The following is a 57,671-nucleotide window of genomic DNA, read 5'->3' on the forward strand; positions in this document are numbered from 1 at the left end:
GGCCTGTTGTGGGGTCAAAGGCAGCCACCGACACCTCCCCGCACCCGTGGGTGGGGAAGGGCAATCGTCCCTTTGTTGCTCCCCCCCCCCCCCCCCCCGTTCCCCCCCCCCCCCCCCCCCCCCCCACAGCAGTTTCCAGCCCAGCAGGGTCAGCGTGCCGGCCAGCACGATCCCGGACAGGTTCAGGGCGAGCTGCACGGCCGAGCCCCACATCTGCGGGATGTCCCCGAAGCTGAGCGCCAGGGCCGCGTTCGCGGCGGCGGGCACCGTGGTCACCGAGATCGCGACGCCGACGAGGGCGCCGGACTTCGCGGACGTCAGCGACAGCATGCCGGCCGTGCCGGCGAGCAGCGCCACGATGAAGGAGAACGGGTCGGGCTGCCAGACGAAGCTGGTGTTGGGGCGCGGCGCCTCCAGCATCGCCGCGTCGATCTGGCCGATCGCCGTCATGCCGAGGCTGAACAGGGTCGTCGCCGCGATGGCCGAGGTGAATCCGACGGCGAGGGCGCTCGCCGAGCGCGCCGCGAGGCGCGGAGCGCCGCGCACGAGCCCCGTGCAGACTCCTGCGAGGGGCCCGAACTCCGGGCCGACGGCCATCGCGCCGACGATCAGGACGGCGTTGTCGAGGGCCACGCCGCAGGCCGCGATCATCGTGGCGACGGCGAGGAAGACCAGGTAGGTGAGGGTGAGGGTGGAGTCCTCCCGCGTCGCCTCGGTCAGCTTCTCCCAGAGCACCGCGTCGGCGGCCTCGCCCGGGGCCTCCTCCTCCGCGCGCTCGGCCCGGTCGGACAGCGACAGGTCGATGTCCTCGACGGCGATCGAGCCGTCGCGGTCGATGCCGAGTGTGCGCAGCCCGTGCAGCAGCCCGTCCCCGGCCTCGCGGGCCACGTCGCACAGCACGAGGTCGCCGGCCGGCTCGCGGGCGGCGCCTGGGAGCACGGCCACGTGCGTGGTGCCCACCGTTTGGTCGATCAGCTCCAGGACGGCGTCGGTCCGGTCGGGCGGGGTGATCATCCGTAGGTGCAGCATCCCCGCACCGTAGCCTCAGAGCTTGCGCAGGCTCAGTTTCTGCACCTTGTGGTCGGCCCCCTTGCGGACGACCAGGGTGGCGCGGCCGCGGGTCGGGGCGACGTTCTGGAGCAGGTTCGGCTTGTTGACCGTCCGCCACATCGTCTTCGCGTACTCCAGCGCCTCCTCCTCGGAGACCTGCGTGTACCTGCGGAAGTAGGACGAGGGGTCCTGGAAGGCGGTCTCCCGCAGCTTGCGGAAGCGGTTGAGGTACCAGCGCTCGATGTCCTCGGCGCGCGCGTCCACGTACACGCTGAAGTCGAAGTAGTCGGCGAGGCCCACCCTGGTCCGGCCGTCCTTGCCGGGCAGGGCCGGCTGGAGGACGTTCAGGCCCTCCACGATCAGGATGTCCGGGCGGCGGACGACGAGCCGCTCGCCGGGCACGATGTCGTAGATCAGGTGGGAGTACACCGGGGCGGTGACCTCGTCCTTGCCGGCCTTGATGTCGGCGACGAAGCGGGTCAGGGCCCGGCGGTCGTAGGACTCCGGGAAGCCCTTGCGGGAGGTCAGGCCGCGGCGCCGGAGCTCCTCCATCGGGTAGAGGAAGCCGTCGGTGGTGACGCGCTCGACGCGGGGGTGCTCCGGCCAGCGCGCCAGCAGCGCCTGGAGCAGGCGGGCCACGGTGGACTTGCCGACGGCGACGGAGCCGGCGACTCCTATGACGAACGGGGTGCCCTGCTGGCTGCCGTGGCCGTTGCCGCCCGCGTCGCCGAGGAAGGTGTTCAGCGCGCCGCGCAGGTTGCTGGTGGCGCCGACGTACAGGTTGAGGAGGCGGGAGAGCGGCAGGTAGACGTCGCGGACCTCGTCCAGGTCGATGACGTCGCCGAGGCCGCGGAGCCGCTCGACCTCCTCGGCCGTCAGGGGCAGCGGCGTCCGCTCGCGCAGCGCGCTCCACTCGGCCCGGGTCAGGTCCACGTAGGGGGAGGCCTCGGTCCGGCGCGGGGTGCGCTCGGGCCGTCCGGGGCGCTCCGTCCCGCAGTCCGGGTCCGGCGTGCTGCTTCGTGGCGGCGAAGTGATCACACTCCATTGTCGGGGCTGGGGGCCGCGCGTGGGTGGTGGGGTCGGTCACGTGGCGCAGGCGTCGGGTTTCGGTCTCGCTGCGGTCACGATCACGTCGCAGGGCTTTGATCCCGGCGGTGCTGTCGGATCGGGCGCGTAGATTTCCGATCAAGGACGTTTCCGGGCGGGTGTTTCCACGGGGAGTGGTGCCGCGCCGGAGGTTCCTGCATCGTTTCTCGCAACCGCTTCCGGGGGAGTTCCACCGTGCGCAGCACCTTCGTCCGCCGTTCTGTCATGACCGCGTCTGCCGTGTCCCTGGCCCTGCTGGCCACCGCGTGCGGCTCGTCCGATTCCAAGGGCGAGGCCAAGGCCGACGCCCCGGCCCCCGCCGCCTCCTCGGCGGCCCCGGCCGCGAAGGGCAAGACCGACGCCGAGCTGGCCGGCGTGATCGTGAAGCAGGCCGACCTGCCCGACCACCTGGTGAAGGAGGCCACGGCCGCCGAGGCCGCCGCCGGTGCCGCCGCCACCAGCGACAAGCCCGACTGCCTGCCGCTGGTCAAGGCCCAGTCGATGGCCCCCGTGGGCAAGGCGGCCGGCACCGCGAGGACCAAGGCCGTCGCCAAGCCGAAGGACGGCGGCGCCGCCGACACCCCGGACGCCAAGATGAAGGCGATCATGGACGCGCTCGGCGCGAACGCCACCGCCGTCACCCTCTCCTCGTACGACGGCAAGGGCGCCGAGGAGGCCTTCGCCGCGCTGAAGAGCGCGGGCACGGCCTGCGCCGCCGGCTACGGCGTCACCCAGGACGGCGAGTCGGCCAAGGTCACCAAGGTGGCCCCCGGCACGCCGGTGACCGCGGGTGACGAGGCCCTCGCGTACACCGTGGAGGCCGACTCCGACGGCACGAAGATCTCGACGCAGCTGGTCGTCGTGCGCAAGGCCAACACCGTCGCGACCTTCTCGGCGCTCAGCCTGAAGGGTGTCGCCGAGCAGCCGAAGGCCGTCGTCGACGCGCAGGTCAAGAAGCTGGGCTGACCCGCAGGCCGGCTCGAAGCAGGCCGGCTCGAAGCACGTCAACCCCGCTCCGGCGCGTTCGCCGGGGCGGGGTTTTCGTCTGGTCCGGTACGGGACGGGGCGTCAACTCGGGCGTACGCTGCGCGCTATGTGCGGAATTGTGGGTTACGTAGGAGCGCAGTCGGCGCTCGATGTGGTCGTCGCCGGACTCAAGCGGCTGGAGTACCGCGGCTACGACTCGGCGGGCGTCGCCGTCGTCGCCGACGGGGAGCTCGCCTCGACGAAGAAGGCCGGGAAGCTCGTCAACCTGGAGAAGCAGCTCGTCTCCGATCCGCTGCCGCCCGGCTCCACCGGGCTCGGCCACACCCGGTGGGCGACGCACGGCGGCCCCACCGACGCCAACGCCCACCCGCACCTGGACAACGCGGGCCGGGTCGCCGTCGTCCACAACGGCATCATCGAGAACTTCGCCGTGCTGCGGGCCGAACTCGAAGACCGCGGGCACCGGCTGGACTCCGAGACCGACACCGAGGTCACCGCCCACCTGCTGGCCGAGGAGTTCGCGGCGGCCGGGGACCTCGCGGAGGCGATGCGCCGGGTGTGCCGCCGCCTGGAGGGCGCCTTCACGCTGGTCGCCGTGCACGCCGACGTGCCGGACACCGTCGTCGGCGCGCGCCGCAACTCGCCCCTCGTCGTCGGCGTCGGCGAGGGCGAGAACTTCCTCGCCTCCGACGTGGCCGCGTTCATCGCGCACACCCGCTCCGCGATCGAGCTGGGCCAGGACCAGGTGGTGGAGCTGCGCCGGGACGGCGTCACCGTCACCGGCTTCGACGGCTCGCCCGCCGACGTCCGCGCCTACCACGTCGACTGGGACACCTCGGCCGCGGAGAAGGGCGGCTACGACTACTTCATGCTGAAGGAGATCGCCGAGCAGCCGAAGGCCGTCGCCGACACCCTCCTCGGCCGCATCGACGCGAGCGGCTCCCTCACCCTCGACGAGGTGCGCATCCCCGCGTCGGTGCTCCGCGAGGTCGACAAGGTGGTGATCGTGGCCTGCGGCACGGCCTACCACGCCGGCCTCATCGCCAAGCTGGCCATCGAGCACTGGACGCGCATCCCCTGCGAGACGGAGCTGGCAAGCGAGTTCCGCTACCGCGATCCGATCCTGGACCAGCGGACGCTGGTGGTGGCCATCTCGCAGTCCGGGGAGACCATGGACACGCTGATGGCGCTGCGGCACGCGCGCGAGCAGGGCGCGAAGGTGCTCGCCATCTGCAACACGAACGGCTCGACGATCCCGCGCGAGTCGGACGCCGTGCTGTACACGCACGCCGGTCCGGAGGTGGCCGTCGCCTCGACCAAGGCGTTCCTGACGCAGCTGGTGGCCTGCTACCTGGTCGCGCTCTACCTGGGCCAGGTGCGCGGCACGAAGTGGGGCGACGAGGTCGGGGCGGTCGTCCGCGAACTGTCCGACATCGCCGGGGCGGTGGAGGCCGTCCTGGAGACCATGGAGCCGGTGCGGGCGCTGGCGCGGTCCCTCGCCGACAAGAACACCGTGCTGTTCCTCGGCCGGCACGTCGGCTACCCGGTGGCCCTGGAGGGCGCGCTGAAGCTGAAGGAGCTCGCGTACATGCACGCGGAGGGATTCGCGGCGGGCGAGCTCAAGCACGGCCCGATCGCGCTGATCGAGAAGGACCTGCCGGTGGTGGTGGTCGTGCCGTCGCCGCGCGGGCGCTCCGTCCTCCACGACAAGATCGTGTCGAACATCCAGGAGATCCGGGCGCGGGGTGCGCGGACCATCGTCATCGCCGAGGAGGGCGACCAGGCGGTCGTCCCGTACGCCGACCACCTGGTCCGCATCCCGGTGACGCCGACGCTGCTCCAGCCGCTCGTGGCCACCGTGCCGCTCCAGGTGTTCGCGTGCGAACTGGCCACGGCGCGCGGCAACGAGGTGGACCAGCCGCGTAATCTCGCGAAGTCCGTGACCGTGGAATAGGAGAGAGCGGGGGGTCGCCGTCGTGATCATCGGCGTGGGGATCGACGTGGCGGAGATCGAGCGCTTCGGCGTGTCGATGGAGCGGACGCCGGGCATGGCCCAGCGGCTGTTCACCGAGTCGGAGCTGGTGCTGCCGAGCGGGGAGCGGCGCGGGATCGCCTCGCTCGCCGCCCGGTTCGCCGCGAAGGAGGCGCTCGCCAAGGCGCTCGGCGCGCCCGGCGGCATGCTGTGGACCGATGCGGAGGTGTACGTGGAGGAGACGGGGCAGCCGCGGGTGCGGGTGCGGGGCACCGTCGAGGCGCGGGCGGTGGAGCTGAACGTGAAGTCCTTTCACCTCTCGCTCAGCCACGACGCGGGCGTCGCCTCGGCCGTCGTCATCGCCGAGGGCTGACGGCTGCCGCGCCGCCGATCGGGCAGGCTGGGCCCATGCGTACTGCTTACAGCGTGGAGAACGTGCGGGCCGCGGAGCGGGCGGCGATGGCGCGGCTGCCGGAGGGCGCCCTGATGCAGCGTGCGGCGGCCGGGCTGGCCGCCGCCTGCGCCGGCCTGCTGCCGAAGGTGTACGGCGCCCGGGTCGTCCTGCTCGTCGGGCCCGGCGACAACGGCGGCGACGCCCTGTACGCGGGCGCCCGGCTCGCCCGCCGCGGCGCCGCGGTGACCGCGGTGCCCGCCGACCCCGGCCGCGTGCACCCGGGCGGGCTGGCGGCCCTGCGCGCCGCGGGCGGCCGGGTGGCCGCCGCGGTGCCGGACCGCGCGGACCTGGTCGTGGACGGCCTGCTCGGCATCGGCGGGCAGGGCGGACTGCGCCCGGCCGCGGCGGCGCTCGTGGAGCGGATCCCGCCCGGCGCACCCGTCGTCGCCGTGGACCTGCCCAGCGGGGTGGACGCGGACACCGGGGAGGTCGCCGGCGCCGCCGTACGGGCCGGCACCACCGTCACGTTCGGGGCGTACAAGCCGGGCCTCCTCGTCGACCCCGGCGCGAGCCGGGCCGGCGAGGTGCGGCTGGTGGACATCGGCCTGGACCCGGCCGCGCTCGGCACCCCGGACGCCGCCGCCCCGGAGGACGCCGACATCGCCACCCTCCTGCCGCGGCCCGGCGCGGCGAGCGACAAGTACAGCCGCGGCGTCGTCGGCGTCGTCGCCGGATCGGCGCAGTACCCGGGCGCGGCCGTCCTGGCCGTGGCGGGGGCGCTGCGCGGCGGCGCGGGCGCGGTGCGCTACGTCGGCCCGGCGCACGAGGAGGTGCTGGCCCGCTACCCGGAGACGCTCGTCGGGCCCGGCCGGGTGCAGGCCTGGGTGGTCGGGCCGGGCCTCGGCGGCGACCGGGCCGCGGAGGCAGCGCGGGCGCTGGCCGAGCCGGTGCCGGTGCTGGTGGACGCGGACGGGCTGCGCGGCCTGGACCCGGCGGTGCTGCGCGCCCGCACGGCGCCGACCCTGCTGACGCCGCATGCGGGGGAGGCGGCCGCGCTGCTCGGCGTGCCGCGCGCGCACGTGGAGTCCGGGCGGCTCGCGGCCGTACGGGAGCTGGCCGCCCGGTTCGGGGCCGTGGTGCTGCTGAAGGGCTCGACGACCCTGGTGTGCGACGGCCGCGGGCCCGTCCGGGTGAACCCCACCGGGACGCCCTGGCTGGCCACGGCCGGCAGCGGCGACGTCCTGTCCGGCCTCGCCGGCTCCCTCCTCGCGGCCGGGCTGCCGGCCGCCGACGCGGCGTCCGCGGCGGCGTACCTGCACGGCCTGTCCGCCGGGCGGGCCGCGGCCGGCGCCCCGCTGCTCGCCCACGAGGTGGCCGCGGCGCTGCCCGCGGCCTGGCGCGCGGTGCAGGGCCCCTGACCCGCCGCCGGCGCCCGCGGCGCGGTCCGCCGCAGGTCTGGGCGGGTCCTCTGTGACAGGGCCGGTACACGCCCTGCGGTCGGGCCGGGACGGGCTCTGAGAGACTGGGGGCGATGAACGAGACACCGACGCGCGTGTACGCCGAGATCGATCTGGACGCCGTACGGGACAACGTGCGCGCCCTGCGCGCGCGGGCGCCCCGGGCCGCGCTCATGGCCGTGGTCAAGGCGGACGCCTACGGGCACGGTGCCGTCCCCTGTGCCCGCGCCGCGCTGGAGGCGGGCGCCGCCTGGATCGGCACGGCCACCCCGCAGGAGGCGCTCGCCCTGCGCGCCGCCGGGATCGACGCGCCCCTGCTGTGCTGGCTGTGGACGCCGGGCGGCCCCTGGCGCGAGGCCGTCGAGGCGGGCATCGACGTGTCCGTCAGCGGGATGTGGGCCCTGCGCGAGGTGCAGGACGCGGCCCGGGCCGCGGGCCGCCCCGCCCGGATCCAGCTGAAGGCCGACACCGGTCTCGGCCGGGCCGGCTGCCAGCCCGCCGACTGGGCCGAGCTCGTCGGCGCGGCCGCGGCCGCCGAGGCCGAGGGCACCGTCCGCGTCACCGGGGTCTGGTCGCACCTCGCCTGCGCCGACGAGCCGGGGCACCCGTCCATCCCGCTCCAGCTCGCCGCCTTCGGTGACATGCTCGCGTACGCCGAGAAGGAGGGCCTGGAGCCCGAGGTCCGGCACATCGCCAACTCCCCGGCGACGCTCACCCTCCCGGAGAGCCACTACGACCTGGTGCGCTGCGGCCTCGCCGTCTACGGGGTCTCGCCCGCGCCCGAGCTGGGCACCTCCGCGGAGCTGGGGCTGCGGCCCGCGATGTCGCTGAAGGCCTCCGTCGCCCTCGTCAAGACGGTGCCCGCCGGGCACGGCGTCAGCTACGGCCTCCACTACACCACCGAGGCCGAGACCGACCTGGCGCTGATCCCCGCCGGGTACGCCGACGGCGTCCCCCGGCACGCCTCCGGCCGGGGCCCGGTCGCGGTCGGAGGAAGGATTCGCCGCGTCGCCGGCCGCGTCGCCATGGACCAGTTCGTCGTCGACCTCGGCCGCGACCACGGCCCCCGCCGCGTCGGGCCGGGCGACGAGGCCGTCCTCTTCGGCAGCGGCGAGCACGGTGAGCCCACCGCCGAGGACTGGGCGCAGGCGGCGGACACGATCGCCTACGAGATCGTCACCCGCATCGGAGCGCGCGTGCCCCGCGTCTACCGCAACGGCTGAGTGGGGGCCGCGTGAGCGAGAACTGGCGCAGGGCCGGCTGGGCCGGAGCCGTCATCGGCATGGTGGCCGCCGGTGCGGCGGCCGGCGTGGCCGTCGAACGGATCACGGTCGGGCGCGGTGTGCGGCGCAAGGCGCGCCTGGCGCTGGACGCCGCCGGCGACTACGGCTCCCTGCGCGGGACGCCGGGCGCCGCCTACGCCGAGGACGGCACCGAGCTGCACTTCGAGGTGGAGGAGCCGGCCCCGGACGCCGAGCTGGCCCGCCCGGGGCTGCGGCCCAAGGACGAGCCCGCCCCGACCGTCGTGTTCTGCCACGGCTACTGCCTCGCCCAGGACTCCTGGCACTTCCAGCGCGCCGCGCTGCGCGGGACGGTCCGCGCGGTGTACTGGGACCAGCGCAGCCACGGCCGCAGCGCCCGCGGCTTCGCCCAGGCCGACGGCGAGCCCGTCACCATCGACTGCCTCGGCCGCGACCTGAAGGCCGTCATCGACGCCGCCGCCCCGGAGGGCCCGCTCATCCTGGTGGGGCACTCCATGGGCGGCATGACGATCATGGCGCTGGCCGACCAGTACCCCGACCTGGTCCGCGAGCGCGTCGTCGGCGTCACCCTGGTCGGCACATCCAGCGGCCGCCTGAGCGAGGTGACGTACGGGCTGCCCGCCTTCGGCCTCGGCGCGGTGCGGCGCATCCTGCCGCCCGTCCTGAAGGTGCTCGGCTCCCAGGTGGAGCTGGTGGAACGGGGCCGCAGGGCCACCGCCGACCTGTTCGCGGGGATGGTCAAGCTGTACTCGTTCGGCGCGCCCCGCGAGGTGGACCCCGCGGTCGCCCGGTTCGCGGAGCGGCTCATCGAGCACACCCCGATCGACGTGGTCGCCGAGTTCTACCCGGCGTTCCAGTCCCACGACAAGACGGAGGCCCTCCAGCGGTTCGGGGACATCCCGGTCACCGTCATCGCCGGCGACCGCGACCTGATCACGCCCGCCGCGCACAGCCAGGCCATGAAGGACGCCCTGCCCGCCGCGGAGCTGGTGGTGCTGGAGCGGGCCGGGCACCTGATGATGCTGGAGTACCCGGAGACGGTGACGGCGCTGCTCCTGGAGCTGCTCACCCGCACCGGCGCGGTGCCCGGCAGCGGCTAACGTTGGCGCACATGGAAGACGTACCGCTGGAAGCCCCCCGCAGCCCGGTGCCGCAGCCGGGTCCGGGGCCGCAGGGACCCGGCGCCCGGGCCCGGATCACCGTGGACTCGCCCGGGGCGATGCAGGCACTCGGCCGGAGCATCGCCGGCCTGCTGCGCCCCGGCGACCTGGTGCTGCTGACCGGGGAGCTGGGCGCGGGCAAGACGACGCTGACGCGCGGGCTGGGCGAGGGGCTCGGCGTGCGCGGCGCGGTGACCTCCCCGACGTTCGTGATCGCCCGGGTCCACCCCCCGCTGGGCTCCGGTCCGGCGCTGGTGCACGTGGACGCGTACCGCCTGGGCGGCGGGCTCGACGAGATGGAGGACCTGGACCTCGACGTCTCGCTGCCCGAGTCCGTGGTCGTCGTCGAGTGGGGCGACGGCAAGGTGGAGGAGCTGTCCGACGACCGGCTGCACGTGGTGATCGCGCGGGCCGTCGGCCACGAGGAGGTCCTCGACGACGTACGGGAGGTCACGGTGCACGGCGTGGGCGCCCGCTGGGCCGCGCCGGACGCGCTGGCGGGGCTGGGGGCCGCGGGCTGAGGGCGCCGCGGGGTGCGGCGGGCGGCCGCCGGGGAAAACGTGCCGACAACCTGTCGGGAAGATATTGCGCCGGACGACGCGCCCGTGGTGACATGGTACAGAGGGCAGGTTAGGCCTACCTAAGTACGGCCGGCCCGGGGCCAGGAGGGCAGCCATGCCGACAGGAGCAGCACCCCGCGACCACCGCCCGTCCGCCGTCCCCATGGGCACCCTGCTCGCCGCGTGCGCGGCCGCGACGGCCGTCTCCACGCCGCCCGCCCGCGAGCAGGCCCGGCCCGTCCGGGAGGCCTCCGCCCCCGGCCGCGGCGCATCGGGCCGCGAGCCGCTGGCGCAGCCCGGACCGGAATCCGAGGCCGCCTGAGCCGCCCGCCCGCCGGGTCCGGGGGAAGCCGTCCGCCGAGCGGGTGCCCACGCGCCCGGTCGGCGTCAGGGAACGACGACGATCTTGGAGTTGATCGTCGCGAACGCCCACATCGCGTCGCCGTCGGCCCGGCTCATCCGGATGCCGCCGGTCTTCTTCGCCGGGTCCGGCTGCGGCATCCCGCCGTCGACGCGCGCGCTGAAGCCCACCACGACGCCGTCGGTGCTCGCGAAGCGCACCACGTGCTCGATGGGCACCCCGTCCGAGCCGGTCACCGCACCCGCGCGCGAAGTCACCAGGTAGGTTCCCATCTTCGGGTTGACCGTGCTCGGCATCACGGGGAACGTCCTGGGCTCCCGCCCGTCCTCCCCGACCAGCCACACCCGCTTCTGGCCCAGGGAGTACACGACCCGCACCCCGGTGCCGGAGTCGGCCGGCACGGCCGCCGGCTTCTCCGGGCCCGGCGCCGGCGCGACCGCCCCGGGGGAGGGCGCAGCCTTCGGGGGCTGCACGGGAGCCGCGGGCGCGGTCGCGGAGGCCTGGTAGCCGAGGAAGCCGACCGCGGCCAGCGCCGCGACGGTGAGCCCGGCCACGATTCCCGAGCTTCTGCTTGCCACCTTGCTCCACCTCTCCGTGCTTCCCCTGGCCGGCCGCCCGCCGGCGGGGCGCGCCCCCCGGCCCCCGGTCCCGGCCGATGCCTGGGTCGAAGGTAGCAGCCGGGGTGCCCGGTGACCGGCCGCAAGGGCCGGGGCCCGGGGAGTCGTAGGCTGTTCGCGTGCTCTTGCTCGCCGTAGATACCGCCACGCCCGCCGTCACCGTCGCCCTCCACGACGGCCGCGGGACCGTCGCCGAGGCCCACCAGGTCGACGCCCGCCGCCACGGGGAGCTGCTGCTCCCCTCCGTGGACCGCGTCCTCGCCGAGGCCGGGCTGAAGCTCGACGCCCTCACCGGCATCGTCGTCGGGGTCGGCCCGGGCCCCTACACCGGGCTGCGCGTGGGCCTGGCCACCGCCACCACCTTCGCCGCCGTCCTCGGCATCCCCGTCCACGGGCTGTGCACCCTCGACGGGCTCGCATACGCCGCGGGCGCCGCCGGCATCGAGGGCCCCTTCACCGTCGCCACCGACGCGCGGCGCAAGGAGGTCTACTGGGCGCGCTACGAGGACCCCCTCACCCGGGTCGGCGAGCCCGCCGTGGACCGCCCGGCCGACATCGCCGAGCAGGTTGCCGGGCTGCCCGCCGTCGGCCAGGGCGCCCGGCTGTACCCGGACGTCTTCACCGACGCCCGCGACCCCGAGCACCAGAGCGCCGCCGCGCTGGCCGCGCTGGCCGCGCACCGGCTGGAGGCCGGCCTGGACTTCCTGCCGCCGGCCCCGCTGTACCTGCGCCGGCCCGACGCGCAGGTGCCGAAGAACTACAAGGTGGTCACTCCGCAGTGACCGCCCGCCCGTCGCCCGACCCCCGGCCCGCGGCGCCGCCGGCCGGCACCGCCGTGCTGCGCCCGATGCGCTGGTGGGACATCGGGCCCGTGCTGGAACTGGAGCAGGACCTCTTCCCCGAGGACGCCTGGTCCGCCGGCATGTTCTGGTCCGAGCTCGCCCACTCCCGCGGCCCGCGCGCCACGCGCCACTACGTGGTCGCCGAGGACGCGGCCGGCCGCCTGGTCGGCTACGCCGGGCTGGCCGCCGCCGGCGACCTGGCCGACGTACAGACCATCGCGGCCGCGCGCGACCAGTGGGGGACCGGGCTCGGCGCCCGGCTGCTCACCGACCTGCTGCGCGCCGCCACCGCGTTCGAGTGCGCCGAGGTGCTGCTGGAGGTGCGGGTCGACAACACCCGCGCCCAGAAGCTCTACGAGCGCTTCGGCTTCGAGCCGATCGGCTTCCGCAGGGGCTACTACCAGCCAGGCAACGTCGACGCGCTCGTGATGCGCCTTTCCGATCCCGCACTCTCCGTCCCCGCGGACGGACCCGTACAAGGTGAGACCCATGGCTGACGAACCGCTCGTCCTCGGCATCGAGACCTCCTGCGACGAGACCGGCGTCGGCATCGTCCGCGGCACCACCCTGCTGGCCGACGCCGTCGCCTCCAGCGTCGACGAGCACGCCCGCTTCGGCGGGGTCGTGCCCGAGGTGGCCTCCCGTGCCCACCTGGAGGCGATGGTCCCGACCATCGAGCGCGCCCTGAAGGAGGCCGGGGTCAGCGCCCGCGACCTCGACGGCGTCGCCGTCACCGCAGGGCCGGGGCTGGCCGGTGCGCTGCTCGTCGGCGTGTCCGCCGCGAAGGCCTACGCGTACGCCCTCGGCAAGCCGCTGTACGGCGTGAACCACCTGGCCTCGCACATCTGCGTCGACCAGCTGGAGCACGGCCCGCTGCCCGAGCCGACGATGGCGCTGCTGGTGTCCGGCGGGCACTCCTCGCTGCTGCTCGCCCCGGACATCACCTCCGACGTGCGGCCGCTCGGCGCGACCATCGACGACGCCGCCGGCGAGGCCTTCGACAAGATCGCGCGGGTGCTGCAGCTCGGCTTCCCCGGCGGGCCCGTCATCGACCGGCTCGCGAAGGAGGGCGACCCTAAGGCCGTCAACTTCCCGCGCGGGCTGACCGGGTCGCGCGACCCCGCGTACGACTTCTCCTTCTCCGGGCTGAAGACGGCCGTGGCCCGCTGGATCGAGGCGAAGCGGAACGCGGGCGAGGAGGTGCCGGTGCGGGACGTGGCGGCGTCCTTCCAGGAGGCCGTGGTGGACGTCCTGACGCGCAAGGCGATCCGCGCGTGCAAGGACGAGGGAGTCGACCACCTGATGATCGGCGGCGGCGTCGCCGCGAACTCCCGGCTGCGGGCGCTGGCGCAGGAGCGCTGCGACGACGCGGGCATCGTCCTGCGCGTGCCGCGGCCCAAGCTGTGCACCGACAACGGCGCCATGGTCGCGGCCCTGGGCGCGGAGATGGTCCGGCGGAACCGGCCGGCCTCGGACTGGGACCTGTCCGCGGACTCGTCGCTGCCGGTGACGGAGCCGCACGTGCCGGGGAGCGCCGAGGAGGAGCACACCCACGGCCACGGGCACGGCCACGCCCACGACCATGACCACGTGCACGAGCTGAGCAAGGACAACCTGTACCCGTGAGCACCGTCGCGCTGATGTGGGAGGCCCGGGCCGCCGAGGGCCGCGGGCCGGAGCTGCTGGCCTGGGCCCGTGCGCAGGCCTCGGAGGGGGAGCCGCTGCGGCGGGAGGTGTTCCGGGCGCCGCAGGACCGGGTGCTGGTCGTCACCTGGTGGGAGGCCGAGGACGGCCTGACGGCCGACCTGCCCGAACTCCCCTCCCCGCCCGCCGGCCTGGCCGCCCGCCCGGTCCACCGCTGGCGCTTCGAGTCGGTCGAGGCGGCCCCGGGCCGCTGACCCGCGGGCGGGTGCCCTCACGCGGCGCCGGCCGGCGCCCCGATCAGCATCGACGGGGCGCCCGCGACGCGGGTGAGGAAGACCGTCGCCGCGTTCGGGCCCTGCGGCTTGACCTTCCTGCGGAGCTCCTCCGGCTCGATGGCCGAGCCGCGCTTCTTCACCGTCAGGGTGCCGACGCGGCGCTCGCGCAGCAGCGCCTTCAGGGGCTTCAGCCCGAACGGCAGCACGTCGGTGATCTCGTACGCGGTCGCGTACGGCGTCGCGCGCAGCTCGTCCGCGGTGACGTAGGCGATCGTCGGGTCGATGAGCCGGCCCCCGAGCTGCGCGGCGACCTCGGCGACGAGGTGCGAGCGGATGACGGCGCCGTCGGGCTCGTACAGGTGGCGGCCCACGGGCCCGACCGGCGGAGGCGGCAGCGGGCCGGCGGCGTGCAGGGTGCGCGGGCCGGGCAGCAGGGTGGCGCGTACGGCGGGCCCGGTGCCGGGCACGGCGCGCGCGGCCTCCGCGGCCGCCGCGCCGAACCACAGCACGGCCTCCTTCACGTCGCCGTGGTCGGAGATCCACTCGGCCTCGGCTCCCGCGGGGACGGCCTCGTGCGGGATCCCGGGTGCGATCTTGACGGCGCCGCAGGGCGCGGCGGCCGCCGCCCGGGCCGCCCAGGACAGCGGGGGCGAGTACGCCTCCGGGTCGAAGACCCGGCCCCGGCCGCCGCGCCGGGCGGGGTCGACGAATACGGCGTCGTACCCGGAGGTGTCGACGGCCGCGACGTCCTCCTCGCGGACCTCCACCAGGTCGGCCACGCCCAGCGCCTCGGCATTGGCGCGGGCGACCGCCGCGGTCAGCGGGTCGCGGTCCACCGCCAGCACGCGGATGCCCCGCCGGGCCAGGGCCAGGGCGTCGCCGCCGATGCCGCAGCACAGGTCGGCGACGCTGCGCACGCCGAGGGCGGCGAGCCGGCCGGCGCGGTACTCGGCCACGGAGGCGCGGGTCGCCATCTCGGCGCCGCCGGGCGTGAAGTACATCCGGAAGGCGTCTTCGGCGCCGAACTTCGCCACCGCGCGCTGCCGCAGCCGGGCCTGCCCGAGCGCGGCGGAGACGAGCGGGGCGGGGTGGTCGCGGCGCAGCCGGGTGGCGACGGCGAGCTCCCTGCCCGGGTCGTAGTCGCGGAGGGAGTCCAGGAGGGTGCGGCCCTCCGGGGTCAGGAGGGCGGCGAAGTCTTCGGGGGTCACCCGTTCATTGTCGGCCAGTGTGGGCCAGTCGGTTGAAGACGGCCCTGCGCTCCGCGGTGTCGGCGGGGCGGCGTGCGGGTGCGGTGCCAGGATGCGCTGCTATGCAGCTAGTACGACAAAAGGAACAAAAGGCGCTTGATGGTCGCCGGTCGCCGGCCGGCCCCCGCGGCGGCCGGGCCGGGGTCGCGGCCGCCGCCCTGCTGGTCGCCGCCCTCGGCACGGCGTGCGGCTCCTCCCAGGACTCCGGCGCGCCCGCCCCCGCCAAGTCCGGCAAGTCCGGCAAGGGCGCCGAGGCGCCGGGTGCGGCCGGTGCGGCCGGCAGCTACGCCGAGAAGCAGAAGGCCGCCCGGCTGGCGGTCATCGCCGCGGCGAAGAAGTGGAAGCTCGACAAGCCGCCCCTCACGGCCCCGCCGGCCCCCGAGGAGAAGCCGGAGATCACCACCCGCGACGGCTTCGAGGTCGACGGCCACGACGAACTCCCCCCGGTCTTCACCACCGTTCCGACCGAGGACAAGGTCGTCTTCCTGACGATCGACGACGGAGCGGAGAAGGACCCCGAGTTCCTGAAGATGATGCAGGAGCTGAAGATCCCGTACACGGCGTTCGTCAGCGACTACCTCATCCGCGACGACTACCCGTACTTCAAGGCCATGCAGGCCGCGGGCGTCACCCTGAACAACCACACCCTCAACCACCGGTACATGCCGGCGCTCTCCTACGAGAAGCAGCGCGAGGAGATCTGCGGCCAGCAGGACACCATCCAGAAGACCTTCGGCAAGCGCCCGGCGCTCTTCCGGCCGCCGTACGGCAACTACAACGAGGACACCCTGCGCGCGGCAAAGTCCTGCGGCATCAAGGCCGTTCCGCTGTGGAACGCCGAGGGCTTCCCGAACCGGATGGACTACCGAGAATGGGACCGCGACCTGCATCCCGGAGATATCATCCTCACGCATTTCCGGGGGAGCGAGGACTGGAAGGGCACCATGCCCGACATGATCCGCCACGTCATGAAGACCGTCACGGACAAGGGTTACGCCGTGGCCCGCTTGGAGGACTACCTGTGAAGCACGCGCGCCGGCTGACGGCTGCCATACTCGCTGCCGGCGCGCTGGCACTGTCCCTGGCGGGATGCGGGAACAGCGTGGACCCGATCGAGCGGCTGGGCCGCAACACCGCCCGGTCCGAGTCCTCCGCCCCGGCAGGGGACCAGGGGGCCGGGCCGGGCGCCTCCTCCCCGTCGGCCTCCGCGGCCGACGGCCAGGCGTACCGCAAGTGGGGGCTCGCCGCCCCCCTGGAGTACGCCCCCAAGCCGGCGCAGAAGCCGGCCCTGCCGCCCGGCGCGCCCGGGAAGGCGCAGGTCGTGGACCGAATACCCCTGCCCCCGGGCGAGAAGACCGTCTTCCTCACCTTCGACGACGGCGCCGAGAAGGACCCCGAGTTCCTGAAGATGGCGGCCGACCTCAGGCTGCCGATCAGCATGTTCCTCACGGACAGCGCGGCCTCGTCCGACTACGGGCACTTCGAGAAGCTCCGCGACAACGGCTCGGGCAGCACCGTGAACAACCACACGCTGACGCACCCGAACCTGCGGACCCTGCCCTTCGCCGCGCAGAAGAAGGAGATATGCGGTCAGCAGGAGCGCCTGGAGAAGCGCTTCGGCACCAGGCCGCCCCTCTTCCGCCCGCCCTACGGCAACTACAACGACGACACGCTGAAGGCCGCCGCCGAGTGCGGCATCTCGCGGGTCGTGCTGTGGCGGGCGTCCATGCAGATCAAGGACTTCCAGTACGCCGAGGGCTCCGGCCTGCGGCCCGGCGACATCGTCCTCGCCCACTTCCGCGGCCCCGCCGAGCTCAAGGGCGCCACCGAGGTCCAGATGACCGCCAACATGCTGCGCAGCATCCAGGAGCAGGGCTTCCGCATAGGCCGCCTGGAGGACTACCTCTGAGGCCCTGACGGCCCCTGGCCGCACGGGTCCTGCGGCGCCGCGGCCCCCGGACCGGTACGGACGACCGCCTGGTCCCCGCGGGGGCCGAACAGGTGCAGGATCTCCACCGCCTCCGGGCCGGCCGGCCCGAACCAGTGCGGCTCGCCGGTGTCGAACTCGGCGACCTCGCCCGGGCGGAGCGTGAACTCCCGCTCCCCGAGCAGCAGCCGCAGCTCCCCGGCGAGCACGTACAGCCACTCGTAGCCCTCGTGGCTGACGAGCCGCGGCTCGCGGTGGGCGAGCACCTGCTTGAACCCCCGGACGCGGCCCGGGTACTGGGTCAGCGGGACGAGGACGCTGCCGCGCTCGCGCCGGCGCGGCACCAGGTGGACCCCCGGGTCGCCGGTCGCGGGCGCGGCCACCAGCTGGTCGAGAGAGACGCGGTGCGCCGCCGCGAGCGGCAGCAGCAGGTCCAGGGTGGGGCGCCGCAGGCCGGACTCCAGGCGGGAGAGCGTGCTCAGGGAGATGCCGGTGTCCGCGGCGAGAGCCTCCAGGGTGAGCCCGCGGGCCCGGCGCAGCGCGCGCAGGCGCGGCCCGATGGCGTCGAGCAGTTCCGTCAGCGAGTCCGCGTCCACGGTCCCATTTTGCGGTCTCCGCAAAACTCCTCCGCGGGCGGCGGGGGCCGGTCCGAGCATGGGCCGGCAGACCCTCCCCGACGGAAGGCGGACCCCGTGGCATCCACCCCGAACCCGGCCGCGGCCCCGGCCCCGCGACCGGCCGCGCAGCCGCTACGACCTCCCGGGCCGGACACCGTACGAAGCCCTGAGCCCGACCCCGTACGGCCTCCGGGGCCGGACCCGGAGCCGTAGGCCGGGGCCGACCCCGTACGGCGCCCCGGGCCGGACCCGGCGCCGCACCCCGGGCCGGCTTCCGGGCCGTCCGGTGCGCCCGGGGCGCGGCGGCGCTGGACCGTCCTGGCCGTGTGCGCACTGAGCATGTTCCTGGTCGGCGTCGACACCACGATCGTCAACGTCGCCCTGCCCGCGATCGGCCGCGGCCTCGGCACCGGCACCCGCGGCCTGGAATGGGCCGTGGACGCCTACACCGTGGTCCTGGCAGGCCTGCTGATCGCCTCCGGCGCGCTCGCGGACCGCTTCGGGCGGCGCCGCGTCTTCCGCCTCGGCCTGGTCCTCTTCGGCGCCGCCTCGCTGGCCCGCGCGTTCGCCCATCAGCCGCCCGGCACGGCCCGGGCCCGCGCCGCGGACGGCGGCGCGACGGCGGCCGCCGCGCGGCCGCGGCGGTCGGCCTGGCGCTGCCGCTCCGCGCTGTCGCTGATCCGCAGCAGCAGCGCGACCATGATCCAGTTGGCCAGCAGGGACGAGCCTCCCTTCGCCAGGAAGGGCAGCGCCTTGCCGGTCAGCGGGATCAGCCCGGTCACGCCGCCCGCCACCACGAACACCTGGAGCGCCAGCGCCGCCGACAGGCCCACCGCCAGCAGCTTCCCGAACGGGTCGCGGGCGCCCAGCGCCATCCGCAGCCCCCGCTGCACGAGGAGCGCGTACAGCAGCAGGACGGCCATGACGCCTGCGAGGCCCAGCTCCTCGCCGACGGTGGTGAGGATGAAGTCGCTGCGGCCGGCGAACCTGATCAGCTCGGGGTGGCCGAGGCCGAGCCCCGTCCCCGACATGCCGCCGCTGCCGAAGCCGAACAGCGCCTGCGCCGCCTGCTCCGAGGTGACGCCCGGCGGGCGCTCGTCCCAGTAGTACGACAGCGGGTTCAGCCAGGCCGCCACGCGCGCCTTGACGTGCGGCTCGGTCGAGCCGACGGCGAAGGCGCCGCCCGCGGCCATGACCAGCCCGCAGACGATCCATCCGGTGCGCTCGGTGGCCACGTACAGCATCACCACGAAGACGCCGAAGAAGATCAGCGACGTCCCGAGGTCGCGCTCGAACACCAGGACGAGCAGCGAGAGGACCCACACCGAGGCGATCGGGCCGAGCTGCCGCATCGGCGGCAGCTGCACCCCGAGGAGCCGGCGGCCCGCCAGCGCCAGCGAGTGCCGGTGGACCACCAGGTAGCCCGCGAAGAACACCGAGATCATGATCTTCACGAACTCGCCCGGCTGCACCGACAGGCCTCCGACGACGATCCACCGCTTGGCGCCGTACGTGTCCGCAGGGGAGAAGGCCGGGGCAGCGAGCAGCACCAGCGCCGCCGCCATCGTGAGGTAGATGAACCGCTGGAGCCGCCGGTGGTCGCGCAGCAGCGCCAGCACCAGCAGGCAGGCCGCCACCCCGATGACCGTCCACACCAGTTGGCCGGGCGCGTATGCGTCGCCCCCGTACCGCTCGATGTACGCGTGGTCGAGCCGGTGCAGCAGCACCAGCCCGAGCCCCGTCAGCAGCAGGGCGAGCGGCAGGACGAGCGGGTCGGCGTACGCAGCGAACCGGCGCACGCCCAGGTGGACGACGAGGGCCAGCAGGCTCATGCCGGCGCCGAAGGCGGCCAGGTTGACCGGCAGCGCCCCGTTCAGCGCGAGGCCGGCGCTCGCGTGGCCGAGGACGGTGATGCCGACGGTGAGCGCCAGCAGCAGTGCCTCGGTGCGCCGGCGCGCGCCCGCCGGCGTCAGGGGCTTCAGGCCCCGCACGGGGCGCAGGTGCCGTCCGGAGCGGTTTCGTCCGGAGCCGCCTCGTCCGCATTGGGGCGCTTTATCTTCATATCTTCTACGACGTGTGCGGCCGCCCGGGGGTTGCCCCGGCCCGCGACCCCGCCGGGCCGACACGCCGCCGGGCGTGCCGAAGCCCCGCGTACAGGCGCGTGATTCGGCCTGGGAGTGGCCGGAAGGCGTACGACGGGAGAGCGTGTTGGCACTCCGCTTGACCGAGTGCTAATCGCCGGAATAGTCTCGCACCTGGCACTCGCCCCCGGTGAGTGCCAACACAGCGACGGGCAGGTCCGGCACCCGCGACGACGGATCCACCTGGTCGCCACCTCAGACAGTTAACCCCGTGAGATCTCCGAAGGGGGAGGTCGGATCGTGACGACCGCCAGCTCCAAGGTTGCCATCAAGCCGCTTGAGGACCGCATCGTGGTCCAGCCGCTCGACGCCGAGCAGACCACGGCCTCCGGCCTGGTCATCCCGGACACCGCGAAGGAGAAGCCCCAGGAGGGCGTCGTCCTCGCCGTGGGCCCGGGCCGCTTCGAGGACGGCCAGCGCCTGCCGCTGGACGTCTCCGTCGGCGACGTCGTGCTGTACAGCAAGTACGGCGGCACCGAGGTGAAGTACAGCGGCGAGGAGTACCTCGTCCTCTCGGCTCGCGACGTGCTCGCGATCATCGAGAAGTAGTTCACTTCTCCCAGCACTGCTTTGAGCTGCGCCCCTGGTCACCCCGCTGATTGCCGGGCGGCGAGGGGCGCAGTTCTTTGAACCCTAGTTTTCGAGAGGGCTGAACCGCTCCCATGGCGAAGATCCTGAAGTTCGACGAGGACGCCCGTCGCGCCCTCGAGCGCGGCGTCAACAAGCTGGCCGACACGGTCAAGGTGACGATCGGCCCCAAGGGCCGCAACGTCGTCATCGACAAGAAGTTCGGCGCCCCCACCATCACCAACGACGGTGTCACCATCGCCCGCGAGGTCGAGCTGGACGACCCGTACGAGAACCTCGGCGCGCAGCTGGTGAAGGAGGTGGCGACCAAGACCAACGACATCGCGGGCGACGGCACCACCACCGCCACCGTCCTGGCCCAGGCGCTCGTCCGCGAGGGCCTGCGCAACGTCGCCGCCGGCGCCTCCCCGGCCGCCCTGAAGAAGGGCATCGACGCCGCGGTCAAGGCCGTGTCCGCCGAGCTCCTCGCGACCGCCCGTCCGATCGAGGACAAGTCCGACATCGCCGCCGTCGCCGCGCTCTCCGCGCAGGACCAGCAGGTCGGCGAGCTCATCGCCGAGGCGATGGACAAGGTCGGCAAGGACGGCGTCATCACCGTCGAGGAGTCCAACGCCTTCGGCCTGGAGCTCGAGTTCACCGAGGGCATGGCCTTCGACAAGGGCTACCTGTCGCCGTACTTCGTGACGGACCAGGAGCGCATGGAGGCGGTCCTGGAGGACCCCTACATCCTGATCCACCAGGGCAAGATCTCCTCGATCCAGGACCTGCTGCCGCTGCTGGAGAAGGTCATCCAGGCGGGTGGCTCCAAGCCGCTGCTGATCATCGCCGAGGACGTCGAGGGCGAGGCCCTGTCGACCCTGGTCGTCAACAAGATCCGCGGCACGTTCAACGCCGTCGCGGTCAAGGCCCCCGGCTTCGGCGACCGCCGCAAGGCGATGCTCCAGGACATGGCCACCCTCACCGGTGCCACCGTCATCGCCGAGGAGGTCGGCCTCAAGCTCGACCAGGCCGGCCTGGACGTCCTCGGCTCCGCGCGCCGCGTGACCGTCACCAAGGACGACACCACCATCGTCGACGGTGCGGGCTCCTCCGAGGACGTCCTCGGCCGCGTCAACCAGATCAAGGCCGAGATCGAGACGACCGACTCCGACTGGGACCGCGAGAAGCTCCAGGAGCGCCTCGCGAAGCTCGCCGGCGGCGTCTGCGTCATCAAGGTCGGCGCCGCCACCGAGGTGGAGCTGAAGGAGCGGAAGCACCGCCTGGAGGACGCCATCTCCGCGACCCGCGCCGCGGTCGAGGAGGGCATCGTCTCCGGTGGCGGCTCTGCGCTCGTCCACGCCGTCAAGGTCCTGGAGGGCAACCTCGACCTGGCCGGCGACGAGGGCACCGGTGTCGCGGTCGTGCGCCGCGCCGCCGTCGAGCCCCTGCGCTGGATCGCCGAGAACGCGGGCCTCGAGGGCTACGTCATCACCTCCAAGGTGGCCGAGCTCGACAAGGGCCAGGGCTTCAACGCCGCCTCCGGCGAGTACGGCGACCTGGTCAAGGCCGGCGTCATCGACCCGGTCAAGGTGACCCGCTCCGCGCTGGAGAACGCCGCCTCCATCGCCTCCCTGCTGCTCACGACCGAGACCCTGGTCGTCGAGAAGAAGGAAGAGGAAGAGGCGAACGGCCACGGTCACGGGCACGGCCACGGCCACAGCCACTGATCCCGCGGGGGTGTGAACCCCCTGCCGGACTCCGTGCGACGGCCCCGGCCGCCACCGCCGCGAGGCGGGAGCGGCCGGGGCCGTCGCCGTGTGCGCCGGCGGCTGCCCCGGCTCAGGCCGGCGCGGCGCCGACCTGGCGCATCAGGCCCATCGCGTCGTAGTGCCACCAGCCCTCCGCGATCATCCCGTCCCGGCACCGGAAGACCGTCGTCCCGGTCATGGTGCAGGTCCTCCCGGTCGGGGCGGCTCCCATGAAGGCGCCCTTGTGGCGGCCGGTCCAGGTCCACAGCGTGGTGACGAAGTCGTCCTGCGCCATCTGCGCCTCGCGCGCGAAGTCGAAGTCGAAGGCGGCGCGCCACGCCGACACGTCCTCGACGACCGCCTCGCGCCCCGTCCGGTCGGCCGGGCCCATGACGTCGTGGTGGCGGTAGTCCGCCGCGAAGACCTCGGCGACGGCGTCCAGGTCGCCCTTGGTCGCGATGTCGTCGAACACCCGGTCCGCCAGCAGGCTGTTGAGGCGGTCGTCCCGGACGACGTCCAGGTTGGTGAAGCGCGGCATCCCGTCGCAGAGGGCCACCATCTCCTGGAACATCCGGTCCGTCTCCGGGAGGTGAGAATTCCTCATGGCCTCCTCGTACGAGGGGAACTCGACGACGTCGACGTAGTGCGTCTCCGCCTCCCGGTCCCGGCCGATCAGGCTGTGGGTCACCGTGCGCCTGCCGTTGGTCTGCTCCAGGTACCGGTCGAAGAGCGCGCCGACGGCCTCGGGTCTGCTTGTCTCGTAGTCAACTATCTGCACGAATGTCATGGCACCTCCCGGGATGGGTGGAACAGCACCATTTTAGGAAGGCCGGCCCCCTACTGGGGCCCGTACTTGCGCCCCGTGCGGGAGGTCAGCCCGCCCAGCAGCCCGCGCGGGGCCAGCTTCACCACGCCCATCAGCGCCTTGTACCGCGGGTCCGGGACCGAGACGACCCGGCCGCGGGCCAGGTCGTCGAGGGCGGCGGCCACCAGCTTGTCCGCGTCCAGCCACATCCAGCCGGGGATGCTGTCCGTCCCCATGCCCGCCCGCTGGTGGAACTCGGTCCGCACGAACCCCGGGCACAGCGCCATCATCCGCACCCCCGACCCCGCCAGGTCCCGGGCGGCCCCCTGGGTGAACTGCACGACCCAGGCCTTGCTCGCCCCGTAGGTGCCCCGCGGGACGAACGCCGCCACCGAGGCCACGTTCACGATGCCGCCCCGCCCGCGCGAGCGCATGGACCCGGCCGCCGCCGAGGACAGCCGCAGCACGGCCTCGACGTGGACCTTCAGCATGGTCAGCTCGTCGGCCATGGACACTTCGAGGTAGCGGCCCTTGTTGCCGAACCCCGCGTTGTTGACCAGCAGGTCCACGGGGTGGGTGCGGTCGCCCAGGCGCTCCTCGACCGCCGCGATGCCCTCCTCCGCCGACAGGTCGGCGGTCAGCACCTCGGCCTCGATGCCGTGCCGGTCGTGCAGCTCGGTGGCCTGCTCGCGCAGGCGCGCGGTGTCGCGGGCGACCAGGACGAGGTTGTGGCCCCGGGAGGCGAGTTTGCGGGCGAAGGCGGCGCCGATGCCCGCCGTGGATCCAGTGATCAGCGCAGTCGTCATGACCGCAACCTAGTCCGTCGCCGCCCCGTGCCCGGAGCGGCCCGCTACTTCGCGGGCGCCGTCGCCTGCGTGCGCAGGTACGCCCGGACCTTCTCGTGGGCCTTCGGCTCCATCGCCGCGCCCGCCGCCAGCGTGCGCGGCAGCAGCTCCCGCTCCGTGGTGAAGGCCCGGAACCACAGGCCCACCGTGACGTCGTGGTCCGGCCGGTCGACGACCTCGACCGGGTCGCCGGGCGAGATCCGCCCCTCCCGGACGACGCGCAGGTACGCTCCCGGCCGCACGGCCCCGGTGTACCGCTTCACCCAGGCCCGCTCGCCCAGGACGCCCTGGAAGGTCCGGCACGGGATGCGGCCCGAGGCGACCTCCAGGACGGCCTCCGGGCCGACCCGCCACCGCTCGCCCAGCAGGGCCCCGGTCACGTCGATCCCCGCGGTGGTGAGGTTCTCGCCGAAGATCCCGCCGGGCAGCTCGCGCCCCAGCTCGGCCTCCCACCAGTCGAGGTCCTCGCGGGCGTAGGCGTAGACGGCCTGGTGGTCGCCGCCGTGGTGGCGCAGGTCGCAGATGTCGTCCCCCTCGACGCCGCTGCCGCCGGTCCCGCGCGGGCCGGGCGCGGCGACGCGCACCGGGCCGGGGACCGGCCGCTTGCCGATGCCGGTCAGCCCGCTCGCGGCGTCGGTGTGTTCGGAGGGGGCCGCGCGGCCGACGTTCACGGAGATCACATGCATGGGCGCCATGGGGGACACGCTAGCCCAGAGCCCCAAAGTCCTGCCCCGGGTATGTGCAGTTCCGTCAAAGCCGGGCTTATGCTCGAAGGGTGATCGAGGCACGTCATCTCCGGATCCTGCGCGCCGTCGCCGGGACCGGCTCCTTCTCCGCGGCCGCCCGCGAACTCGGGTGCACGCAGCCCGCCGTCTCCCAGCAGATGAAGGCGCTGGAGCAGTCCGCCGGCACCCCGCTGCTCGTCCGCGCCGGCCGCGAGATGCGCCTGACGCAGGCCGGCGAGGCCCTGGTGCGGCATGCCGCCGGGATCCTCGCCGGGCTGACGGCCGCGGAGGAGGAGGTCGCCGCCATCGCCGGGCTGCGCGCCGGCCGGGTCCGGCTCGTGTCCTTCCCCAGCGGCAGTTCCACCCTGGTGCCGACCGCGCTCGCGGCGATGCGCGCCGGGCACCCGGGGACGCGGATCTCGCTGGTCGAGGCGGAGCCGCCGCGCTCGGTGGAGATGCTGCGCGACGGCGACTGCGACCTGGCGCTGGCCTTCCGCTACGCCGGCCCCGACCGGGCGGGCGGCCCCGCCTCCGGCGGCGGGGCGCCGGCGGCCGAGGGGTGGGAGGACCTGGTCGTGCGGCCCCTGCTGACGGACCGCCTCGTCGGGCTGGTCCCGGAGGGCCACCGGCTGGCCGGCGCCGCCAGCGTGGGCATGGCGGAACTCGCGGACGAGCCGTGGATCGCCGGCTGTCCGCGCTGCCGCCGCCACCTGGTCGAGGTGTGCGAGGACGCGGGCTTCACCCCGCGCATCGACTTCGCGACCGACGACTATCCGGCCGTCGCCGGCCTGGTCGGCGCGGGGCTCGGCGTGGCGGTGCTGCCGGAGCTCGCGGTGGAGTCCGTCCGCGCCAAGGGCGTGAGCACCGTGGCCGTCGAGCCCGCCGTCGAGCGCGAGATCGTGGCGCTGACGCTGCCCGACCTGGCCCGGGTGCCCGCCGTCGCCGCGACCCTCGCCGAGCTGGAGCGGGCCGCGGCCCGCTGAGCGCGGTCCGCAGGGCGGTGCCCGCCCCGCAGCGGGCTGCTGAAACGTTCCTTCTTCGCTGCGCCGGATCCGGATCAGTCGTCCGGCGTGATCCGTCCGATCGTGCTCGACGCGGGGATCAGCCGATGGCGGGCGCGGCCCATCAGCTCCTCGCGCTCGTCCTCTGTGAGGCCGCCCCACACCCCGTAGGGCTCGCGTACGGCCAGCGCGTGCGCGGCGCATTCCGAACGCACCGGGCATCGCATGCAGACCTCTTTAGCCGAGGCCTCGCGCGCACTCCGGGCCGCGCCCCGCTCGCCCTCCGGGTGGAAGAAGAGGGAGCTGTCGACCCCCCGGCAGGCGGCCAGCAGCTGCCAGTCCCAGAGGTCGGCGTTCGGTCCGGGGAGGCGGGAGAAATCTGCCATGGGTAGTCCTCCATGGTGCCGGTACTGAGACGGATACGGTCCAAGCCACCACACCTACTGTCCTAGTAGATGTAAATATGACTCATTGGGAATCTAGCCTCAGACACAGGCGAAACGGAAGGAAAGCCGCCAAATAGGGCATAGCTCCAGATGGAGGACGGGCGGCGAGTGGCGCCGCCGATGTGATCGCGCCCTCACGTAGAGTGCCGAAGGTGTCCGTCCGACCCGTAACTCTTTCGAGTGACCATCGTTGAGAGAGCGAAGGCGGTTGAACCAATGACCTCCCGGACAGGTGTCCGAGAGCATCGACCGCACAGGTGACGATACGTACCAGCCTGGAGGCTCAAGGTGACGCGCATCAGCAGCTCCGGAGGGCGGTCATGACTTCCGTCCTCGTCTGCGACGACTCCCCGCTTGCCCGAGAGGCGCTCCGTCGCGCGGTTGCCACCGTGCCCGGCGTCGAGCGTGTGACGACGGCTGCCAACGGCGAGGAAGTCCTCCGCCGCTGGGGCGCCGACCGCTCCGACCTGATTCTCATGGACGTACGGATGCCCGGGCTCGGCGGTGTGGAGACGGTGCGCCGGCTGCTCTCGGCCGATCCGGGCGCCCGCATCATCATGCTCACCGTGGCCGAGGACCTCGACGGCGTGGCCCTGGCCGTCGCCGCAGGCGCCCGCGGCTACCTGCACAAGGACGCCTCGCGCGCCGAACTGCGGGCCACGGTCACCCAGGCCCTCGCCGACCCGACCTGGCGGCTGGCCCCGCGCCGGCTCCGCTCCGCCGAGATGGGCGCCGCGCCCACCCTCACCGCGCGCGAGATCCAGGTGCTGGAGGGCATGAGCCACGGCCGGTCCAACGCGGAGATCGGGCGCGAGCTCTTCCTCTCCGAGGACACGGTCAAGACGCACGCCCGCCGGCTGTTCAAGAAGCTGGGCGCCTCGGACCGGGCGCACGCCGTGGCGCTCGGGTTCCGCTGGGGCCTCGTCCGCTGACCCCGCCCCCGCGGGCCGGACGCTGAGCCGGTCCCGTCCGCCCCCCGGCGGACGGGGCGGCGCGCCCGGCACGCCGCCCGGCCCCGGGCCGCCCGCCGTCCTCCCGGCCCTGCCGCCCGCCCACCCCCGTGCGACGCGGCCGGGGATTGGCGGGGCACAATCCGGGGGACGTGTCGCTTCGTGCGCGATGCCGCATGCTTGAGTGTGTGGCGCATTTCTGGGATGGGGCCTCGGAACGTATTCGGGCGAGCGGGAGGGGAGCGTGCAGTGACGAGTCCAGGCGCACCCGCTCATAACGCTTCGGCGCACAACACGGGCCGCGGTGCCGCGAACGCTCCGGCGCCAAGGCACCATGGATTGATGCGCGACGACGAGGCCCTGGGCTCCCCCGCGGCCACAGGCCCCACCGGAGCCGCCAAAGGCGGCGGCGCCGGGGCGGTCAGCGATCTCGTCCGGCGCGCCGTCGACGGCGACGAGCAGGCCACCCACGACCTGCTCGCCTTCGTGCACCCGCTGGCCATCCGCTACTGCCGCACCCGGCTCTCCCGGCTCCCGGGTGACGCCCGCCACTTCGTCGAGGACCTGGCGCAGGAGGTCTGCGTCGCCGTCCTGATGGCCCTCCCGCGCTACCGCGACACCGGCCGCCCCTTCGAGGCGTTCGTCTTCGCGATCGCCGCGCACAAGGTCGCCGACCTCCAGCGGGCCGCCATGCGCCACCCCGGCAGCACCGCCGTCCCGTCCGACGAGATGCCCGAGCGGCCGGACGACTCCCTCGGGCCGGAGGAGCGCGCGCTGCTCAGCAGCGACGCCGCCTGGGCCCGCAAGCTGCTCGCCAACCTGCCGGAGACGCAGCGCGAGCTCCTCGTGCTGCGCGTCGCGGTCGGCCTGACCGCCGAGGAGACCGGCCAGATGCTCGGCATGTCCCCCGGCGCCGTCCGGGTGGCCCAGCACCGGGCGCTCAGCCGGCTGCGGGCCCTGGCCGAGCAGTAGCGCGCGGGATCCGCCGGCGGCGGTTCCCGGGGCGGTCGGCGCATGCCGATCAATAGGAGGAATCCACGAAACTTGGAAGTGATCTCGCTCGTGGAATGAGACGCCTGCCGATCCCGTTAGCATGGACATCCGCGCTGGGCAAGACCATTTGGGAAGGTGTCATGACTGTCAACTCCGACGGAGTGCCCGACAAATTCGCCGCGCTCGGACTCACGTACGACGACGTCCTGCTGCTGCCGGGCTCGTCGGACATGGCCCCGGACGAGATCGACACTTCCTCCCTCATCTCCCGGAACGTGCGGGTCAACATCCCGCTGCTGTCCGCCGCCATGGACAAGGTCACCGAGTCCCGCATGGCGATCGCGATGGCCCGCCAGGGCGGCGTCGGCGTGCTCCACCGCAACCTCTCCATCGCCGACCAGGCCAACCAGGTCGACCTGGTCAAGCGCTCCGAGTCCGGCATGGTGACCGACCCGATCACGGTCCACCCGGACGCGACGCTGCGCGAGGCCGACGAGCTCTGCGCGAAGTTCCGCATCTCCGGTGTGCCCGTCACCGACGCCGCGGGCAAGCTCCTCGGCATCGTCACCAACCGCGACATGGCCTTCGAGTCCGACCGCAGCCGCCAGGTGCGCGAGGTCATGACCCCGATGCCGCTCGTCACGGGCAAGGTCGGCATCTCCGGCGTCGACGCCATGGAGCTGCTGCGCCGCCACAAGATCGAGAAGCTGCCGCTGGTCGACGACGCGGGCGTCCTCAAGGGCCTCATCACCGTCAAGGACTTCGTCAAGGCCGAGAAGTACCCGCACGCGGCCAAGGACAAGGAGGGCCGCCTGCTCGTCGGCGCCGCGGTCGGCGTCGCCGGCGACGCGTACGAGCGTGCCCAGGCCCTCATCGAGGTCGGCGTCGACTTCATCGTCGTCGACACCGCGCACGGCCACTCCCGCCTCGTCGGCGACATGGTCGCCAAGATCAAGTCGAATGCCTCGGTCGACGTCATCGGCGGCAACGTCGCCACCCGCGACGGCGCGCAGGCCCTGGTCGACGCCGGTGCGGACGGCATCAAGGTCGGCGTGGGCCCCGGCTCCATCTGCACCACCCGCGTCGTCGCCGGCATCGGCGTCCCGCAGGTCACCGCCATCTACGAGGCCGCTCTGGCGGCCAAGGCCGCGGGCGTCCCCGTCATCGGCGACGGCGGCCTGCAGTACTCCGGCGACATCGCCAAGGCCCTGGTCGCCGGCGCCGACACGGTGATGCTCGGCTCGCTGCTGGCCGGCTGCGAGGAGTCCCCCGGCGAGCTGCTGTTCATCAACGGCAAGCAGTTCAAGTCGTACCGCGGGATGGGCTCCCTCGGCGCGATGCAGTCCCGCGGCGACCGCAAGTCCTTCTCCAAGGACCGCTACTTCCAGGAGGGCGTGGGCGGCGACGACAAGCTCATCCCCGAGGGCATCGAGGGCCAGGTGCCCTACCGCGGCCCGCTGTCCGCGGTGGTCCACCAGCTCGTCGGCGGCCTGCGCCAGTCGATGTTCTACGTCGGCGGCCGCACGGTGCCGGAGCTCCAGGAGCGGGGCCGGTTCGTCCGGATCACCTCCGCGGGCCTGAAGGAGAGCCACCCGCACGACATCCAGATGACGGTCGAGGCGCCGAACTACTCGCGCAAGCGCTGACCGCCGCGGAGGGGCGGGTCCGGGAGACGGGCCCGCCCCTCCGGCGTGCGTCCGCACAGCGGTCTCCGGGACGCGCGCCCCCGCCCTTCGGGGATACTGGACGGGCAGACCCAGAGGAAAGGCCACCACACGTGACTGAGATCGAGATCGGGCGCGGCAAGCGCGGCCGCAGGGCGTACGCGTTCGACGACATCGCCATCGTCCCGAGCCGGCGGACGCGGGATCCGAAGGAGGTCTCCATCGCCTGGCAGATCGACGCGTACCGCTTCGAGCTCCCGTTCCTGGCCGCCCCCATGGACTCCGTCGTCTCCCCGCAGACCGCGATCCGCATCGGCGAGCTCGGCGGCCTCGGCGTCCTCAACCTCGAAGGCCTGTGGACCCGCCACGAGGACCCGCAGCCGCTGCTCGACGAGATCGCCGAGCTGCCGGAGGAGGCCGCGACCCGCCGCCTCCAGGAGATCTACGCGGCCCCGATCCAGGCCGACCTGATCGGGCAGCGCATCAAGGAGGTCCGCGACTCCGGCGTCGTCACCGCCGCCGCGCTCTCCCCGCAGCGGACCGCCCAGTTCTCCAAGGCCGTCGTCGACGCGGGCGTCGACATCTTCGTCATCCGGGGGACGACGGTCTCCGCGGAGCACGTCTCCGGCGCCGCCGAGCCGCTGAACCTCAAGCAGTTCATCTACGAGCTCGACGTCCCGGTCATCGTCGGCGGCTGCGCCACCTACACCGCGGCCCTGCACCTGATGCGCACCGGCGCGGCCGGCGTCCTCGTCGGCTTCGGCGGCGGCGCCGCGCACACCACCCGCAACGTGCTGGGCATCCAGGTCCCGATGGCCACCGCCGTCGCGGACGTGGCCGCCGCCCGCCGCGACTACATGGACGAGTCCGGCGGCCGCTACGTGCACGTCATCGCCGACGGCGGCGTGGGCTGGTCCGGCGACCTGCCCAAGGCCATCGCCTGCGGCGCCGACGCCGTCATGATGGGCTCCCCGCTGGCCCGCGCCACCGACGCGCCCGGCAAGGGCCACCACTGGGGCATGGAGGCCGTCCACGAGGACGTGCCGCGCGGCAAGAAGGTCCACCTGGGCACCGTCGGCACCACCGAGGAGATCCTCACCGGCCCGTCGCACTCCCCGGACGGCTCCATGAACCTCTTCGGCGCCCTGCGCCGCTCGATGGCCACCACCGGCTACAGCGAGCTGAAGGAGTTCCAGCGCGTCGAGGTCACCGTCGCGGACAGCCACCACCACGGCTGACCCGGCCCGCGGCCGTACGCGCGAGACGCGAGAAGGGCCGGCTCCCCGCTGCGGGGGCCGGCCCTTCGGCGTACCCGGTCAGAGGCGGTGGGCGGCGCCGGCCGGGCTCGCCCCGCGGGTGTCCAGGAGGAGCTGCGCCTTCACCGCCAGGCCCTGGAGGTCGTAGGTGCGGTGGTGCTGGAGCAGGATCGTCAGGTCGGCGGTGGCGGCGGCCTCGTAGAGGGACTCGGCGCGGGGGACCGGCTGGTCGCGGACCCGCCAGCCGGCGACGTACGGGTCGTGGTAGCTGATCAGGGCGCCGAGGTCGAGGAGGCGGCTGGCGATCTCGGGGGCCGGGGAGCCCTCCTGGTCGGCGAGGTCCGGCTTGTAGGTGACGCCGAGGAGCAGGACGCGGGCCCCGCGGGCGGACTTGCCGTGCTCGTTCAGCAGGGTGGCGCAGCGCTGGATGACGTACTGGGGCATCCGCCCGTTGATCTCCTGGGCGAGGCCGACCATGCGCAGGGGGTGGCCGGGGGTGCGCGTGGTGTGGGGGAGGTAGTTCGGGTCGAGGGGGACGCTGTGGCCGCCGACGCCGGGGCCGGGGCGGAAGGCGTGGAAGCCGTACGGCTTGGTCTCGGCGCAGCGGATGACGTCCCACAGGTCGACGCCGAGGTCGTGGCAGAGGACGGCCATCTCGTTCATCAGTGCGATGTTCACGTGCCGGTAGTTGGTCTCCAGGAGCTGGACGGTCTCCGCCTCGCGCAGGCCGCGGGCGCGGACGACCTTCTCGGCGATGCGGGCGTAGAAGGCGTGGGCGGACTCGGTGCAGGCGGGGGTGAGGCCGCCGATGACCTTGGGCGTGTTGGCGATGGTGTGGGTGCGGTTGCCGGGGTCGTGGCGGCTGGGGGAGTAGGCCAGGTGGAAGTCGCGGCCGGCGCGCAGCCCCGAGCCGGACTCCAGGATCGGGCGCAGGTACTCCTCGGTGGTGCCGGGGTGGGCAGCGGACTCCAGGACCACGGTGGTGTGGGGGCGCAGCCGGGCGGCCAGGGCCCGGCCCGCCTCGCCGACGGCGCCGAGGTCGAGGGCGCGGTCGGCGCCGAGCTGGGTGGGGGCGCAGATGACGGCGGTGCGGACCCGGCCGAGGTCGGCGGGGTTGGCGGTGACCCGGAAGCCGGCGGCCGACATGCGGCGGACCTCGGCGGCGGTGAGAGTGGAACCGGTGGCCGGGCCGATGTCGTAGCCGACGGTCTCGATCCCTGCTGCGACGGCGGCCTGGGCCAGTGGGAGGCCGAGGTGGCCGAGTCCGATGACGGCGAGGTCTGCGGGCATGGGGTGGTGCCGTCCCTTCCCTGGCATGCATGGAGAGGCTGGGTGCGCAAGTCCTGTGGATCCCGGGGGCCTCCGATGAGCTGGCGCGATGTCAGACTAGGCGTATATATGACCGATCTGTCGTATTACGGGGTGATGGTCTCCGTTGTGTTGTCCACAGGCGGTGGCTGATGCGGGGGCTCCGGGTCAGAATCGAGGACGGGGGACGTGAGCGGGACCACCCGCGCCGAGTCGGCGCGGCCCGCACCGACGGGAGGCAGCCGTGAGGACAGCGACACTGGGGCCGGCGCAGCGCGCCGACGCCCTCGCCCGGATGGCCGAGCGGGAACTGGACGTGCTCGTGGTGGGTGCGGGCGTGGTCGGCGCGGGCACCGCGCTGGACGCCGCGACCAGGGGCCTCCTGACCGGCATCGTCGAGGCGCGGGACTGGGCGTCCGGTACGTCCAGCCGGTCCAGCAAGCTGATCCACGGCGGCCTGCGCTACCTGGAGATGCTCGACTTCGCCCTCGTGCGCGAGGCGCTGAAGGAGCGCGGCCTGCTGCTGGAGCGGCTCGCCCCGCACCTGGTCCGGCCCGTGCCGTTCCTCTACCCCCTCCGGCACAAGGGCTGGGAGCGGTTCTACGCCGGATCGGGCGTCGCCCTGTACGACGGGATGTCCGTCTCCGGCGGGCACGGCCGCGGCCTGCCCGTGCACCGGCACCTCTCCCGCCGGCGCGCCCTGCGGGTGGCGCCGGCCCTGCGCAAGGACGCCCTGGTGGGCGCCCTGCAGTACTACGACGCCCAGGTGGACGACGCCCGGTACGTCACCGCGCTGGTGCGGACGGCCGCGGTGTACGGGGCGCACTGCGCCAACCGGGCGCGGGTCGTCGGATTCCTGCGGGAGGGCGAGCGGGTCGTCGGGGCGCGCGTGCAGGACGTGGAGGGCGGGCGGGAGTACGAGGTCCGCGCCCGCCAGGTCGTCAACGCGACCGGGGTGTGGACGGACGACACGCAGGGCCTGATCGGGGAGCGCGGCCGGTTCCACGTCCGGGCGTCGAAGGGAGTCCACCTCGTCGTCCCGAAGGACCGGATCAACTCGACCACCGGGCTGATCCTGCGGACGGAGAAGTCGGTCCTGTTCGTCATCCCCTGGGGCCGGCACTGGATCGTGGGGACCACCGACACCGACTGGGACCTGGACAAGGCGCACCCGGCGGCCTCCAGCGCGGACATCGACTACCTGCTGGAGCGCGTCAACTCGGTCCTGGCCGTCCCCCTCACGAGGGATGACGTGGAAGGCGTCTACGCGGGCCTGCGGCCCCTGCTGGCGGGGGAGTCGGACGCGACGAGCAAGCTGTCCCGCGAGCACACCGTGGCGCACCCGGTGCCGGGGCTCGTCGTCGTGGCGGGCGGCAAGTACACGACGTACCGGGTGATGGCGAAGGACGCGGTGGACGAGGCGGTGCACGGCCTCGACCAGCGGGTCGCCGGCTGCGTCACCGAGGAGGTGCCGCTGGTGGGCGCCGAGGGGTACAGGGCCCTGTGGAACGGCCGGGCCGGGATCGCCGCCCGGTCCGGGCTCCATGTGGTGCGGGTGGAACACCTGTTGAACCGGTACGGGTCGATGGTCGACGAGCTGCTGGACCTGATCGCGGCCGACCCGTCGCTCGGCGAGCCGCTCGGCGGGGCGGACGACTACCTGCGGGCCGAAGTCGTCTACGCCGCCTCGCACGAAGGGGCCCGCCACCTCGACGACGTGATGACCCGCCGGACGCGGATCTCGATCGAGACGTTCGACCGGGGGACGCGCTCGGCGCGGGAGTGCGCGGAGCTGATGGCCCCCGTGCTGGGGTGGGACGAGCAGCAGATCGAGAAGGAAGTGGAGCACTACGAGAAGAGAGTGCAGGCTGAGCGCGAATCGCAGCGGCAGCCTGACGACCAGACGGCGGATGCCGCCAGGCTGGGGGCGCCCGACATCGTTCCGTTGTAACTCCGCGATCCGGAGGGGGGAACCGCGGACCCGGGGCTCCCGTCCGTTGCGGAGTGAGGAACAATAAGGGTTCTGCCGGGGCGGGTTATCGCGCGGGTTCTCCCGGGGCGGGCCGCCGGGCACTCCGGCGGGTGCCGGGGCAGCCGGAGCAGGCGGCACGATCGCAGAGGGGACGCATGTCGAAGCCGGAGCACACCGATTCGCCTGCGGCGGAGCAGGACCGGGCGAAGCCTGTGTCGGGCGGGCCGGAGCCGTCTGTGAAGGCCGTCCCGCCTGCGAGGACGCCCGCGGATGCGGCCAGGCCGGGCGCCGCGGTGCCGGAGGCCGCCGGTCCGGCCGGGTCCGCCTCCCCGAAGCCCGACCTCACGAAGCCGAAGGCTGCCCGTACGGCCGCGGACGCCGGGCCGGCTGACACCGGGTCCGCCGCCGCCGACGCCCCGGCAGCCGCCACCCGCAAGCCCGGCCCCGCGAAGCCGCGGCCCTCCGCCGAGACCGGTTCCGCTTCGGCCGCCGCGCCGGAGGACGCGAAGCCGGGCCTCACGAAGGGCGGTGCCAACGCGGCCCGTTCCGCTTCGACCGATGCCGGGAAGACGAAGCCGGCCCTGGCGAAGAGCGCCACTGCTGCGGTCGATTCCGCTTCGGATGAGCCGGAGGGCGCGAAGCCCGGCCTGGCGGAGGGCGGTTCCGCCACGGCCGGTTCCGTTTCGGCCGATGTCGGGAAGGTGAAGTCGAGCCTGGCGAAGGATGCCGGTCCTGCTGCCGCTGCTTCGCGGGGGCCGGAGGACGCGAAGCCCGGTACTGCGAAGGCGGGGGCGGCTGATTCCGCTTCAGTCCGCGCGGGGGGCGTGAAGCCGGGTCGGGCGGAAGAGGCCGCTGCCACGGCCGGCTCCGCTTCGGAGGGGCCGGAGAGCGCCGAGCCGACCGCTCCGAAGGCCGGTGCCGCCGCCTCGGAGGGCGTGAAGGCAAGCCTCGCGAAGGGCGCCGCTGCCGCGGCAGGTTCCGCTTCGGGGGAGCCGGAGGACGCGAAGCCGGGTGCCGCGAGGGCCGGGGCGGCCGCGCCGGAGGGCGCGAAGCCGAAGCCCAGGGCGCAGGCCGAGGCCGTGCGGGCGACGTCCGGGAACCCCATCATCGACAAGGCCGACGCCGTCGCCGCCGCCGTGAAGGCCGCGGCCGTGAAGGCCGCCGACGACAGCGGCCGCGAGGGCCGGCTCCTCGCCGGCCGCTACCGGCTCGGCGAGGTGCTCGGCAAGGGCGGCATGGGCACCGTCTGGCGCGCCGAGGACGAGACCCTCGGCCGCACCGTCGCCGTCAAGGAGCTCCGCTTCGGCAACGGCGTCGACGAGGACGAGAAGCGCCGCCTCATCACCCGCACCCTCCGCGAGGCCAAGGCCATCGCCCGGATCCGCAGCGGCGGCGCCGTCACCGTCTTCGACGTCGTCGACGAGGACGGCCGGCCGTGGATCGTCATGGAGCTCATCGAGGGCCCCTCCCTCGCCGAGTTCATACGGGAGCAGGGCCCGCTGACGCCCCGCCGCGCCGCCGAGGTCGGCCTCGCGGTGCTCGAAGTGCTGCGCGCCGCCCACGGCCAGGGCATCCTGCACCGCGACGTGAAGCCGTCCAACGTGCTCATCGCCGCCAACGGCCGCGTCGTCCTCACCGACTTCGGTATCGCGCAGGTCGAGGGCGACCCGTCCATCACCTCCACCGGCATGCTCGTCGGCGCGCCCTCGTACATCTCGCCCGAGCGCGCCCGCGGCCAGAAGCCCGGCCCGCCGGCCGACATGTGGTCGCTCGGCGGCCTGCTCTACGCCGCCGTCGAGGGCGTGCCCCCCTACGACAAGGGGTCCGCGCTCGCCACGCTCACCGCCGTCATGACGGAGCCGGTGGAGCCGCCCAAGAACGCCGGCCCGCTCACCGAGGTCATCTACGGCCTGCTGGTCAAGGACCCCGCGCGCCGCCTCGACGAGGAGCGCGCCCGGGTCATGCTGACCGCCGTGGTCAACGCGCCGGAGCCGGAGGCCGCCGAGGTCCTCGCCCCGGCAGTCGAGGAGACCCGGCAGATCTCCCTGAGCGCGGCGAAGGAGGCCGCGGCCAAGGCCGCCGCCGACAAGGCCGCCGAGAAGGCGGAGAGGAAGGAGCGGGAGCGCCGCGAGCGGGAGCAGCGCGAGCGCGCCCGCGCCGCACTGAAGGCGGCCCGCAAGGCCGCCGCCACCGCCACGGCCACGGCCGCGACCGCCGCCGAGCCCTCGGCGCCCGGCGGCGCGCGTACCGGTCCGGTCGCGGCGCCGCTGACGGACGTCATGTCCCGCCGCACCATCGGGCTCGCCATCGCCGGCGTGGTGGTCGCGCTGGCCGCGATCGGCTCGCTGATCGTGTACGCGTTCAGCGGCGGCGACGACAAGGAGCAGGGCAAGGGCACCCCGGGCACGGCGGCTTCGGGGGCGCCTGCCCCCGGCCCCTCCGGCAAGACCGCCGACGCCGGCTCCACCGGGGACGGGGCGGGCGGCAGCAGCCCGTCGGCCCAGGGGCAGACGCCGAGCGGGCAGGAGAGCCAGGGGCAGGGCCAGGACCAGGCGGCCGCGCAGGGCCAGAGCCAGGGACAGGGGCAGGGCTCCAGCCCGGGCGGCCCCGCGGCCGGGCTCCCCGCCGGCTTCGCCACGGTGACGGACCTCGGCTTCCACTTCTCCATGGCGATGCCCCAGGACTTCCGCCAGACGGGCGTCGCCGGCGAGGACTCCGGCGCCATATACAGCCGCGACGGCGGCTTCCCGCGCATCCAGGTCGACTACACCGACCGCCCCGGCGAGGACGCGCGCGCGGCGTGGGCGGCGCTCGCCCAGGCGGTCGCCAAAAGCAGCAAGGACTACCGGACGATCCGCATCGACGCGGTCGGCTACCGCGACTACCCCACCGTCGCCGACTGGGAGTTCGAGCGGGAGCAGAAGGGCATCAAGGTCCGCGTGCTCAACCGCGGCTTCAAGGTGGACGCCAAGCGCGGCTACGCCATCATGATCAGCTGCCCGGCGGACCAGTGGGACGGCCCCGAGTGCCGGCAGCTGCGCGACACCGCCTTCGCGACGTTCCAGCCCCTGGCCTGACGAGCCTTCCCGGGTCCGGGACGCGGAAGCCCCCGGCGACGTATCGTGTCAGCGGGGGCCGCAGGGAGACGGCCCCGGCACTCGGGGGAGGCGCAGTGGAGGACTACGCGGGGCGGATCCTGGCCGGCCGCTACCGTCTGCCGCTGCCCCCGTCGGACGAGTACGAGCCGGCGGAGACCCGCGCCTTCGACACGCGCAGCGGACAGGAAGTCCTGGTCCGGCAGGTGCCGTTACCCGAGATCGTGGACGCCGAGCTGGTCGACGGCGAGGCCGCCGGGTACGCCCCGGAGGCGCCGCGGCCGCCGCACCCCTCCGGGGGCGGGCGGCGCCCGGCGGCTGAACTCCCGGCCGTGCGGCGGGCGATCGCGGCGGCGCAAGCGGCGGCGTCCGTCCCCGACCACCCGCGGCTGGACCAGGTCTTCGACGTGTTCGCCGAGGGCGGTTCGCTGTGGATAGTGAGCGAACTCGTGCCCGCCCGGCCGCTGGCCGCGCTGCTCGCGGACGAGCCGCTGACGCCGTACCGGGCGGCCGAGGTGGCCTCCGACGTGCTGACAGCGCTGCGCGTGCTGCACGCGCACGGCTGGACGCACCGCAACATCACGGTGCGGACCGTGCTGATCTGCGACGACGGGCGCGTCGTCCTGACCGGCCTCGCGGCCGGTGCCGCCGAGGACGCGCTGTGCGGGTACGACCCGGTCCCGGCCGAGGACGACGGCCCGGCCGAGGAGGGGACCTGGGGCACCCCGCCCGCTCCCGCCGCGCCCCCGTACGCCCCCCTGGTCGCCCCCGGCTACGAGACGACCCCGCGGCCCGCCGCCCTCCCCGACCGTCCCGCCGGCTCCCCACCGGGCCCCCGCCACACCGACCGGCCCCACCCGGAGCCGCACCTGCCGCCCGTCCGCGGCCCAGTGCCCCCGCCCGGCTCCCGGCACACCGACCAGGCCGATCCGCAGCCGCCGCTGCCGTCCGGCCGTGACCCGCTGGCCGTGCCGGGGTCCGGGTCCGCCGACAGCGCCCTTTCCGAGCCGCCGCTGCCGTCCCGCCGTGACCCGCTGGGCGTGTCCGGCCCTGTCGCGGGGTCCGGCTGCACGGACCGCGTCGATCCGCCGCCGCTGCCGTCCGGCCGTGAACCGCTGGGCGTGTCCGGCCCTGTCGCGGGGTCCGGCTGCACGGACCGCGCCGATCCGCCGCCGCTGCCGTCGGGCCGTGACCCGCTGGCCGTGCCCGGTCCCGTCGCCGGGCCGCGGTACGCGGACCACATCGTCCCCGAGCGGGATCCGCACGGGGACGCCGCGGGCCGTGCGCCGCTTGTCGCCCCCGGGTACGAGACCGGGCCGCGGGGCGGAGCCGTCGCCGCCCACGGGGCGGGGGCGGAGGCCGTGACCGCCCGGGTCGCCGCGCAGGGGGAGGCGCCCGGCGCGGCCCCGGAACAGCGGCCGATCGGGTCGAAGCTGCCGCAGGGGTACTCGTACCCGTACGGCGGCCCCAAGGCCGTGCCGCCCGCGGAGGCGGCCCCGAACCCGGAACCGCCGGCCCCCGCTCCGGAGGCACCCGCACCCGCGGCGCCCGAGCCCGCGCCCGGCCGGTCCGGCGGCGGTGCCGCCGGTGACGGGCTGCCGACCGGGGCCGACGTGCCTTGGCACGGGGCGACCCCGCGCCGCCAGGCTGCCCTGCCGCCTGCCCTGCCGCAGGGCTTCCGGCACGCCGACGAGGACACCGACCGCCTGCGCCCCACCGGCCCTCCCGCCAGCGCCGGACGCCCGGCCGCGCCGATCCCGGCCCGTCTGCCCAATGCCCCCGCGCCGGCGGAGGTCCCCCGCGGTCACCACTTGGCCCCGGAAGCCGCGGCCGCCGGGGGCGCGGCGGGGGCGATCCCGGCCCGCTCCCTCGGCGGTTCGGGCGGCCGCCCGCATGCTGCCGCTCCCGGGCCCGCGCACGCCGGTGACCCGGCCGCGCCGATCCCGGCCCGTCTGCCCAATGCCCCCGAGGCGGCGGAGGTCCCCCGCGGTGACCACCCGGCCCCGGGAGCCGCGGCCGCCGGACGCCCGGCCGCGCCGATCGCGGCCCGCCCGCCCAACGCCCCCGGCAGCCCGGCCGGGGCGATTCCGGCCCGTCCCCTCGGCGGCTCGGGTGGTCGCCCGTATGCCGCCGACTCCGCCGTGGCGGAAGGCGCCCGTCCCGCCGTGCTGCGCGCGCCGCGGACCGGGCTTGACGCCGAGCGGGCCCGGCAGACCCGGATGGCGGTCGTCGGCGCCGTCACCGAGCGGTGGTCCCCGGAGCAGGCCCGCACCGTCGCCGGCCCCTGGCAGATCGCGGCCCCCGTCGGCCCGGCCACCGACCTGTGGGCGCTGGGCGCGCTGCTCTACCGGTCCGTGCAGGGGCATCCTCCGTACCCCGAGGACAGCGTCGCCGAACTCGTCGAGATGGTCTGCGCCGAAGCGCCCGCCTTCGCGGAGGAGTGCGGCCCGCTGCGGCCCGTCGTGGAGTCGCTGCTGCGCCAGGACCCCACCGAGCGGCCCGACTTCGAGGAGCTCCGCGGCTGGCTGCGCTCCCTCGTGCGGTCGGCCCCCGAGCCGGACGCGGCCGCGGGCGCGCTCCCGCCCGCGGACCCGGACCCGGCCCGGCTGCCCGCCGTGCGCCGGCGCGGCGACCTGCACGGCCGGCACCGCAACCCGGCGCCCGCGCGCGGCCCGCACCACCTGGGGCGGGTCCTGCTGGCCGGGATCCTCGCCCTGACCGCCGGGGCGGTGGCGTACGCGGTGCTGTTCCTGCCGCGCGCGGGCGGGGGCGGGGAGCAGGGCGCCGCCTCGCAGACGCCCGTGGCCAACACCGAGACGCCTTCCCCGCAGGCCCCGCGCCCTCCGCAGGCCTCCGCCACGCCCGGCCCCTCGCAGCCGTCCCCGCAGACCCCGGCGTCCGCGCCGCCCGGCTACACCGTCCAACAGGACCCGGAGCACTTCGAGATCGCCGTCCCGCAGGGCTGGGAGCGCCGCGGCATGAACGAGGCGGGCCAGGTCCGCTACACCGACGGCCAGTACGTCCTGATCGTCGTCCCGGGCCGGGACAAGGTCGAGGGCAGCCCCGATCCGGCCACCTACCAGAAGGACAAGGAGCCCGAGCTGGCCCCGTACCGGTCCTCGACCTGGGCCAGCGGCGGCGACGTGAAGACCACCAAGGTGGGGCAGCAGCTGCGGGCCACCGGCCGGTACACCTGGATCGACGGCACGGGCCGCAGCGTCGTCGCCCGCAACTTCGTCGTGGCGCTCGGCGGCAGCTACCACGTCGTCATGGTCACGGGCCCGCAGGACGGCGAGGGCAAGGTGACCGAGGTCTTCGAGAAGGCGACCGGAAGTTACAAATCGGGCGGCTGACAGCCTCCTGACGGCGAATCAGTACGGCAATTGCGTCACAGTGCTGCCGGAACGGCGCCCTCCGTGTACCGGCGGCCCCGGCCGCTTCGTAATCTGGCCCGAAGTGCACAGAGTGGCGGGGATCGTGGAACAGCAGACAGGTGCGGGCGCAGTGCTCGCCGGCCGGTACCGGCTCGCGCAGCCCATCGGCAGCGGCGGCATGGGCAAGGTGTGGCGCGCCCACGACGAACTCCTGAGCAGGACCGTCGCCGTCAAGGAGCTGACGGCCGGGCTGTTCGTGGCCCAGGCCGACCGGGACGTCCTGCACGCCCGGACGCAGAAGGAGGCCCGCGCGGCCGCCCGCATCCAGCACCCGGCCGTCGTCACCGTCCACGACGTGTTCGAGCACGACGACCGGCCGTGGATCGTCATGGAGTACGTCGACGGCCCGTCCCTCGCCGAGGCGGCCAAGGCGGCCGGCCGGATCGAGCCCCGCGAGGCCGCCCGGATCGGGCTGCACGTCCTCGGCGCGCTGCGCGCCGCGCACGCGGTCGGCGTGCTGCACCGCGACGTCAAGCCCGGCAACGTGCTGCTCGCCAAGGACGGGCGGGTGCTGCTCACGGATTTCGGGATCGCCGCGATCGAGGGCGACTCCTCCATCACCCGCACCGGCGAGATCGTCGGCTCCATCGACTACCTGGCCCCGGAGCGGGTCACCGGCGGCACCCCGGACCCGGCGTCCGACCTGTGGTCGCTCGGGGCGACCCTCTACACGGCGGTCGAGGCCCGGTCGCCGTTCCGCCGCACCTCGCCGATCTCCAGCCTGCAGGCCGTCGTCAACGACGAGCCGCCCGCCCTGCGGCAGTCCGGCCCGCTCGGACCCGTCATCACCGCCCTCCTGCGCAAGGACCCCGAGGAGCGGCCCTCCGCGCAGGAGACGGAGCGGATGCTGCTGGAGGTGATGGAGGGGCGCGAGCCGATGGCGGCGCAGGCGTACGTGCCGACGCGCGCGATGAGCCCGCAGGAGCTGTCGCAGGCGCGGGAGGCCGAGCCGGAGGCCCCGGCGGCGCCGCCTGCCACGGGCGGGACGGCAGCCCTGCCGGCCGAGCCGGCCCCGCGCCCCCGCTCCTCCCCGGGCCGGGTCAAGCGGGCCGCGGCGGTGGCGCTGGTGGCGGCGCTGGTCGGCGGCGGCGCCGTGTTCGGGCTGCTGAAGTACACCGGCACGGACGGCGGCGACGGCGGCGCGGACCGCAGCGCGAGCGCCCCCGACCGGCAGGAGGGCGCCAAGGACAAGGACGGCACCAGCGCCTCCCCGCCCGCGGGCTGGAAGAAGGTCACCGACCCGGAGGGCTTCACCCTGTGGGTGCCGGACGGCTGGAAGCGGCAGATGGACGGCAACCAGATCGACTACACCCCGGACAACGGCAGGCACTTCATCCGCATCGCCGTCGACCCCACGCCCGACTACGACACCCCGTACGCACACGTCCTCGACCTGGAGAAGCAGGTCAGCCGGCGCACCGACTACAAGCGGCAGCGGCTGAACCAGAACACCTTCCGCGACAGCACCCGGGCGGCGCTGTGGGAGTTCACCTGGTCCGAGAAGGGCGTCCACGCCGGCCCCCGCCGCGCGATCGAGCAGATGTACATCGCCCCGAACGGCACCGAGTACGCGGTGTACATGTCGGGTCCGACGTCCACCTGGGAGACCACCCGGGCGCAGTTCGACACCGTGCTCAGCGGCTGGGCCCCGCCCGCCGGCTGAGCCGGCGGCCATCCTGCCAGCGATCGCTGGCGGATTTCCCAAAATCCGGTTACCGACGGGTACCCAAAGGGGGCCGGGCACAATACGCTCACCGCCATGACGGACTCGCTGGCCGCCCCGGCCCCCCTCCGCCCCGCCCCGCAGCCCACCAACCCGGTCGCCCCGGCCCCCGCCGGCGCGCGCACCGCCGCGGACGTGGTGACCCCCGACCTGGTCGCCCGCCTCACCAGCGGAGTGATCGGCTCCGGGCGGACCGCGAACCACACGCCGTTCACCGGGGCCAAGCTCGCCGACCTCCCCGAGGCCACCCCGGCCGAGGTCGCCGAGGCCTTCGCGCGGGCCCGCGAGGCCCAGGCCGCCTGGGCCGCGGTCCCCGTCCGCCGCCGCGCCGCCGTCCTGCTCCGCTTCCACGACCTGGTCCTCGCCCGTCAGGCCGAGGTCCTCGACCTGATCCAGCTGGAGACCGGAAAGGCCCGGCTCCACGCGCACGAGGAGGTCCAGGCCGTCGCCGTCGCAGCCCGCCACTACGGCCGCAAGGCGCCCGCGTACCTGCGGCCCCGCAGCCACACCGGTGCGATGCCGACCCTCACCAAGGTCACCGAGCTGCGCCAGCCGCGGGGCGTCGTCGGCCAGATCGCCCCCTGGAACTACCCCCTCGAACTCTCCGTCGGGGACGCCCTGCCCGCGTTCGCCTCCGGCAACGCCGTCGTCATGAAGCCCGACACCGAGACCGCGCTGACCGCCCTGTGGGCGCGCGACGCGCTCATCGAGGCCGGGCTGCCCCCCGAGGTCTTCCAGGTCGTCCTCGGCGAGGGCCCCGTCGTCGGACCCGAGGTGGTCCGGCACGCGGACTACGTCTCCTTCACCGGCTCCACCCGCACCGGCCGCGAGGTCGCGCAGGGCGCCGCCGCCCGCCTCGTCGGCGTCTCCCTCGAACTCGGCGGGAAGAACGCCATGCTCGTCCTCCACGACGCCGACGTCGAGAAGGCCGCCGCCGGCGCCGTCCGGGCCTGCTTCTCCTCCGCCGGCCAGCTGTGCATCTCCATCGAGCGGCTCTACGTCCACGCCTCCATAGCCGACGAGTTCCTCGCCCGGTTCGCCGCCCGCACCAAGGCCATGCGCCTGGGCAGCTCGCTCGCCTACGGCGCCGACATGGGCTCGCTGGTCGGCGAGCGCCAGCTGGAGACCGTCCGCCGGCACGTCGACGAGGCCGTCGCCAAGGGCGCCACCCTCGTCGCCGGCGGCACCGCCCGCCCCGACATCGGCCCGCTGTTCTACGAGCCGACCATCCTCGACGGCGTCGAGGCGCCGATGGCCGTCTGCGGCGAGGAGACCTTCGGCCCGGTCGTCTCCGTCTACCGCTTCACCGACGAGGACGAGGCCGTCGCCCAGGCCAACGCGACCCCCTACGGCCTCAACTCCAGCGTGTGGACGAAGGACGCCCGCCGCGGCCTCGCCGTCGCCGCCTGCCTGCGCACCGGCACCGTCAACATCAACGAGGGCTACGCCCCGGCCTACGGCAGCGTCCGCGCCCCGATGGGCGGCATGAAGGACTCCGGCCTCGGCCGCCGGCACGGCTCCGAGGGCATCCTCAAGTACACCGAGGCGCAGACGGTCGCCCGCCAGCGGCTGCTGCCGATGGCGCCCTCGCTCGGCATGGACGACGAGGCGTACGCGGCGTTCATGACGCGCAGCCTCCGCGTGATGAAGGCCCTCCGCCTCCGCTGAGGCGGCCCCGCCCCCGCCCCCGTCCAGCGGCCGCCAAGGAGGCGCCCCAGTGTCAGAGCCGTACGACTACGACGTCATCGTCATCGGATCGGGCTTCGGAGGCTCCGTCTCGGCGCTGCGCCTGGCCGAGAAGGGCTACCGGGTCGGCGTCCTGGAGGCGGGCCGCCGCTTCACCCGCGAGACGCTCCCGCGCAACAGCTGGGACCTGCGGGGCTACCTGTGGGCGCCGGCCCTCGGCCTGTACGGCATCCAGCGGCTCCACCTCCTCGGCAACGTGATGGTGCTGGCCGGCGCGGGCGTCGGCGGCGGCTCGCTCAACTACGCCAACACCCTGTACGTGCCGCCCGCCGCCTTCTTCGAGGACCGGCAGTGGGCGCACATCACGGACTGGCGCGAGGAGCTCGCCCCGTACTACGAGCAGGCCAAGCGGATGCTCGGGGTGCGGCTCAACCCGACGACGACCGCCTCCGACGTCCACCTGAAGGCCGTCGCCGAGAGGATGGGCGTCGGCGGCACCTTCCACATGGCGCCGGTCGGCGTCTTCTTCGGCGACGGCGCCGACGCCGGGGGCACCGCCGCGGCCAGGCCCGGCCAGGAGGTGCCCGACCCGTACTTCGGCGGCGCCGGCCCGGCCCGCCGCGCCTGCACCGAGTGCGGCGAGTGCATGACCGGCTGCCGGCACGGCGCGAAGAACACCCTGACCGAGAACTACCTCCACCTCGCCGAGCGCGCCGGCGCCGTCATCCACCCCATGACGACCGTGACCGCCGTCGCCGAGCACCCCGACGGCGGCCACCGCGTCCGCACCGTCCCCACCGACGCCCGCCGCCGCGGCACCTCCCGGGAGCTGCGCGCCCGGTACGTGGTCGTCGCCGCGGGCACGTACGGCACGCAGACCCTGCTGCACCGGATGAAGGACTCCGGGCTGCTGCCGCGGATCTCCGACCGCCTCGGCGAACTGACCCGCACCAACTCCGAGGGACTCGTCGGCGCGCAGACCGACGACCGCCGCTACCGCAGGCGGCACGGCCCCGGCCGGCGCGCCGACTTCACCCGGGGCGTCGCCATCACCTCCTCCGTCCACCCGGACGCCGACACCCACATCGAGCCCGTCCGCTACGGCCGGGGATCGAACGCGATGGGCTTCCTGACGGTGCTCCAGGTCCCGTACGGCCCGCACCGCGTGCGGCGCTGGCTCGCCCGGACCGCGAAGCACCCGGTGCAGCTGCTGCGCTCGCTCTCCAACCGGCGCTGGTCGGAGCGGACCATCATCGGCCTGGTCATGCAGTCCGTGGACAACTCGCTGACGACGTACCGCAAGCCTCGCGGCCCCGGCAAGGGCCTGCTCACGGCCCGCCAGGGGCACGGCGCCCCCAACCCCGTCCAGATCGAGGCGGCCACCCGGGCCGCGAGCCTGCTCGCCGAGGAGATAGGCGGGTTCGCCGGCAGCAACGTCGGCGAGCTCATGGGGACGCCGCTGACGGCGCACTTCCTCGGCGGCTGCCCCATCGGCGCCTCCCCCGAGGAGGGCGTGGTCGACCCGTACCACCGGCTGTACGGGCACCCGGGCATCCTGGTCGTGGACGGCGCGGCGGTCTCCGCGAACCTCGGCGTGAACCCGTCGCTGACGATCACGGCGCAGGCGGAGCGGGCGATGGCGTACTGGCCGAACAAGGGCGAGCCGGACACCCGCCCGGAGCAGGGCGCGGCGTACGTGCGGCTCGCGCCGGTGGAGCCGGTCCGTCCGGCCGTGCCTGAGAAGGCCTTCGGTGCGCTGCGGCTGCCGTTCCTGCCGGTTCCCGGGGTCCCGCCGCGGCAGCCGGGAGCGGCGGCCGACCTGCGGGCCGACTGATACGCGGCGGGTACCGCGCTCCCCCTCCGAGCGCGGTACCCGCCGCGGTACATAGGTGACAGGCGCTCGCCCCTGAAGGTTGTACCCGGAGGGCATACGTATGCGTGTGTGCTCGATCACACGGTGAAGCCGGGGCCGGCGGCCGGGGGAGGGATGCGGGGGAGGGGCGCGGACACGCGAACGGCCGGCCCGGGGCGTCCCCCGGGCCGGCCGTCGTCGGTGTGACCGGCCTGCTGTCCCCTGCCGTCCGGTCACGCGAAGGAGCGAGGTCCCACGACGCACGTCCCACGGGCCGTACGTCTCATCGCTCCGGCGGAGCCACGCGTGGTGCTGGACCCGCGCCTGGCTGACGCGGCCACCCACACCAACGAAGGGCCGCAGGGGCGGTCACGGGCCGTACGGGTGACGAACAGGCGGCTGGAGGGCCGCCTCAGACACGGCCGCGGCACAGCTCCAGCAGGGTCATGGCGAGGGAGGTGCCGGGCTTGCCGAGGGCGCTGTTCCAGTGCGAGAGCACCTCCATCTCCCGCGACAGGTGCACGCGGCGGCCCCCCGAGGCGATCCGGGCCTCCTGGATGACGGTCGAGACGGCCATCCGCTCCTGGACCAGGCCGATGATCCGGTCGTCGATGGCGTCGATGCGGTCGCGGGACGCCGCGATCAGCTGCTCGTGGTCCACGTCCGCGGCAGGGGCGGCGGCGGAGGACGCGGTGGCGGTGGCGGCGGTGGTGGCGGTCATGGCGGGGGTCTCCTGTCGGTGGGGGCCCGCAGGACCGTGAAAACGCCGCAGCGCCCGGGTCCTGCCGGACCGGGGCGCTGCGGGAAGTCAGGTGCTCTGCGCGAGCATCACGAGGACCCATGGCTGCCGGACCGTCCGGTGCCATAGGTAAAGAGGAAGCTCAGCTGCCTGCGCACGAAACGGATTATTGCCGCGCCGGCCGCCCGGATCCAAACCGGTTCGGATGGTGAGACGAAAACGGTCCGCGCGTCCCCCGTTAGAATTGACAAAACAGCCCCCTCTTCCGCCGGAAGGCCGCCCCCGTGCCAGAAGCACCCTCCGCCGCCCACGACAGCGCCCCGGACACGGTTCTCGTCGTCGACTTCGGCGCCCAGTACGCCCAGCTCATCGCCCGCCGCGTCCGCGAGGCACGGGTCTACAGCGAGATCGTCCCGAGCACGATGCCCGTGGCCGAGATGCTGGCCAAGGACCCCAAGGCGATCATCCTGTCCGGCGGTCCGTCCTCGGTGTACGAGGAGGGCGCCCCGCAGCTGGACCGCTCGATCTTCGAGGCCGGCGTCCCCGTCTTCGGCATGTGCTACGGCTTCCAGCTGATGGCGACCACCCTCGGCGGCACCGTCGACAACACCGGCGCCCGCGAGTACGGCCGCACCCCGCTGAGCGTCAGCAAGGCCGGCTCGACCCTCTTCGAGGGCACGCCCGAGCAGCAGTCGGTGTGGATGTCCCACGGAGACGCCTGCTCCGCCGCCCCGGAGGGCTTCGCCGTCACCGCCTCGACCGACGTCGTGCCCGTCGCCGCGTTCGAGAACGACGAGAAGAAGCTGTACGGCGTGCAGTACCACCCCGAGGTGATGCACTCCACGCACGGCCAGCAGGTGCTGGAGCACTTCCTCTACCGCGGCGCCGGCCTCAAGCCCACCTGGACCACCGGCAACATCGTCGAGGAGCAGGTCGCGGCCATCAAGGCGCAGGTCGGCGACAAGCGCGCCATCTGCGGCCTCTCCGGCGGCGTGGACTCCGCGGTCGCCGCGGCCCTCGTCCAGAAGGCCATCGGCTCCCAGCTGACCTGCGTGTACGTCGACCACGGCCTGATGCGCAAGGGCGAGACCGAGCAGGTCGAGAAGGACTTCGTCGCCGCGACCGGCGTCCAGCTGAAGGTCGTCGACGCGCAGGAGCGCTTCCTGGCGGCGCTCGCCGGCGTCTCCGACCCCGAGACCAAGCGGAAGATCATCGGCCGCGAGTTCATCCGGGTCTTCGAGCAGGCGCAGGCCGAGATCATCGCCGAGGCCGAGGGCGGCCCCGAGGTGGCCTTCCTCGTCCAGGGCACCCTGTACCCGGACGTCGTGGAGTCCGGCGGCGGCACCGGCACCGCCAACATCAAGTCCCACCACAACGTGGGCGGCCTCCCCGACGACATCGAGTTCCAGCTCGTCGAGCCGCTGCGCCAGCTGTTCAAGGACGAGGTCCGCATGGTCGGCCAGGAGCTCGGCCTGCCCGACGAGATCGTCCACCGCCAGCCCTTCCCCGGCCCCGGCCTCGGCATCCGCATCGTCGGCGAGGTCACCAAGGAGCGCCTGGACCTGCTCCGCGAGGCCGACGCCATCGCCCGCGAGGAGCTCACCGCGGCCGGCCTCGACCGCGAGATCTGGCAGTGCCCCGTCGTGCTCCTGGCGGACGTCCGCAGCGTCGGCGTCCAGGGCGACGGCCGCACCTACGGCCACCCGATCGTGCTGCGCCCCGTCTCCTCCGAGGACGCGATGACCGCGGACTGGACGCGCATGCCGTACGAGGTGCTCGCCCGGATCTCCACCCGCATCACCAACGAGGTCAAGGACGTCAACCGCGTCGTCCTGGACTGCACCAGCAAGCCGCCGGGCACCATCGAGTGGGAGTGATCCCGCCGGCCCCGCGCCGCGCGTGAACGGAGCCGCCGCCCCCGACCACCGGGGCCGGCGGCTCCGCCGTTTCCGCCCGCCGCCGCTCTGCCCCTGGCCACTTGCGGGCGGCCCGGGTACCGTGCGCGCGCCGGCCCCGCGGCCGGCCGACGCCGACCGAGGAGGGCCGCGATGCCGGACCAGCCCGCACCCGTGCCCGTGGACCGGCTCCGCTTCGAGACGCCGCCCGTCCACGACGACCCGGCCCGGGAGCGCGCCCACCGCAAGGAGCGCCTCGCCGGGGCGCTGCGCCTGCTCGCGCGCCTCGGCTTCGAGGAGGACCCGGCCGCGCTGGCCACCGCCCGCGACCCCGAGTACCCGGACTGCCTCTGGGCGAACCCGTTCGGGCGGGCTGCGGCCGCCGCCACCGCCGAGGACCTGCTGCTCGTCGACGGCGACGGGCGGGTCCTGGAGGGCGGGCGCCGCGTCAACGGGCTGTCCTTCGCCCTCCACGCGGCCGTCCACCGGGCCCGCCCCGACGCGGTCGCGGTGGTCCGCGCGCACGGCCCGTACGGCAGGGCGCTCGCCGCGCTCGGGCAGCTGATCGCCCCGCTCACCCAGGAGGCCTGCGCCTTCTACCGGGACCACGCGCTCGTCGACGAGTACACCCGCGGCGCCGGCGATCCCGCCGAGTGCGCCCGCATCGCCCGCGCGCTCGGCCCGTACAAGGCGCTCGTCCTGCGCAACCACGGGGTGCTCACCGTCGGCGCCACCGTGGACGCCGCCGCCTGGTGGACCGTCGCAGCCGAGCGGGCCGCCCGCGTCCAGCTCACCGCCCGCGCCGCCGGCCGCCCCGCGCCCATCGGGCACCGCAGCGCCCTCGCCGCGCGCGACCGGTTCGGCACCGACCTCGCCGCCTGGGCCGCCTACCAGCCGCTGCGGGAGTCCGCCGCCCCCTGACGCCCGTACGCCGCGCGCGTGACGTCAACATCATGAACGGACAATCACCTGCTCTGACATCGTGCGCAATCCGGAGCACTTCCGCAGTGGTGCACAATTCGCTGCCATTGCACCGTAGTTCAGAGAGGCGGCAGGCACGTGGCTGTCCAACAGATCTCCCGAAGCACCCACGGCGGCGCATGCGCCTGCGACGACTGCCCGCACGGCGCGCAGGAGGGGCACCGCCGCGCGGTCGCGGCGTTCCTGGAGAAACGGGACGAGTTCGCCGCGGGCCACGGACTGCCCGCCGCGGTCGCCCGGTCCGCAGGCGCGTCCCGGCAGTGGGTCTCCGACGAACTCACCCTCTCCGCCCGCACGGTCGCCGACCGCGGCCGCGAGGCGGGCAGCTCCTGGCTGCACGTCTTCTCCCGGCGGGCCGTCCTCGCCGTGTGGATCGCGGCCGGGATCCTCCTCGTCGTCCAGGTCGGCACCGCCGTCGGCACCGGCTGGTCGGCCGCGCGCACCGCCGCCCTGCTCGCGGCGGCCTTCCTCGCCGGCCTGCTCACCCTCGCGGCCCGCGCCCAGTCGGTGCGCGGCGGGCTGCTGGCCCCGCTGGTCGGCGAGGACAACCGGCTGTCCACCTCGAAGGCCGTGCCCGGCGCCTGGCTGCTGCTGACCGCGTTCGCCGGGCTGCTGCCCGCGCTGCGGCTGGCCGCCTCCGCGCCCGGCCCGGAGCGGCAGGCCGTGTACGAGGGCCTCGGGCTGGCGCGGGCGCTGCCGCTGCTGTCGATCGTCGCGCTGACCTCGGCGGTGGCGGTGCTGGTGAGCCGGGTCGTCGCCGTGCGGATCCTCGGCCAGCGGCTGCAGAAGCTCCCCGCGGACCGGCCGCGCGGCGCGGACCTGCTCACGGACGACGCCGGCCGGGGCAGCCTCCCCGACGCCCAGTACGTGCTGGTCTCCACGGTGGTGCTGGCGTACGCGGCCGTGTCGCTGGCCCGGTACCCGGACCGGCTGCCGCGGCTGCCGTGGGCGCTGGCCCTGCTCGTCGCCCTGTCGGCCGCGGTGTACCTGGCCGCGAAGCTCGCCGAGGTGACCCGGCCGCTCGTGCTGTCCGTGGTCCGCAGGCGCGAGCCCGGCGACCTCGACGCGGCCGTCAGGCCCGGCGACGACATCGAGATCCGCGGGGTGGGCTTCGTCCCGCCCGGCGCGCAGACCCCGGAGATGCTTGCCCGGCTGGTGGTCCGGATCGGGGCGGTCCACGTCCACGTGCCGCTGGTCCCGGTGGCGGGCGGGTTCGCGAACCCCTCGGACACGGCGCTGACGGTTCCGGTCCCGGCGGAAGTGGAACCGGGCCGGGTCGAGGTGCAGGTGGTCACCGCTGCCGGAGTGGAATCCAACCGCTGCACCATCGACGTCGCCGAGTGAAGCGGGTAGACATGGGGGCGTGACCCGAAGAGACGACCTCGCCGAGCACGGCGGGCACGACCCGGACGAGGCCCCCGGCCGGGCCCCCGCCGCCCACCGCGGCGCCCCCGCCCCCGGACTGCGGGACCGGGCCGCCCGGTACGCGCTGCTGCCGCTGCGGCTCTTCCTCGGCGCGACCTTCGTCTACGCGGGCCTGGACAAGCTGACCGACCCCGCGTTCCCGTCCGCCTCCGGCGCCGGCTCCATCGGGGAGCTGATGCGCGGGGTGCGCGACACCTCCGCCGTCCCGGAGCTGGTGGACCTGGCCCTGCGCTCGCCCGTCGCCTTCGCCCTGGCCATCGCCGCCGGCGAGATCGCGGTCGGCCTCTGCGTCCTCGCCGGCCTGCTGACCCGCCTCGCGGCCCTCGGCGGCCTGCTGATCTCGCTCAGCCTGTGGCTCACGGTGTCCTGGCAGGTCACCCCGTACTACTACGGAAACGATCTCGCCTACCTGATGGCGTGGACGCCGCTGGTGCTCGCCGGGGCGCCCTACTGGTCCGTGGACTCCCTGATCCGGTCCGCCCGCTCCGGGGGCTCGGCCAGGCTGCGCCGGTCGCGGCGCACCGCGTAGGCCACCATCCCCACCAGCGCGGCCAGCGTCAGCCCGCCGACCGCCATCGGGACCACCAGGAACCAAGGGGTGTCGACCTCGCCCGCCGCGTCGAGCAGGTACAGCACGCCCGCCGCGGTCAGGACGAGGCCGGCCAGCAACCGGCCCGGCTGGAACTCATGACGCCGCACGGGCCACCTCCACCTGTCCCACACCCGCTTCGAGGTGCAGCTCGACCGTTCCTCCTGCCTCCGTGCCGGCGGCCGGCTCCACCGTCACCCGCCGGGTCTCGCCCTCACCCCGGATGCGCAGGTGCGAGCGGGTGTCGTCCGGCATCCGGATGTCGCCCAGCCGTACGGAGGCCTCCCCGCGGGCGGTGACCTCGCGGGGCACGATCACCTTCAGCAGCCCGGCGTCGATGCCGGCGCGCACGGTCAGCGTGCTGCCCTTCGGCACGTCCAGCCGGCTCAGGTCCAGGGTGGCGATGCCGGTGCCGGACTCGTACACCGGCTGGACGTCGGCCACCGCCGCCGGCCGCCAGCGCACCTCCCGCCAGTCGGTGCCGATCTCCGTCGGCAGCGCCGCCGACACCGCCAGCAGCCCGGCCGTCGCCAGCGCCAGCAGGATCGTCCCGAACCCCGTACGGCCGCGGAACGAGCTGACCGCGAGGCCGAGGCCGAAGACCGCGAGCACCGACGCGAGGCCGATCTGCAGGGCGTGCCCGAGCGTGCTGTCCTCCCACACCGCCGCCGTCGCCACCGCACCCGCCAGCACGGCCAGGACGAACAGCCGGCCGCCGATGCCGCCGCGCGGCCGCCCCGGCCCGCCCGGCCGCGCGGCGCGCGGCCCGCAGCCGTGGCCCTTGCCGCCGGGCTCCGCGGGCCCGGCCGAGTCGTCCGGCCCCCACAGGTAGCCGGTGCTGCCGGACGGGCCGGTCGTGCCGTCCTTCACCAGCGGGTCCCGCCACCACGAGGGCGCGCCGGGCGCCGGCGGCGCCTTCGTCTCCGGCGGGGCGGGGCGGCCCGCCGCCTGCGGCTCCGCCTCGGGGGCGGCCGTACCGCGGTGGCGCTGCGACCAGTACGCGGCCCCGCCCAGCGCCAGCACCACCAGCACCGAGAACGAGGCGAGGCCGCCGTTGTCCAGCATCGACAGGAACAGCGCGCAGCCGACGAGCGCCGCGAACAGCGCGGCCAGCGTCGTCCCCTCGACCCGGCCGGTCAGCAGCTTCTTCGCCTCGCTGTCCTCCTCGCCGTCGACGGGCAGCACCAGCCAGGCGAAGCCGTAGAAGAGGAGGCCGACACCGCCGGTGACGCTGAGCACGCCCAGCACGATCCGGAAGACCACGGGGTCGAGGTCGAAGTAGCGGCCGAGGCCGCCGCACACGCCGGCGAGGACCTTGTCGCGCTTGCTGCGGCGCAGGGGCGGCCGCTCGGCGGACCGGTCCGAGGGCCGCCCCGCGGTCCCGGGCGCCTGCGGGTCCGCCGTGCCGGAAGCGGCCGGCGGCGGGGAGTCGTGCTCGGTCATGGCTCCATGGTGGAGGCGCTCCGCGGCGGCGGGCATCGGGGCCCCACCCTGGTGCGACCCTGAGATCCCCCCGGGGCCCGTGGGGGGATGCCCTGATGCCGCGCCGCGCCCGGGCGTGTGACCATCGGTGGCATGCCCGCCTCCGCCGCCCCGCGCACCCCGCACGCCCCCGAGCCCGACGAGGCACCGCAGCGCCGTCTCTACCGCAGCGCCGACGGCCGCATGCTCGGCGGCGTGGCCCGCGGCCTGGCCGGGCACCTCGGGCTGCCGGTCGTGTGGGTGCGGCTCGCCTTCTTCGGGCTGTTCATCTGGGGAGACGGACTCGGCGTGCTGCTGTACGCCGCGTTCTGGGTGTTCGTCCCGCTCGGCGTGGGCGGCCGCAGCGGGGGCCGCTCCCTCCATGAGCTGTTCGAGACCCTGCCAGACGGCGCCAGGCGGCTGCGCAAACCGGCGAAGGGCCAGATCACCGCCCTGGTCGCGCTGTGCGTCGGCGCCGGGATCTTCGTCTCCAAGGTGCAGTCCGGCGGCGCCTCCGGGCGCTACGTGTGGCCGACGCTGCTCGTCGGCGCGGGTGTCGTCCTGGTCTGGCGGCAGGCCGACAACGCCCGCCGCGAGCACTGGGCGGCAGGGCCGGGCGGCAGCCGGCGGATGCTCCAGCTCGCCCGCGCCTGCGCGGGCATCGCGCTCGTCGGGATCGGCCTGACCGTCTTCATCGTCGTCCGCGGCTCGGCCGCCCAGCTCGGCAACGTCCTGACCGCCGCGCTGGCCGTCCTCGCCGGGATCGCGCTGCTCGCCGGGCCCTGGCTGATCCGGATGACGCAGGACCTCTCCGAGGAGCGCCTGATGCGCATCCGCGCCCAGGAGCGCGCCGAGGTCGCCGCCCACGTCCACGACTCGGTGCTGCACACCCTCACCCTGATCCAGCGCAACGCCGACGACGCGGGCGAGGTCCGCCGGCTGGCCCGCGCCCAGGAGCGCGAGCTGCGGAACTGGCTCTACAGGCCCGAGGGCACCGGCAAGGAGGAGGCCGAGGAGCCGGCGACCCTCGCCGAGGCCGTGAAGAAGGCCGCCGCCGAGGTGGAGGACCACCACGGCGTCCCCATCGAGGTCGTCGTCGTCGGCGACTGCCCCCTCGACGAGAGGCTGGGCGCGCAGGTTCAGGCCGCGCGCGAGGCGATGGTCAACGCCGCCAAGTACGGTGGCGAGGGGGGCCCGGTGCAGGTGTACGCGGAGGTGGAGGGGCAGACCGTGTTCGTGTCCGTACGGGACCGCGGTCCGGGCTTCGACATCGACGCGGTACCGGACGACCGCATGGGCGTACGAGAATCGATCATCGGCCGGATGCAGCGCAACGGCGGGACCGCACGGCTGCGGTCCGCGCCCGACGGCGGCACGGAAGTCGAGCTGGAGATGGAGAGGGCGGCGAACGCGGCATGACGGAGCAGAACGCACAGGCGGGCGCGGCGGGCCGGCGGGTCCGGGTGGTGCTCGTCGACGACCACCGGATGTTCCGCGCGGGTGTGCAGGCGGAGATCGGCGACACCGCCCGGACCGGCGTCGAGGTCGTCGGCGAGGCGGCCGACGTCGACCAGGCCGTCACCGTCATCACCGCCACCCGGCCCGAGGTGGTCCTCCTCGACGTGCACCTCCCCGGCGGCGGCGGGGTCGAGGTGCTGCGGCGCTGCGCCGCGCTGACGGCGGCCGCCGAGAACCCGGTGCGCTTCCTGGCCCTGTCGGTGTCGGACGCCGCCGAGGACGTCATCGGCGTCATCCGCGGCGGCGCGCGCGGCTACGTCACCAAGACGATCACCGGCGCCGACCTGGTGGACTCCGTCTTCCGGGTGCAGGACGGCGACGCCGTGTTCTCGCCGCGGCTCGCGGGCTTCGTCCTCGACGCGTTCGCCTCGACGGACGCCCCGCCGGTCGACGAGGACCTGGACCGGCTGACGCAGCGCGAGCGCGAGGTGCTGCGGCTGATCGCCCGCGGCTACGCGTACAAGGAGATCGCCAAGCAGCTGTTCATCTCGGTGAAGACGGTGGAGTCCCACGTCAGCGCGGTGCTGCGCAAGCTCCAGCTGTCCAACCGGCACGAGCTGACGCGCTGGGCGACGGCCCGCCGCCTGGTGTGAGACGGCCCCGGCCACGTTCTGTGACACACGCCGCAGGGTGAATGGGGAACCTCAAGGCGGGTCGCGGCGTTCTTGGCAGGCGTGACGAGCTTGACCGGGACCCCCGTGTTCGTGGCGGCGATCGCCCTGACGGCGATCGCCGTCGTCCTTCCGCTGGCCGTGTGGAGCAAGGTGCGCGGCCCGGCCGCCGTGCGCGCCCTCACCCGCGTGCTGATGATGGTGTTCGCCCAGGCCACCGCCATCGCGCTGGTGTTCATCGGGGTGAACCGGGAGCAGAACTTCTACACCACCTGGGGCGACCTGGTCGGCACGGGCGACTACGTCCAGGCCGCCGAGGACCTCGGCCCCGACGGCCTCGGCGGCAAGAAGGTCGAAGAGGTCCCGAAGGTGAAGCAGCAGTTCCACCCCGTCGACGACGTGCCGGGCGGCCGGGTCCAGGCGACCGAGCTCGACGGGAAGATCTCCGGGGTCAAGGGCGACGTCCTCGTCTACCTGCCGCCGCAGTACGACGACCCGGCCTACAAGGACCGCAAGTTCCCCGTCGTCGAGCTGATCCCCGGCATGCCCGGCTCCGGCAAGTCCTGGTTCAAGGGACTGAAGGTGGTGGAGAAGCTGGAGCCGCTCATGAAGAGCGGCCAGGTCCAGCCCTTCATCCTCGTCTCGGCGCGCACCATGCTCCTCGGCGACACCGAGACCGGCTGCGCCAACATCCCGGGCCGGGTCAACGCCGACAGCTGGCTCAGCGTCGACGTCCGCAAGATGGTCACGGACAACTTCCGCGCCTCGGACGACCCGCGCTCCTGGGGCGTCGCCGGGTACTCGGCGGGCGCCTACTGCGCCGCCAAGCTGGCGATCTCCCACCCCGACCGGTACGCCGCGGCCGTTTCCATGTCCGGCTACAACGACCCGGGGATGGAGCCCGCCTCCCTGCTCCGCGAGGACCCGGTCCTGCGCCAGGAGCACAACCTGCACACCATGCTGAAGGCGGCGCCGGTGCCGCCCGCGGTGTCCCTGCTCGTCACGGGCGGCGAGGGCGACGGCTACCAGGCCGGGATCGCGCTCCAGCAGGCGGCCCGGCACCCGACCAGGATCGAGGTGCAGAAGACGACCGGCGGCCACACCATCGACGCCTGGGTCCGGCAGCTCCCCCAGGTCTTCGCCTGGCTGGGCACCCAGGTCAAGGCACCGTAGCCGGCCCGGGGCGGGGCGGGCCGGTTCAGGCCGGGCGGGAGGCCCCCGCCCACGGCATCGAGTCGACCGGCGCCACGCGGACCGTCGAGCCCGGACGCGGGGCGTGGATCATCTGACCGTTGCCGACGTAGAGGCCGACGTGCGTGACGCCGGAGTAGAAGAACACCAGGTCGCCCGGGGCCAGCTCGCCGCGGGCGACCCGCCGGCCTGCGTTGATCTGCGTGTACGTCGTGCGCGGCAGGGACACCCCGGCGGATCGCCAGGCGGCCTGCGTCAGCCCGGAGCAGTCGTACGCGCCCGGCCCGGTCGCCCCCCACACGTACGGCTTGCCGATGGCGCCGTACGCGAAGGCGACGGCGCGGGCCGCGCGCGACCCGTCGCCGGGCGGTGCGGGGGCGGCCGCCGCCTGCCCGGTCCCGGCCTGCGCGGCGCCGCCGCCGGCCCGGGCCTCGTACGCGGCGCGCTCCTCGGCGGTCAGCCGGGCCAGCAGCCGCCGGGCGGCCTCCAGCTTCGCCTCGACGGCGGACTTGTGGCGGGCGAGTTCGCCCTCGCGCTCGCGCAGTTCGGCGAGGTGCCCTGCCGCCGTCTTGCGCAGGGCGCCGACCTCGTCGAGCTGCCGGCGTACGGAGGCGACCTCGGCGGCGCTGCGGTCGCCGGCGCGGTCCAGCAGGGCGGCCCGCTCCAGGAACTCCTGCGGGTCGTCGGACATCGCCAGGCGGACGGCGGGGCCGAGGCCGCCGCTGCGGTACTGGCCCGCGGCGAGGGCGCCGAGGGTGCGGCGGGCCTCGTTCAGCCGGTCGGTGCGGCGGGCGGTCTCGTCGCGCAGCCCGTCCAGGGCGCGCTGGGCCTCCTCCGCCTTCTCCTTCGCCCCGTTGTACCGCTCGCCGGCGGCCTCGGCCTCCTCGTAGAGCCGGTCGGCCTCCGCCTTGATCCCGGCGGGCGTCTGCCGCGGCTCGGCGTGGGAGGTGCCTTCGAGGGCGGTGGCGGTGGCAGCGCCCGCCAGGGCGAGGGTGGCGGCGGTCCGGACGGTGCCGCCGCGGAGCGGGCGCTGCCTGGGCTTTCGATGACTGGCCACGCGGGCCTCACGTCCTTCCTCCGGTCGGGCTCGGCTCGGAGGAGGACGCTAGAGGGCGGGACGGCGGTCGGACGGCGGGATGACCGCAAAGTGTCCCGACGCGACCGGATCTGGCGGCCTGACGATCAGTGCCAGAGGACGGCGACGAAGATATTGACCACGGTCAGCGCGCCGACGGTCCCGAACAGGGCCTTGTCGACCCGCTCCTCGTCGCGCTTGACGTAGACGAGGCAGAGGATCACGAACAGGACGGCGAGCTTGACGCCGATCTTGATGTGGTTGAGGGTGCCGCCGTCCATCTCGCGGAAGCCGACCAGCAGGACGCCGGTGACGAGCATCGTCAGCGCGCCGTGCAGCATCGCGGGCGTGAAGCGCGCCGTGCCGTCGCCCATCGCCTTCATCTGGGTCAGGAAGCCGCCCAGCAGCGAGGCGATACCGATGATGTGCAGGCCGACGAAGACATTGATCAGTACGTCCATGCGGTCGAGCGTACGGGGCCCCCGGCCGGCTCCCGGAGGGGGGTCGGCGCCGGTGT

49 protein-coding genes and 2 pseudogenes are annotated in these 57,671 nt (G+C 74.5%); 35 read left to right on the top strand and 16 right to left on the bottom strand.

Features of this window, described 5'->3' with window-relative positions; translation table 11 throughout:
- Together ACZ462_RS00005 and coaA are read right to left on the bottom strand one after the other, a co-directional pair.
- Positions 1-1,029: DUF389 domain-containing protein (locus tag ACZ462_RS00005; protein WP_468250814.1), on the bottom strand; the 1,029-nt coding region annotated here is incomplete at its 3' end.
- Between the two features lie 15 nt (positions 1,030-1,044).
- Complete coding sequence (coaA, locus tag ACZ462_RS00010; RefSeq protein WP_467808128.1) at positions 1,045-1,983, bottom strand: type I pantothenate kinase; 939 nt, start codon at positions 1,981-1,983, stop codon at positions 1,045-1,047.
- A gap of 378 nt (positions 1,984-2,361) precedes the next feature.
- On the opposite strand from coaA, the gene ACZ462_RS00015 reads away from it, so the two are divergent.
- From ACZ462_RS00015 to ACZ462_RS00050, 8 genes and pseudogenes are all read left to right on the top strand, one after another.
- Positions 2,362-3,102, top strand: coding sequence for a hypothetical protein (locus tag ACZ462_RS00015; protein WP_467808076.1), 741 nt, complete (start codon positions 2,362-2,364; stop codon positions 3,100-3,102).
- A gap of 127 nt (positions 3,103-3,229) precedes the next feature.
- Positions 3,230-5,077 (top strand): glutamine--fructose-6-phosphate transaminase (isomerizing), encoded by a 1,848-nt coding sequence (gene glmS / locus ACZ462_RS00020; protein ID WP_467808077.1) that lies wholly within the window; start codon positions 3,230-3,232, stop codon positions 5,075-5,077.
- Between the two features lie 22 nt (positions 5,078-5,099).
- Positions 5,100-5,468: a holo-ACP synthase gene (locus ACZ462_RS00025; protein WP_114053760.1), complete on the top strand. Its 369-nt coding sequence runs from the start codon at positions 5,100-5,102 to the stop codon at positions 5,466-5,468.
- Positions 5,469-5,503: 35 nt separating this feature from the next.
- Positions 5,504-6,907, top strand: coding sequence for an NAD(P)H-hydrate dehydratase (locus tag ACZ462_RS00030; RefSeq protein ID WP_467808078.1), 1,404 nt, complete (start codon positions 5,504-5,506; stop codon positions 6,905-6,907).
- A 113-nt stretch (positions 6,908-7,020) separates the two neighbouring features.
- Entirely contained in the window at positions 7,021-8,169 is a 1,149-nt protein-coding gene (gene alr / locus ACZ462_RS00035; RefSeq protein ID WP_467808080.1) for an alanine racemase, read from the top strand.
- Between the two features lie 59 nt (positions 8,170-8,228).
- Positions 8,229-9,351, top strand: a pseudogene (locus ACZ462_RS00040) (alpha/beta fold hydrolase); the annotation flags it as partial.
- Positions 9,320-9,889, top strand: coding sequence for a tRNA (adenosine(37)-N6)-threonylcarbamoyltransferase complex ATPase subunit type 1 TsaE (tsaE, locus tag ACZ462_RS00045; RefSeq protein WP_467808081.1), 570 nt, complete (start codon positions 9,320-9,322; stop codon positions 9,887-9,889). The pseudogene ACZ462_RS00040 and the gene tsaE, both read left to right, overlap by 32 nt.
- 154 nt (positions 9,890-10,043) lie before the next feature.
- Positions 10,044-10,250, top strand: a complete 207-nt coding sequence (locus ACZ462_RS00050; protein WP_467808083.1) for a hypothetical protein — start codon at positions 10,044-10,046, stop codon at positions 10,248-10,250.
- A gap of 65 nt (positions 10,251-10,315) precedes the next feature.
- Here ACZ462_RS00050 and ACZ462_RS00055 read toward each other — a convergent pair whose 3' ends face one another.
- Positions 10,316-10,867 carry a hypothetical protein gene (locus ACZ462_RS00055; RefSeq protein WP_467808084.1) on the bottom strand — a complete coding sequence of 184 codons (552 nt, stop codon included), beginning with the start codon at positions 10,865-10,867 and terminating at the stop codon, positions 10,316-10,318.
- Between the two features lie 158 nt (positions 10,868-11,025).
- On the opposite strand from ACZ462_RS00055, the gene tsaB reads away from it, so the two are divergent.
- The 4 genes from tsaB to ACZ462_RS00075 all read left to right on the top strand — a co-directional run bounded on the left by tsaB (position 11,026) and on the right by ACZ462_RS00075 (position 13,646).
- Positions 11,026-11,688 (top strand): tRNA (adenosine(37)-N6)-threonylcarbamoyltransferase complex dimerization subunit type 1 TsaB, encoded by a 663-nt coding sequence (gene tsaB / locus ACZ462_RS00060; protein WP_467808085.1) that lies wholly within the window; start codon positions 11,026-11,028, stop codon positions 11,686-11,688.
- 65 nt (positions 11,689-11,753) lie between these two features.
- Positions 11,754-12,245: a ribosomal protein S18-alanine N-acetyltransferase gene (gene rimI / locus ACZ462_RS00065; protein ID WP_467808129.1), complete on the top strand. Its 492-nt coding sequence runs from the start codon at positions 11,754-11,756 to the stop codon at positions 12,243-12,245.
- Positions 12,238-13,374, top strand: coding sequence for a tRNA (adenosine(37)-N6)-threonylcarbamoyltransferase complex transferase subunit TsaD (gene tsaD, locus ACZ462_RS00070; RefSeq protein WP_467808087.1), 1,137 nt, complete (start codon positions 12,238-12,240; stop codon positions 13,372-13,374). The genes rimI and tsaD overlap by 8 nt, the downstream gene beginning before the upstream one ends.
- Positions 13,375-13,388: 14 nt before the next feature.
- The gene (locus tag ACZ462_RS00075; protein WP_467808131.1) at positions 13,389-13,646 is read left to right on the top strand and encodes a hypothetical protein; all 258 of its coding nucleotides are present in this window, start codon (positions 13,389-13,391) and stop codon (positions 13,644-13,646) included.
- A 17-nt stretch (positions 13,647-13,663) separates the two neighbouring features.
- On the opposite strand, the gene ACZ462_RS00080 is transcribed toward ACZ462_RS00075, so the two are convergent.
- On the bottom strand, positions 13,664-14,875 hold the full coding sequence (locus tag ACZ462_RS00080; RefSeq protein WP_467808088.1) for a class I SAM-dependent methyltransferase: 1,212 nt from the start codon (positions 14,873-14,875) through the stop codon (positions 13,664-13,666).
- Between the two features lie 101 nt (positions 14,876-14,976).
- On the opposite strand from ACZ462_RS00080, the gene ACZ462_RS00085 reads away from it, so the two are divergent.
- Both ACZ462_RS00085 and ACZ462_RS00090 read left to right on the top strand, forming a co-directional pair.
- Positions 14,977-15,939, top strand: coding sequence for a polysaccharide deacetylase family protein (locus ACZ462_RS00085; RefSeq protein WP_467808090.1), 963 nt, complete (start codon positions 14,977-14,979; stop codon positions 15,937-15,939).
- The gene (locus ACZ462_RS00090; RefSeq protein WP_467808091.1) at positions 15,936-16,823 is read left to right on the top strand and encodes a polysaccharide deacetylase family protein; all 888 of its coding nucleotides are present in this window, start codon (positions 15,936-15,938) and stop codon (positions 16,821-16,823) included. Before ACZ462_RS00085 ends, ACZ462_RS00090 begins: the two co-directional genes overlap by 4 nt.
- Here the strand turns inward: ACZ462_RS00090 and ACZ462_RS00095 are convergent.
- The gene (locus tag ACZ462_RS00095; RefSeq protein ID WP_467808092.1) at positions 16,814-17,437 is read right to left on the bottom strand and encodes a helix-turn-helix domain-containing protein; all 624 of its coding nucleotides are present in this window, start codon (positions 17,435-17,437) and stop codon (positions 16,814-16,816) included. The two genes, ACZ462_RS00090 and ACZ462_RS00095, sit on opposite strands and share 10 nt — an antisense overlap.
- Positions 17,438-17,797: 360 nt before the next feature.
- On the opposite strand from ACZ462_RS00095, the pseudogene ACZ462_RS00100 reads away from it, so the two are divergent.
- Positions 17,798-18,025 (top strand): annotated as a pseudogene (locus ACZ462_RS00100) (MFS transporter); the annotation flags it as partial.
- A 5-nt stretch (positions 18,026-18,030) separates the two neighbouring features.
- Here the strand turns inward: ACZ462_RS00100 and ACZ462_RS00105 are convergent.
- Complete coding sequence (locus ACZ462_RS00105; protein WP_467808093.1) at positions 18,031-19,449, bottom strand: FtsW/RodA/SpoVE family cell cycle protein; 1,419 nt, start codon at positions 19,447-19,449, stop codon at positions 18,031-18,033.
- 390 nt (positions 19,450-19,839) lie between these two features.
- Here ACZ462_RS00105 and groES point away from each other — a divergent pair, with 390 nt between their 5' ends.
- Together groES and groL are read left to right on the top strand one after the other, a co-directional pair.
- Positions 19,840-20,148 carry a co-chaperone GroES gene (gene groES, locus ACZ462_RS00110; protein ID WP_114053772.1) on the top strand — a complete coding sequence of 103 codons (309 nt, stop codon included), beginning with the start codon at positions 19,840-19,842 and terminating at the stop codon, positions 20,146-20,148.
- A 113-nt stretch (positions 20,149-20,261) separates the two neighbouring features.
- Positions 20,262-21,893, top strand: a complete 1,632-nt coding sequence (groL, locus tag ACZ462_RS00115) for a chaperonin GroEL (RefSeq protein ID WP_467808095.1) — start codon at positions 20,262-20,264, stop codon at positions 21,891-21,893.
- A gap of 112 nt (positions 21,894-22,005) precedes the next feature.
- Here groL and ACZ462_RS00120 read toward each other — a convergent pair whose 3' ends face one another.
- From ACZ462_RS00120 to ACZ462_RS00130, 3 genes are read right to left on the bottom strand one after another with little or no spacing between them, the layout of a single operon-like run.
- Positions 22,006-22,701, bottom strand: a complete 696-nt coding sequence (locus ACZ462_RS00120; RefSeq protein ID WP_467808096.1) for an ester cyclase — start codon at positions 22,699-22,701, stop codon at positions 22,006-22,008.
- A gap of 50 nt (positions 22,702-22,751) precedes the next feature.
- A complete protein-coding gene (locus tag ACZ462_RS00125; protein ID WP_467808097.1) occupies positions 22,752-23,525 on the bottom strand; it encodes an SDR family NAD(P)-dependent oxidoreductase in 774 nt (257 codons plus the stop codon).
- Between the two features lie 44 nt (positions 23,526-23,569).
- On the bottom strand, positions 23,570-24,250 hold the full coding sequence (locus tag ACZ462_RS00130; protein ID WP_467808132.1) for an MOSC domain-containing protein: 681 nt from the start codon (positions 24,248-24,250) through the stop codon (positions 23,570-23,572).
- Positions 24,251-24,339: 89 nt separating this feature from the next.
- Between ACZ462_RS00130 and ACZ462_RS00135 the strand changes: the two genes are divergently transcribed.
- Positions 24,340-25,272, top strand: coding sequence for a LysR family transcriptional regulator (locus ACZ462_RS00135; protein WP_467808098.1), 933 nt, complete (start codon positions 24,340-24,342; stop codon positions 25,270-25,272).
- A 74-nt stretch (positions 25,273-25,346) separates the two neighbouring features.
- On the opposite strand, the gene ACZ462_RS00140 is transcribed toward ACZ462_RS00135, so the two are convergent.
- Positions 25,347-25,676 (bottom strand): WhiB family transcriptional regulator, encoded by a 330-nt coding sequence (locus tag ACZ462_RS00140; protein WP_467808099.1) that lies wholly within the window; start codon positions 25,674-25,676, stop codon positions 25,347-25,349.
- 380 nt (positions 25,677-26,056) lie between these two features.
- On the opposite strand from ACZ462_RS00140, the gene ACZ462_RS00145 reads away from it, so the two are divergent.
- The 4 genes from ACZ462_RS00145 (at position 26,057) to ACZ462_RS00160 (ending at position 30,581) form a co-directional block, all read left to right on the top strand.
- Complete coding sequence (locus ACZ462_RS00145) at positions 26,057-26,668, top strand: response regulator transcription factor (RefSeq protein ID WP_003948568.1); 612 nt, start codon at positions 26,057-26,059, stop codon at positions 26,666-26,668.
- 360 nt (positions 26,669-27,028) lie between these two features.
- Positions 27,029-27,658, top strand: coding sequence for a sigma-70 family RNA polymerase sigma factor (locus ACZ462_RS00150; protein ID WP_467808100.1), 630 nt, complete (start codon positions 27,029-27,031; stop codon positions 27,656-27,658).
- Positions 27,659-27,819: 161 nt separating this feature from the next.
- Positions 27,820-29,325: an IMP dehydrogenase gene (gene guaB, locus ACZ462_RS00155; RefSeq protein ID WP_467808101.1), complete on the top strand. Its 1,506-nt coding sequence runs from the start codon at positions 27,820-27,822 to the stop codon at positions 29,323-29,325.
- Between the two features lie 131 nt (positions 29,326-29,456).
- Entirely contained in the window at positions 29,457-30,581 is a 1,125-nt protein-coding gene (locus ACZ462_RS00160; RefSeq protein ID WP_467808102.1) for a GuaB3 family IMP dehydrogenase-related protein, read from the top strand.
- Positions 30,582-30,659: 78 nt separating this feature from the next.
- On the opposite strand, the gene ACZ462_RS00165 is transcribed toward ACZ462_RS00160, so the two are convergent.
- On the bottom strand, positions 30,660-31,889 hold the full coding sequence (locus ACZ462_RS00165; RefSeq protein ID WP_467808104.1) for a nucleotide sugar dehydrogenase: 1,230 nt from the start codon (positions 31,887-31,889) through the stop codon (positions 30,660-30,662).
- Between the two features lie 262 nt (positions 31,890-32,151).
- On the opposite strand from ACZ462_RS00165, the gene ACZ462_RS00170 reads away from it, so the two are divergent.
- From ACZ462_RS00170 to ACZ462_RS00195, 6 genes are all read left to right on the top strand, one after another.
- Positions 32,152-33,858 (top strand): glycerol-3-phosphate dehydrogenase/oxidase, encoded by a 1,707-nt coding sequence (locus tag ACZ462_RS00170; protein WP_467808105.1) that lies wholly within the window; start codon positions 32,152-32,154, stop codon positions 33,856-33,858.
- A gap of 956 nt (positions 33,859-34,814) precedes the next feature.
- Complete coding sequence (locus ACZ462_RS00175) at positions 34,815-36,956, top strand: serine/threonine-protein kinase (protein WP_467808106.1); 2,142 nt, start codon at positions 34,815-34,817, stop codon at positions 36,954-36,956.
- 95 nt (positions 36,957-37,051) lie between these two features.
- Positions 37,052-40,327 (top strand): protein kinase, encoded by a 3,276-nt coding sequence (locus tag ACZ462_RS00180; RefSeq protein WP_467808107.1) that lies wholly within the window; start codon positions 37,052-37,054, stop codon positions 40,325-40,327.
- Between the two features lie 124 nt (positions 40,328-40,451).
- Positions 40,452-42,071: a serine/threonine-protein kinase gene (locus ACZ462_RS00185; protein WP_467808109.1), complete on the top strand. Its 1,620-nt coding sequence runs from the start codon at positions 40,452-40,454 to the stop codon at positions 42,069-42,071.
- A 96-nt stretch (positions 42,072-42,167) separates the two neighbouring features.
- Positions 42,168-43,799 (top strand): succinic semialdehyde dehydrogenase, encoded by a 1,632-nt coding sequence (locus ACZ462_RS00190; protein ID WP_467808110.1) that lies wholly within the window; start codon positions 42,168-42,170, stop codon positions 43,797-43,799.
- Positions 43,800-43,848: 49 nt separating this feature from the next.
- Positions 43,849-45,651 (top strand): GMC oxidoreductase, encoded by a 1,803-nt coding sequence (locus tag ACZ462_RS00195; protein ID WP_467808112.1) that lies wholly within the window; start codon positions 43,849-43,851, stop codon positions 45,649-45,651.
- Positions 45,652-46,081: 430 nt separating this feature from the next.
- Here ACZ462_RS00195 and ACZ462_RS00200 read toward each other — a convergent pair whose 3' ends face one another.
- Positions 46,082-46,390: a chorismate mutase gene (locus ACZ462_RS00200; RefSeq protein ID WP_467808113.1), complete on the bottom strand. Its 309-nt coding sequence runs from the start codon at positions 46,388-46,390 to the stop codon at positions 46,082-46,084.
- Between the two features lie 302 nt (positions 46,391-46,692).
- Here ACZ462_RS00200 and guaA point away from each other — a divergent pair, with 302 nt between their 5' ends.
- From guaA to ACZ462_RS00220, 4 genes are all read left to right on the top strand, one after another.
- Entirely contained in the window at positions 46,693-48,285 is a 1,593-nt protein-coding gene (gene guaA / locus ACZ462_RS00205; protein WP_467808114.1) for a glutamine-hydrolyzing GMP synthase, read from the top strand.
- A gap of 171 nt (positions 48,286-48,456) precedes the next feature.
- On the top strand, positions 48,457-49,224 hold the full coding sequence (locus ACZ462_RS00210) for a class II aldolase/adducin family protein (protein WP_467808115.1): 768 nt from the start codon (positions 48,457-48,459) through the stop codon (positions 49,222-49,224).
- Positions 49,225-49,362: 138 nt separating this feature from the next.
- Entirely contained in the window at positions 49,363-50,628 is a 1,266-nt protein-coding gene (locus ACZ462_RS00215) for a hypothetical protein (protein WP_467808117.1), read from the top strand.
- A gap of 118 nt (positions 50,629-50,746) precedes the next feature.
- Positions 50,747-51,238 carry a DoxX family protein gene (locus tag ACZ462_RS00220; protein WP_467808133.1) on the top strand — a complete coding sequence of 164 codons (492 nt, stop codon included), beginning with the start codon at positions 50,747-50,749 and terminating at the stop codon, positions 51,236-51,238.
- Here the strand turns inward: ACZ462_RS00220 and ACZ462_RS00225 are convergent.
- Complete coding sequence (locus tag ACZ462_RS00225) at positions 51,157-51,408, bottom strand: hypothetical protein (protein ID WP_467808118.1); 252 nt, start codon at positions 51,406-51,408, stop codon at positions 51,157-51,159. The two genes, ACZ462_RS00220 and ACZ462_RS00225, sit on opposite strands and share 82 nt — an antisense overlap.
- Entirely contained in the window at positions 51,395-52,741 is a 1,347-nt protein-coding gene (locus ACZ462_RS00230; RefSeq protein ID WP_467808119.1) for a PspC domain-containing protein, read from the bottom strand. The genes ACZ462_RS00225 and ACZ462_RS00230 overlap by 14 nt, the downstream gene beginning before the upstream one ends.
- 132 nt (positions 52,742-52,873) lie before the next feature.
- On the opposite strand from ACZ462_RS00230, the gene ACZ462_RS00235 reads away from it, so the two are divergent.
- From ACZ462_RS00235 to ACZ462_RS00245, 3 genes are all read left to right on the top strand, one after another.
- Positions 52,874-54,178 (top strand): ATP-binding protein, encoded by a 1,305-nt coding sequence (locus tag ACZ462_RS00235; RefSeq protein WP_467808120.1) that lies wholly within the window; start codon positions 52,874-52,876, stop codon positions 54,176-54,178.
- The gene (locus tag ACZ462_RS00240; protein WP_467808122.1) at positions 54,175-54,870 is read left to right on the top strand and encodes a LuxR C-terminal-related transcriptional regulator; all 696 of its coding nucleotides are present in this window, start codon (positions 54,175-54,177) and stop codon (positions 54,868-54,870) included. The genes ACZ462_RS00235 and ACZ462_RS00240 overlap by 4 nt, the downstream gene beginning before the upstream one ends.
- A gap of 81 nt (positions 54,871-54,951) precedes the next feature.
- A complete protein-coding gene (locus ACZ462_RS00245) occupies positions 54,952-56,061 on the top strand; it encodes an alpha/beta hydrolase (protein WP_467808123.1) in 1,110 nt (369 codons plus the stop codon).
- Positions 56,062-56,086: 25 nt separating this feature from the next.
- Here the strand turns inward: ACZ462_RS00245 and ACZ462_RS00250 are convergent, their stop codons facing one another.
- Together ACZ462_RS00250 and ACZ462_RS00255 are read right to left on the bottom strand one after the other, a co-directional pair.
- Positions 56,087-57,136, bottom strand: coding sequence for a C40 family peptidase (locus ACZ462_RS00250; RefSeq protein ID WP_467808124.1), 1,050 nt, complete (start codon positions 57,134-57,136; stop codon positions 56,087-56,089).
- A 125-nt stretch (positions 57,137-57,261) separates the two neighbouring features.
- A complete protein-coding gene (locus tag ACZ462_RS00255) occupies positions 57,262-57,615 on the bottom strand; it encodes a hypothetical protein (protein ID WP_467808125.1) in 354 nt (117 codons plus the stop codon).
- Between the last annotated feature and the right edge of the window lie 56 nt (positions 57,616-57,671).

The sequence above is a fragment of the Streptomyces sp. NPDC031121 genome, from assembly GCF_055570615.1.

Bases quoted from the DNA above. Each gene is read 5' to 3' on its own strand.
- ACZ462_RS00235 (WP_467808120.1), top strand. From the start codon at position 52,874: ATGCCCGCCTCCGCCGCCCCGCGCACCCCGCACGCCCCCGAGCCCGAC.
- ACZ462_RS00130 (WP_467808132.1), bottom strand. From the start codon at position 24,250: ATGCATGTGATCTCCGTGAACGTCGGCCGCGCGGCCCCCTCCGAACAC.
- ACZ462_RS00085 (WP_467808090.1), top strand. From the start codon at position 14,977: ATGCAGCTAGTACGACAAAAGGAACAAAAGGCGCTTGATGGTCGCCGG.
- ACZ462_RS00125 (WP_467808097.1), bottom strand. From the start codon at position 23,525: ATGACGACTGCGCTGATCACTGGATCCACGGCGGGCATCGGCGCCGCC.
- ACZ462_RS00075 (WP_467808131.1), top strand. From the start codon at position 13,389: ATGTGGGAGGCCCGGGCCGCCGAGGGCCGCGGGCCGGAGCTGCTGGCC.
- glmS (WP_467808077.1), top strand. From the start codon at position 3,230: ATGTGCGGAATTGTGGGTTACGTAGGAGCGCAGTCGGCGCTCGATGTG.
- tsaD (WP_467808087.1), top strand. From the start codon at position 12,238: ATGGCTGACGAACCGCTCGTCCTCGGCATCGAGACCTCCTGCGACGAG.
- groL (WP_467808095.1), top strand. From the start codon at position 20,262: ATGGCGAAGATCCTGAAGTTCGACGAGGACGCCCGTCGCGCCCTCGAG.
- alr (WP_467808080.1), top strand. From the start codon at position 7,021: ATGAACGAGACACCGACGCGCGTGTACGCCGAGATCGATCTGGACGCC.
- guaB (WP_467808101.1), top strand. From the start codon at position 27,820: ATGACTGTCAACTCCGACGGAGTGCCCGACAAATTCGCCGCGCTCGGA.
- ACZ462_RS00150 (WP_467808100.1), top strand. From the start codon at position 27,029: ATGCGCGACGACGAGGCCCTGGGCTCCCCCGCGGCCACAGGCCCCACC.
- rimI (WP_467808129.1), top strand. From the start codon at position 11,754: ATGCGCTGGTGGGACATCGGGCCCGTGCTGGAACTGGAGCAGGACCTC.
- ACZ462_RS00050 (WP_467808083.1), top strand. From the start codon at position 10,044: ATGCCGACAGGAGCAGCACCCCGCGACCACCGCCCGTCCGCCGTCCCC.
- ACZ462_RS00140 (WP_467808099.1), bottom strand. From the start codon at position 25,676: ATGGCAGATTTCTCCCGCCTCCCCGGACCGAACGCCGACCTCTGGGAC.
- ACZ462_RS00120 (WP_467808096.1), bottom strand. From the start codon at position 22,701: ATGACATTCGTGCAGATAGTTGACTACGAGACAAGCAGACCCGAGGCC.
- ACZ462_RS00190 (WP_467808110.1), top strand. From the start codon at position 42,168: ATGACGGACTCGCTGGCCGCCCCGGCCCCCCTCCGCCCCGCCCCGCAG.
- ACZ462_RS00210 (WP_467808115.1), top strand. From the start codon at position 48,457: ATGCCGGACCAGCCCGCACCCGTGCCCGTGGACCGGCTCCGCTTCGAG.
- ACZ462_RS00200 (WP_467808113.1), bottom strand. From the start codon at position 46,390: ATGACCGCCACCACCGCCGCCACCGCCACCGCGTCCTCCGCCGCCGCC.
- tsaE (WP_467808081.1), top strand. From the start codon at position 9,320: ATGGAAGACGTACCGCTGGAAGCCCCCCGCAGCCCGGTGCCGCAGCCG.
- ACZ462_RS00145 (WP_003948568.1), top strand. From the start codon at position 26,057: ATGACTTCCGTCCTCGTCTGCGACGACTCCCCGCTTGCCCGAGAGGCG.
- ACZ462_RS00165 (WP_467808104.1), bottom strand. From the start codon at position 31,889: ATGCCCGCAGACCTCGCCGTCATCGGACTCGGCCACCTCGGCCTCCCA.
- ACZ462_RS00015 (WP_467808076.1), top strand. From the start codon at position 2,362: ATGACCGCGTCTGCCGTGTCCCTGGCCCTGCTGGCCACCGCGTGCGGC.
- ACZ462_RS00230 (WP_467808119.1), bottom strand. From the start codon at position 52,741: ATGACCGAGCACGACTCCCCGCCGCCGGCCGCTTCCGGCACGGCGGAC.
- ACZ462_RS00255 (WP_467808125.1), bottom strand. From the start codon at position 57,615: ATGGACGTACTGATCAATGTCTTCGTCGGCCTGCACATCATCGGTATC.
- ACZ462_RS00240 (WP_467808122.1), top strand. From the start codon at position 54,175: ATGACGGAGCAGAACGCACAGGCGGGCGCGGCGGGCCGGCGGGTCCGG.
- ACZ462_RS00030 (WP_467808078.1), top strand. From the start codon at position 5,504: ATGCGTACTGCTTACAGCGTGGAGAACGTGCGGGCCGCGGAGCGGGCG.